The following is a 55,682-nucleotide window of genomic DNA, read 5'->3' as shown; positions in this document are numbered from 1 at the left end:
TCGCCGCAGACACACCGGGCGGCACTCGGGACAACACCGCCTATTCGCAGGCCTATTCGGCACCTGAGTCCGAGCAATTCTTGAGCGGGCCCTACGTGCCGATGGATCCGCGACTCTACGACTACGACAGCTACGACACACCCGACGAGCCCGATCCACACGCCAAGACCCCGCGCTGGCCCTGGGTGGTCGGGGTCACCGTGATCATCGCCGCGATCTCACTGGTCGTCTCGGTGGCGCTGCTATTCGCCCGCACCGAGACCCACGACCTGGCCACGCCGGCCACCACGAGCACCACCGTCTCGCAGCCGCCCGTGCAGGACGAGATCACCCGGACCAGCACCCCGACCACCACCACCACGCCGCCGCCGCCCCCGCCGCCGTCCAGCGAGGAGCCCCCACCGCCGCCGCCACCGTCCAGCGAGGAGCCACCGCCCCCACCGCCACCGGTTGAGACGTCTCCTGAACCATCCACTACGACACCGGAGGCCACCACGACCACCCAGGCCAAGCCGTTGCAGGTGACCTATTCGGTGACCGGCACCAAGGCACCGTTCGACCAGATCACGATCACCTACGTCGACGCCTCCGGGCAACGCCGGACGCAGCGCAACGCCTACATCCCGTGGTCGCTGACGCTGACACCGATCTCCCAGTCGGAGATCGGCTCGGTGGAGGCGTCCAGCATGCTGCGGCTGAGCAAGCTCAACTGCTCGATCACCAGCAGTGACGGCAGGGTGCTGTCGTCCAACAGCAACGACGCACCGGCGACGAGCTGCTGATGGCCGGCCGAAACATCGCAGACCGTTTCGTCCGCCCGGGGCAGTCCCCGGAGGTCACCGACCGGGTGCTGCTCGGCGCCTGTGCGGCGATCTGGCTGACGCTGTTGGGCATGAGCGTGGCGGCCATGGTCGCCCTGGTTGACCTCGGGCGGGGCTTTCATCAGCCGGCGAAGAATTCGCACACCGGCCTGCTCTACATCGTCATCGGCGTCTCCGCGCTGGTCATCCTGGCCGCCATTCCGGTGTTGCTGCGGGCCCGCTCATCCGGGCCCGCCCCCGGACCGGCCGGCTTCGCTCCCCGGGCCGGGGCGCCGGCGCGACCCGGGGCGCCGCTGCCGCAGCGCGGGTTCGACGCCCCGGGCCGGCGGTCGGCCACCGAACGCCCGGTGTTGCCCAACCAGGCCCAGGTGGACCGGGTGCTGCTGCGCGGCGTCACCGTGCTCGCCAGCGCCGTCGGCGGCGCCCTGACCATGGTCGCCGCCGCGACCTATCTGATGGCCGTCGGCAAGGACACCGGCTCGTGGGTCTGCTATGGGTTGGCTGGGGCGATCACCCTGGCCATGCCGGTGATCCCGTGGCTGTACCTGCGCCAGCTGGGTGAGGTGCTGGAACTGCCGTCCCGGTTCGGCTGACGGTTATACGCAGCGGCTGCGCGACCACTTCCAGGGACATCGCCGTCAGCCCGGCAGCGCGTGGGGCAGCCCGAACCAGGGGAGTACGTCGTTGTCGAAGCGGGTCAGCGCAGATATGCGATTCCCAGTGACCGACAGGACCAGCAGGCCCGCGCCGTGGCGGATGCCGTCGCCGCCGAAGCGGCCGTAGGCGCCGAACGCGAGTTGACCGTTGGCGCGGGTCGGCACCAGGTGGTATTCCCGGCCCGCCCCGAAGATGGTGGCGAAGAAACGCCCAACGACGTCGCGGCCGTGGTATTCGAGCGGAATCGGTGGCATGGAGAGGCGGACATCGTCGGTGAGCAGGGCGACCAGCGCCGCGACATCGCCGGACTGGTAGACACGGACGAACTTGGTCACGAGGGCCTGCTCGGCCGGCGAGTTGGGGGTGGACGGGACCGGGCCTTGGGCCCCGGCCGGCAGCCGGCTACGCAGGGCGGCCCGGGCGCGTTTGAGAGCGCTGGTGACCGCCTCCACGGTGCAGTCGAGCATCTCGGCCACCTCTGCGGCGGGGTATCCGAGTACCTCGCGCAGGATGAGCACGGCGCGTTGGCGGGCGGGCAGAACCTGCAATGCGGTCATGAAGGCCAGCGAGATGGCCTCAGTCTGCTCATAGCGGGCCTCCGGACCCGGGGGCGCGTTCATCGCGCCCTCAAGCAGGGCATCGGGATACGGCTCCAGCCACACGATTTCGCCGAGGGAGCTCGGTTCGGGCGGTTCAATGTGGGGCATGTCCCACTCCTTGGCCGAGCGCCTGCTCGCCGAGCGAAGCGTGCTCAGGCATTGGTTGGTCGCTATTCGGTACAGCCAGGTGCGGATGGAGGCCCGTCCTTCGAACCCGTCGAGACCTTGCCAGGCGGCCAGCAGCGTGTTCTGCAGGGCGTCCTCGGCGTCATGCAGCGATCCGAGCATCCGATAGCAGTGCACCTGCAGTTCTCGACGGTGCGGCTCCGTCAGCTCTCGGAACGCGTCGCCGTCTCCGGCCCGCGCCCTGGCCATCAGGTCGGCTGTTTCCATCACCACCTCCACCCTCGCGTCACGCTGCGGTTCCAGTATTGACGCTGGCGGGGCCCGAAACTGGGCGCATCGGGGGCGCCCAGTTTCGGGGCGTAGTTGCCTCTACCTCTTCGACAGCTGCACAACTTCGCCGAGGAGGACACATGACCATTACCGACAAGGCCGTGTTGGTGACCGGGGCCAACCGGGGAATCGGTCGGGCCCTGGTGCAGGAAGCGCTGCGCCGGGGCGCGACGCGAGTGTATGCGGCTGCACGCCGCCCCTCGCACCATCCCGACGCGCGCGTCACGGCGCTCACGTTCGACATCACCGACGGTGCGCAGATCGCAAGCGCCGCAGCGCACGTCGACTCGCTGGACGTTCTCGTCAACAACGCCGGCGTGGCCCTCTACGACGACTTGAGTGACCGTACGATGATCGAGAGGCATCTCGCCGTGAACCTGTTCGGCACCTACGCCGTGACCCGGGCGTTCCTGCCGGCGCTGACGCGCTCCCAGGGGGCCGTCGTCAACAACCTGTCGTTGAACGCGTTGGCCCCACTGCCGCTCATCCCGGCCTACTCGATCTCCAAGGCGGCGTCGTTCAACCTGACCCAATCGCTGCGGATCCTGTTGGCCGCTCAGCAGGTGCGCGTTCACGCGGTGCTGACCGGCCCCACCGACACCGACATGACCAACGGATTCGACGTCGTCAAGGCCGCACCCGAATCGGTGGCCCGCGCGATCTTCGACGGGGTGGAGCGGGGAGACGAGGACATCTTCCCGGACCCGCTGTCGCAGTCGCTCGCACCGACCTGGCACAGCGGGGCGGCCAAAACCCTCGAGCGCCAATACGCGGCGCTGCTCGACGCGGCGCCGGCTAGCTAGCCACCGGCGGAACGAACCGACCCGAAAAGGGAGTGACAGCAATGACTATCGTGAGCGGCCAGAGGGCCGTCGTCGTCGGGGCCAGCCGCGGATTGGGACGCGGGATCGCCTGCGCGTTCGCCGAAGCCGGTGCCCGGGTGGTCGCGGTGGCGCGAACCGCCCCGGCACTTGCCGAGCTGGCCGACAGCAACCCCAACATCGCCACCGAGGTCGCCGACGCGGCCGACGCCACCGTGGCCTGGAACCTGATCGACCGATACGAGCCGCCGGTGCTAGTGCTGGTCGCCGGCGCCAACCCGGTGATGCGTGCGCTGCAACACCAGACCTGGGAGACGTTCTCGGCCAACTGGCACACCGACGTCAAGATCGCGTTCAGCTGGCTGCGCGAAGCACTGCTCAAGCCGCTGCCACCCGGCAGCAGGGTGGTCGTGGTCAGCAGCGGAGCTGCCCTCAACGGATCCCCGGCCAGCGGAGGCTACGCCGGGGCCAAGGCCACCCAGCGGTTTATCGCCGACTATGCCCAGGACGAAGCCCGGCGCGCCGGCCTGGGCCTCACCATCACGACGGTGCTGCCCAGGATGACCCCGTTCGGCGACGTGGGCAGCCGCGGCGTGCGGGCCTACGCGGCGCGCACCGGCCAAACCGAAGAGCAATACCTGCAGCAACTCGGGAAGCTCTTGACGCCGCAGGTGGCCGGGTCCGCTCTCGTCGAACTGGTGCTTGCCGACCCTGCCAACACGGCGCCGGGGTATCTGCTCACCGGCGCCGGGCTGCAAGAACTGCCATGAAACGCGTTGCGCCACAACCACAAGAGCCGCTCGACGGCGAAGGGAGAACACCCATGTCGTGGCATCGGATCGGGCGGCCGCCATGACCGGCACGGTCGCGAACCTGACTGGCGGCGTGATCGTCGATTGAATGAGTTTGGTGGGCAATAGGATTCCCATGACATCGATCGGACGACCGCCCGACGTCACGGCCACAGCAATGTCGGCGACCAGCCCGCTTCGGCCCGCTCGTAACGCAGCCGCTGGTGCCGGCGATCACGATCGACCTGCCAGAATTCGACCGTGTCGGCGCGTACCGCATACGACACCCAGTCCGCAGGCACCAGAGCGGGGGACCGCTCGAGTTCCAAGCGGGCCTTTGCCAGCGCCTCACCGATCTCAGCTGGAGCGCAGTAGGGCTCACTCTGCCGCCCGGTCAGCGCCATCGTGCGGGCGCCTTCGGAGCGGGCCAGAAAATCGTCGGCGGTCACCTGTGGCGGGTCAGCCTGCGCGATGCCCTCGACCCGGATCTGCCGGCCCAGCGCGGGCCAGTAAAACGTCAGTGCCACAGCGGGATTGCGGGCTAGCTCGGCGCCTTTGCGGCTCACCGAGCTGACCGCGAAATGCCAACCGGCGGCGTCGACGTCCTTGAGGATCAGCACCCGCGCTGACGGCCGCGAACCCGCGACCGTGGACACGGTCATGGCGTGCGGTTCCGCAACACCGCTGTCGACGGCGTGCAACAGCCACCGGATGAACAGCTCTACCGGGTCATCGGGTGCCTGCGCCGGGTCGAACTGCGGGGCCGCACCAACCAAAACGGGCAGCCCGCGCAGGAGATTGCGCAGGCTGCCCGATTGTTCGGACCCGGTGGGCCTAGTGCTGCTGGCCGTTGCCGTTGCCGTCCTGACGCTCGGCCAGCGCGGTCAGCGCCCGCCGTTCGCTGGCATGCGCGGCCTCGTTGAGCGCGGCGTCCTCGGCCACCGGGTCGGCGGTCAGGAAGCTGCCCCGGCCGGGGGAGCCGGCCGAGCCGAGCTTGTTCATCTTCTTCGGCAGTGCCGCACCGGCGTATTCCAGCGGAATCGGGTGGCCGTGCTCGTCGACCGGTCCCAGCGGCTGGTGCAGCTCGATGTAGGCACCGTGCGGCAGCCGCTTGATGATGCCGGTCTCGATGCCGTGCTCGAGCACCTCACGGTCACTGCGCTGCAATCCGATGCACCACCGGTAGGTGGCGAAGAAGATGATCGGCGGCAGTACCACCATCCCGATGCGGCCGATCCAGGTCGTCGCATTCAGGGAGATGTGGAACTTCCAGGCGATGATGTCGTTCATCGCGGCCAGGGTCAGCACCATGTAGAAGCTGATCGCCATGGCGCCGATCGCGGTGCGGACCGGAGCGTCGCGGGGGCGCTGCAGCAGGTTGTGGTGGGCGTAGTCACCGGTGAACCGCTTCTCCAGGAACGGGTAGATCGTCAGCAGGACGAACACCAAACCCATGATCAGCGCGACCCCGACCGGGCCGGGCACGGTGTGGCCCAAGAAGTAGAACTCCCAGGCCGGCCACAGCCGGGCCAGCCCCTCGGTCCACATCATGTAGAAGTCCGGCTGGCTGCCCGCCGAGACCTGAGAAGGCCGGTAGGGGCCCAGGTTCCAGATCGCGTTGATCTGCAGCAGCCCGCCCATCAGGCCGAGGATGCCGGTGATCATCGCGAAGAACGCGCCGGACTTGATCGCGAAGACCGGCAGCACGCGCACCCCGACGACGTTGCTCTCGGTGCGTCCGGGCCCGGGGAACTGGGTGTGCTTCTGGAACCACACCAGCGCCAGGTGCACGCCGATCAGGGCCAGGATGATGCCCGGGATCAACAGGATGTGCAGCGCATAGAGCCGGGGGATCAAGATGGTGCCGGGGAAGTCGCCGCCGAACAGCGCCCAGTGCAGCCAGGTGCCGATGACCGGCATGCCCAGCGTGATCGACGACAGCGCCGCGCGCAGACCGATGCCCGACAGCAGGTCGTCGGGGAGCGAGTAGCCGAAGTAGCCCTCGAACATGGCCAGGATCAGCAGCAGCGAACCGATCACCCAGTTCGCCTCGCGCGGCCGGCGGAACGCGCCGGTGAAGAAGATACGGGCCAGGTGCACCATGATCGACGCGGCGAACATCAACGCCGCCCAGTGGTGCAGCTGCCGGACGAACAGGCCGCCGCGGACCTCGAAGGAGATGTCGAGCGCCGACTCGTAAGCCCGCGACATCTGCACGCCGTTGAGCGGCTGATAGACGCCGTGGTAGATGACCTCGGCCATCGACGGGTCGAAGAACAGCGTCAGGTAGACGCCGGACAGCAGCAAGATGATGAAGCTGTACAACGCGATCTCACCGAGCAGGAACGACCAGTGCGTCGGGAAGACCTTGTTGAACTGGCGGCGCAACGCGGCCGCCGGGTGGTAGCGGGTATCGATGTCGTCTGCTTGACGGGCGAGCAGGTCGCCGATTGCAGGGCTCATGAGGTGCGCTCCCAGAAGGCCGGTCCGACAGGTTCGACGAAGTCGCCGTTGGCGACCAGATGCCCGTTGCCGTCAACGGTGATCGGCAGCTGTGCCAGTGCGCGTGCCGCCGGGCCGAAGACCGGCTTGGCGAAGTGCAGTGCGTCGAACTGCGACTGGTGGCACGGGCACAGAATGCGGTAGGTCTGCTGCTCGAAAAGTGAAGAGGGACAACCCAGGTGCGAGCAGATCTTGGTGTAGGCGAAGAAGTCGCCGTAGTTGAAGCTCTCCTGTCCCGCTCGCTTGACCACCTTGGGCATGTCGTCGGGCCGGATGCGGATCAGCATCACCGGGTTGCGCACGCCCATCATGATCTCGTTGAGCTTCTCGCGGGACTCCTCGGTGGTGCCGTCGCCGTCGGACTCCCGCCACGGGAAGACGGTCTCCATGCCGCCGGCGTCGAGGTCCTCCGGGCGCATCTTGACGAACGGGGAGTTGGTGCTGTGGCCGGTCGCCCGGGCCAGGTAGATGGTCTCGCCGGGGTAGCGCGGGGTCCATCCCGAGGTCCACAGCACGGCCTTCTTGCCCTCGGCGGTCTCAACGACGGGCTTCCACGGGTTCTTGATGAGGCCACCGGCCCCGGCCACCAGGGTGCCCAGTCCGAATGCGCCGAAGCCGATGCCCAGCGAGGCGCCGAGCAGCTTGCGCCGCCCGATCGTCGAGCCCTCGAACGCGTCGGTCAGCTGGGCGGCCACCGTTTTACGGTCCAGCTCGGCAGAGCTGCCATCGTGGCGCTCCTGGATGGTGATCTCTTCGGGGATGAACTTCTTGACGAACATCACCGCACCGATGCCGATCAACAGCACCGAGAGCCCGAAGGTCAGCCCGTACAGCGGGGTGGCCAGCGAGTAGGCGAACCCGTCGGGGGACCCCACCGGCGCGTACTCCCACGGCCAGAACAGGAAGATCAGCAGCAGGGCGAGCCCGAAGCCGCCAGCGGCCAGAAACCAACCGGCGACGCTGCGCTCGGCCCGCTTCTCGGCCCGGGTGCCTTCGACCTGCCAGCGCGGCTCTTTGAAGATCGTCTCCACGCCGTCGAGGCGCCCGCCGAGCGCGAGCAGCTCGTCGGTGTTCATCGCGGCCAGCTGAGCCGCGTCGGGAACGCCTGTGTCCTTGCTGACCTCGGTCATGAACGCACCCCGATCCACAACGCCGCGCCGATGGCAGCGACCATTCCGATAATCCACATCACCATGCCCTCCGGCGCCGGGCCGAAACCGCCCAGCCCGTAGCCGCCCGGATCACGTTCCTCGGTAACGGATTTCACGTAGGCGATGATGTCCTTCTTCTCCTCCATGGAGATCTGCCGGTCGGAGAAGCGCGGCATGTTCTGCGGGCCGGACAGCATCGCGGTCAGGATCTGCTGCTCATTGGCCGGCTCCAGGTCGGGGGCGTACTTGCCCGAGGACAGCGCGCCGCCCCGGCCGGTGAAGTTGTGGCAGGACGCGCAGTTGAGCCGGAACAGGTCGCCGCCGCGGCCCAGGTCGTCGCCGCGCAGCGAAGCCTGCGCGATGCTGCCGTCGGCGTTGCGCACCACGGTGGGGCCGCCACCGTTGGCCTGCACGTAGGCGCCGAGGGCGTCGATCTGCTTGTCGTCGAACATCGGGTACTTGCGGGGCGCCTGCGCTTCGCCGCGAACCGCGGGCATGCGTCCGCTGGAGACCTGGAAGTACACGGCGGCCTCGCCGACACCGATCAGGCTCGGTCCGCGGCCCGGCTCACCCTGCAGGTTGGCGCCGTGGCAGCTGACACATGAGGTGTCGAACAGCTGCTTGCCGGTGCGCAGCAGCGCCGAAGCCGACTCGTCGGCGACCGCCACCTGCGGCGTCGGCGTCAGCAGTGCGGCCAGCCCGCCCGCCATGGCCAGCGCGACCAGCAGCAGCAGCCCTCCGGACAACCGACGCCGGAGCCGCCGCCGGGCGACGGCTTCGTTGTGGCGAGGTCGGGCCCACTTCTTCGGTGTCTTCAACCGGACACTCCTGTTCATCGGGCGGTTGCTCATCGGATGAAGTAGATCGTGGCGAACAGTGCGATCCAGACGATGTCGACGAAGTGCCAGTAGTAGGACACGACGATCGATGCGGTGGCCTGGGCCGGGGTGAACTTGCTCATCGTGGTGCGCACCATCAGGAAGATGAACGCGACCAACCCGCCGATGACGTGCAGACCGTGGAAGCCGGTGCACAGGTAGAACACGCTGCCGTAAGCGCTCGACGGGATGGTGGTGCCGTGCGTCACCAGGTGGTAGTACTCGTAGCCCTGCCCGATCACGAAGAACAGGCCCATCAGGAAGGTCACCAGGTACCACCGGCGCAGCCCGAACACGTCGCCGCGCTCGGCGGCGAACACGCCCATCTGGCAGGTGAACGACGAGGCGATCAGCACCAGGGTCACCGGGACGGCCTGCCACAGGTTCAGCTCAGTTGGCGGTGGCGGCCAGGCGCCTCCGGACTGGGCACGGGCCGTGAAATACATCGCGAACAGCCCGGCAAAGAACATCAACTCACTGGAAAGCCACACGATGGTGCCGACGCTGACCATGTTCGGACGGTTCAGCGAATGCACACGCGACGTAATGGCAGTACCCGAGGACCCCACAGCGCTCGTCACATCCGCAAGTATGACGCTACGTAGTTGTAGATCTCCACCCGGGGCTGACAATTCCTGCGAACTGCTGTTGGTTCTGCTGTTACCTGCTCGTTTCCGGGCGGCTTTGGTGGCGTGCGGGCCGCATGCGACGATCGGCGCGTGGTCGAGCCGGGTGGTGAAGCACAGCCGATAGCGCAGATAGCACAGTGGCGGCAGGTACTGGGCGCGCTGACGTCCGGCGCGGATCTGGCCCGGGGCCGGGCGGCCTGGGCGATGGAGCAGATCATGGGCGGCAGCGCCACCGCGGCGCAGATCGCGGCCTTCGGGGTGGCCATGCAGATGAAGGGCCCGACCGCCGCCGAGGTCGCCGAGCTCGCCGACGTCATGCTGGCCTACGGCCGCAAGGTTCCCACCGACGCGATCGGCACCGACACCGTGGACGTGGTTGGCACCGGCGGTGACGGCGCCAACACCGTGAACCTGTCCACGATGGCCGCGATCGTGGTGGCCGCCGCCGGTGTGCCGGTGGTCAAGCACGGCAACCGGTCGGCCGGTTCGCTGTCCGGCGGCGCCGACACCCTCGAGGCGCTGGGCGTGCGCATCGACCTGGGGCCTGACGCGGTGGCGCGCAGCGTCGCCGAGGTCGGCATCGGGTTCTGCTTTGCTCCCCAGTTCCAGCCGTCCTACCGCAATGCGTCGGTGGCGCGTCGCGAGATCGGCGTGCCCACCGTGTTCAACCTGCTGGGTCCGCTGACCAACCCGGCCCGGCCGCGGGCCGGCCTGATCGGCTGCGCCTTCGGCGAGCTGGCCGAGGTGATGGCCGGGGTGTTCGCGGCGCGGCGGTCCAGCGTGCTGGTGGTGCACGGCGACGACGGCCTGGACGAACTGACCACGACCACGACCAGCACCATCTGGCGGGTGCAGGCCGGCACTATCGACCGGCTGACGTTCGACCCCGCCGGGTTCGGGTTCGCCCGCGCCGAGGTGGACCAGCTGCTCGGCGGTGACGCCCAGGCCAACGCCGAAGAGGCCCGGTCGGTGCTGGCCGGAACCCCGGGCCCGGTGCGCGATGCGGTGGTGCTCAACGCCGCCGGGGCGCTGGTCGCCCATGCCGGGCTATCCAGCAGCGCTGAATGGCTGCCGGCCTGGGAGGACGGGCTGCAGCGCGCTGTCGCGGCGATAGACAGCGGCGCGGCCGAACAGCTGCTCGCTCGCTGGGTCCGCTTCGGCGCCCAGCTCTGAAGCCAGCCGCGCCGAGCGGGCCAGCGCCGCCCACGCGGTCCACGGCCCGGCCGAGCCCACTGGCGATGCCCACCCGGCGTTCTCGCCTTCGAGGGCCCCGACGCGCACGATGCGCACGCCCGGCGCCGCCAGCCAGCGCGCGATGAGCCTGGTCTCCTCGACCAGGGCACCGGCCAACGGCGCCGGCTCGGGCACCACCGCCTGGGCGCCCAGCGTGATCGCGTCGATGACCGGCATCGGTGGCACGCCCCGGGCGGCGCAGCCGGCCGCGGCCAGCCGGCCATGGCGGATTACCGCGACGTGCCAGCCGCCGGCGCCGTCCGGCGCGGCGGCCACCAGCTCCGGTAGCGCGGCCAGCGCGCGGGCGCGCTGGCTTCGCCACAGCGCATCGATCGCCGCGGCGGTGTGGTCGCGCAGCCGCGCGGCACTTTCGTAATGCCCGCGGTCGGCCAGCGCGGTTACCTGGCGCACCGCCGCGCGTAGCGCATGGTTGTCGGTGCCGGCGATCAACGCCGCCGCCCGCTGCACGTTCTCGGCGTACTGCGCGGCGGTCAACTCCGGCGCGGCCGGGCAGGGGCTGACCTCGGCCGGCGGGCAGGTGTGCCGGCTGGTTCGGCTCAAACGGGTTGCGCAGGTGCGGATTCCGGTGAACCGTGCCAGCAGGGCGGCGGTCTGGGCGGCATCGGCGCGGGAGCTAAACGGCCCGATCACCCGGTCGTGGCGGGGTGCCCGCATCACCGCGAGGCGGGGGAAGGCTTCCTGCGACAAGGCGATCCACCACCACCGCCGGGGAAACTTCGACCGCCGGTTGTACGGCGGGGCGTGCGCGGCCAGCAGCCGCAGTTCGCGCACCCCCGCCTCCAGCGGGTGGGCGCACTCGACATGATCGAGCCGGGTGGCCAGAGCCACCATCTCGGCGATGCGTCGCCGGCGATCGGAGCCGTTGAAGTACGCGCCGGCCCGGCGGCGCAGGTCGGTGGCGGTGCCGATGTAGAGCACCTCCTCGGACGGGCCGCGGAACAGGTAAACCCCCGGGCGGTGCGGAAGCCCGTCGGCGAGGGCCCGCTTGCGGCGCTGGGCCGGTGTGGCGTGTGACAGGTAGGCCCGCAGGTCGGCGAAGGTGTGGACCCGCTGGTTACCGACCCGCTCGATCAGAGCGTGCAGGACGTCGACGGTGGCGCGGGCATCGTCGAGGGCCCGGTGGGTGGGGGTGCTGCTGACCGCGAACAGCCGGGACAACTCGGCCAGTCGCACACTGGGTGCCTCTTCCCGGCTGAGCACCCGTCGTGCCAGCCGGACCGTGCACAGCACCGGCGGCCGCGGCCAGCCCAGCCCGCACCGCTGCGCGGCCGCCGTCAAGAAGCCGACGTCGAATCCGGCGTTGTGGGCGACCAGCACCGAACCGCGGTCGAACCCGGCGAATTCGAGGAAGGTCGGCAACACGGCCTCGATGGTGGGCGCGTCGTGCACCATCGCCGTGGTGATCCCGGTCAGCCGGACGATCTGGGGTGGGATGCCGCGCTGCGGGTTGATCAAGGTGGCGAACTCACCTTCGACCACGCCGCCTCGGACCTTGACCGCGCCGATCTCGGTGATGGCGTCTGCCGCGCCGTCGGCACCGGGGGAGGCGCGCGCACCGGTGGTCTCGAGGTCCACCACCACGAAGGTGGTGTCCCGCAACGCCGTGGCGGCCGGGGCGGCTTCGAGCTGGCCCGGCAACGAAAGAAGGCTCAGCTGCCCTGCATCAGCGCGGCGGGTCATGCGCAGCACCGTAGGCGGCGGCACCGACATCGCAGTGGCCGGCTTGTCGGTGCCCGGCGCTAACGTGCCGGCAACCGATCGAGAGGAATCACCATGGGAGAGATCTCCGACCAGCCGGGTCACCGCGACGCGCAGCGGGCCGATCCGGAGCCGGTGGTGATCGACTGTGATGACTGTGCGGTCCGCGGCCCCGCCTGCCGGGACTGTGTGGTCAGTGTGCTGTTGGGGGTGCCCGACGAGCTACTCGAAGACGAGCGGGCCGCCCTGGAGGTGCTCGCCGACGCCGGCATGGCGCCGCGGTTGCGGTTGGTGCCGATCCGTGGAGAACGCCGACCGGCGCGCCGGTCCGGGGTAGCCTGACCTCCGGCGCGCCGCTTTGGGGCTCGGACGGGCCCGGCTGTTAAAGTGGCAGCTCGCGATGGACAACGCCGTTGCCATTTCGTAACCTGTTCGAGACCTTACGTACTTTCGGCGGCGGCACGGCCACGTACCTCCCTTGGCAGTGTTAAGGATGCAATCTTGAAGCTCGAACGTATGCGGTGGAATCTGCGTGCTTTTAGGCGTCCTGTTCTCGGTGTTGCGGCTGGCCTCACGGTCGGCGTCACGGCCCTGACCGGCACATTCGTCGGCTGCGTGCATGCTGACCCGGCTGATGACGCGCTGGCGAAGCTCAGCGAGCTGTCCCGGCAGGCCGAGCAGACCACCGAGGCGATGCACACCGCGCAGCTCAACCTCGACCAGAAACTGGCCGAACAGCAGGCCGCCGACGCCGCACACGCCGCTGACCAGGCCGCGCTCGTCGCCGCCAAGGAGCAGCTGTCCACCTACCGCTCGGCGGTGAACCGGTTCGCCGCCACCACCTATATGGGTGGCCGGGTTGGCGGCATGGACGCGATCCTGACCGCCGAGTCGCCGCAGCAGCTGATCGACAAGCTCGCCGTCCAGCGGGTGGTCGCCAGGGATCTATCGGTGCAACTGGAGCGCTACCGCGCCGCCAGTGACCAGGCCGACCAGGCGGAACAGGCCTCGGCCAAGTCGGCCGAGGAGGCCCGGACAGCGGCCGAGCAGGCCGCTGCGGTGCGCGCCGAACTGCAGGCCAAGCAGAGCCGCCTGCAGCTGCAGATCTCGGTGGTCAAGTCGCAGTACTACGCGCTCACCCCCGAGCAGCGCACGGCGATGGCCGCACCCGGGCCGGTCCCGGAGGCCGCGCCGGGGGCACCCGGCCCCGAGGCGGCGCCGCCGGGTCTGCCGGCTCCCGGGTTCGACGCCCCGCCCCCGGGGGACCTGCCGCTGGGCGCACCCGGCGGCGGCGGAGGTGCCGCGGCAACCGCCGTGCAGGCAGCACTGACCCAGGTCGGCACGCCCTACGTCTGGGGTGGGGCCGGACCAGGCGGCTTCGACTGCTCGGGGCTGGTGATGTGGGCGTTCCACCAGGCCGGCATCAACCTGCCGCACTCCAGCCAGGCGCAGGCCAACGGCGGTCAGCCAGTGGCCCTGTCGGACCTGCAGCCCGGTGACGTGCTGACCTTCTACTCGGACGCCTCTCACTCCGGGATCTACGTCGGCGACGGCATGATGATCCACTCGTCCACCTACGGTCAGCCGGTCCGGGTGGTTCCGATGAACTCCTCCGGCCCGATCCACAACGCCCGCCGTTACTGAGCGCCGCCGCATCCGCCGGCTGCTGGCCGCAGTGCTGGCAGCCGAGTTGATCGCCGCCGCGGCGGTGTTGACCGTGGCGACGCCTCCGCCGGCCGATGCGCCGTTGATCGTGGGCGATCACCGTAGGGTCGTTGTGCAGAATCACGGTGGCCCGCGGGGCGCGGCACTGCTGGCCCGCATCGAGGCGAACATCGGCGAGGCCGTCGCGGCGGTCGAGGCGTTCTGGGGGACCGACTGGGCGCACCGCATCGAGGTGACCGCGACCGGCTCGGATCGGCAATTCGCCGCCCTGGCCGGCGGAGACGCCGGCGGGGTCGACGTCGAACAGTGGTCCGACGTGGCCGCGGTCGCGGTGGCCGACCGGGTCGATCCCGAACGCCGGCAGGTCAGCGGCCAGCGGATCGTGTTCGCCCCCGGGGCAGCGGCGATGAGCACGCCGGCGCTGCGAATCGTGTTGTCCCACGAGCTTTTCCACTTCGCGGCTCGCGCCGATACCGCCATCGACGCGCCGCGCTGGCTCACCGAGGGCGTCGCCGATTTCGTCGCCCGCCCCGCCCCGGATTCGGCCGCTGCCCCGGTGGCCCCGGTGGCTTTGCCCGCGGACGCCGACCTGGACGTGCCGGGCCCGCGACGGGCGCAGGCCTACGACCGGGCGTGGGAGTTCGCGCGGTTCGTCGCCGACCGTTTCGGCACCGCCAAGCTGCGCGAGCTGTATCTGTCGGCTTGCGGCCCCGGTCATGTCGAGCCGGCCGTGGCCGTGCCGCTGGTGCTCGGGGTGGATCTGTCCGACCTGCTCGCCGGGTGGCGGCAGTGGCGGGGTTGACGCTGATTGCCCGGTTCCTCGTCGTGCCGCGGGCGGCCCGACCCGTCACCGCGCTAGCATCCCTGCAGTGAGCCGGGTCCTGCTGGTAACCAACGATTTTCCGCCGCGTCCCGGCGGCATCCAGTGCTATCTGGACGAGCTGGTGCGCCGCATCGCCGGCTCCGGACGCCACGACGTGACGGTGTATGCGCCGCAATGGAAGGGCGCCGACGCCTTCGACGAGGCGGCGACATCCGCGGACTACCGGGTGGTGCGCCATCCCGGCACGCTGATGTTGCCGGGCCGCGCCGTCGACACCCGGATGCGCCGTCTGATCGCCGAACAGGCCATCGACACCGTCTGGTTCGGCGCGGCCGCCCCGCTGGCGTTGCTGGCGCAGCGGGCCCGCGCCGCGGGCGCCAGCCGGGTACTGGCCAGCACCCACGGCCACGAGGTCGGCTGGTCGATGCTGCCGGTGGCCCGTTCGGTGCTGCGCCGGATCGGCGAGACCTGCGACACCGTCACCTTCGTCAGCCACTACACCCGTGGCCGGTTCGCCTCGGCGTTCGGGCCGGAGGCCGCGTTGGAACACCTGCCGCCCGGGGTGGACACCGACCGGTTCCGTCCCGATCCCGGCGCCCGCGCCGAACTGCGGGTCCGGCACGGGCTGGGCGGGCGGCCCACGGTGGTCTGTGTGTCGCGGCTGGTGCCACGGAAGGGCCAGGACATGCTGATCAGGGCGCTACCGGTGATTCGGCAGCGGGTAGACGGGGCCGCGCTGGTGATCGTCGGCGGCGGCCCCTACGCCGAGAAGCTGCGCAAGCTGGCTGCAGACTGCGGGGTGGCCGATGCCGTGACGTTCACCGGCGGCGTGCCGGCCGCCGAGTTGCCGGCCTACTACCTGCTCGGCGACGTCTTCGCGATGCCGTGCCGCACCCGCGGCGCCGGGCTCGACGTCGAGGGGCTGGGCATCGTGTTCCTGGAGGCCTCAGCGGCCGGTGTCCCGGTCGTCGCCGGTCGCTCCGGTGGCGCCCCGGAGACCGTGCTGGACAACCGGACGGGGCGGGTGGTCGACGGCCGGTCGGTCGCCGCAATCGCTGACGCCGTCAGCGGACTGCTCGCCGACCCGGACCGTGCTGCCGCGATGGGCGCCGCCGGACGCGACTGGGTGACCAGTCACTGGCGCTGGGACACGCTGGCCGGGCGGATGGCCGACCTGCTGCGGGCCTAAGCCGTGACACCCGGGCCGGCTCAGTCCTTGGCGTAGATCGCCTCGATCGCATCGGCGAACTTCTCGGCGACCACCTTGCGCTTGACCTTCAGCGTCGGCGTCAGCTCACCGGTGGCCTCGGTGAAGTCGACCGGCAGGATCGAGAACTTGCGGATCGACTCGGCGTGCGACACCGCCAGATTGGCCTGCTTGACCGCCGCGTCCACCTCGGCGATCAGGTCGGGGTCGGAGGCCAGTTCCGCGGCGGTGGCGGCGCTGGCCTTGCTGTTGCGCTGCTTCCAGCCCTCGATGGCTTCCGGGTCGATGGTGATCAGCGCCCCGATGAACGGCCGCGCGTCACCGACGACCATCGCCTGGCTGATCAGCGGATGGGCCCGCAGCTGGTCCTCGAGCACCGCGGGAGCGACGTTCTTTCCGCCGGCGGTGACGATGATCTCCTTTTTGCGGCCGGTGATCTTCAGGTAGCCCTCGGCGTCGATGTCGGCCAGATCGCCGGTCCGGAACCAGCCGTCGGAGAACGCCTCGGCGGTGGCCTGCTCATTGCGCCAGTAGCCGCTGAACACCACCCCACCGCGCACCAGCAACTCACCGTCGTCGGCGATGCGCATGCTGTTGCCCGGCACCAGCGTTCCGACCGTCCCGACCTTCATCCCGCCGACCGGGTTGACGGTGACGGCGGCGGTGGTCTCGGTCAGGCCGTAGCCCTCGTAGATGGACAGTCCGACACCGCGGTAGAAATGGCCCAGTCGTTCACCCAGCGGCGCACCGCCGGACACCGAGGCACGGCAGTCGCCGCCCAGCGCCGCACGCAGCTTGTGATAGACCAGCCGGTCGAACAGCGCGTGCTTGGCGCGCAACAGCAGCCCGGGCCCGCCGCGGTCGGTGGCCTCGCTCCAGTCCACCGCGGTCTGGGCGGCCATCTCGAAGATCCGGCCCTTGCCGTCGTTGGCGGCGTTCTGCGCCGCGGTGTTGTAGACCTTCTCGAACACCCGGGGCACCGACACCACCACGGTCGGCTTGAACACCGAGAACATCGGCACCAGATTCTTGATGTCACTGGTGAACCCGACCGTGACCCGGTTGGTGAAGGCCGCCAGGGTCAGGGCGCGGGCCAGCACATGGGCCAGGGGCAGGAAGATCAGCAGCCGCTGGCCGGGCCCCAGCAGGGTCGGCAGCGCGGCCTTGGTGCCGCGCACCTCGTAGATCAGGTTGGAGTGGGTGAGCTCGCAACCCTTGGGGCGCCCGGTCGTGCCCGAGGTGTAGATCAGGGTGGCCGGGTCGGTGGCCTTCAGCGCGTTGAGGCGCGCGGTGACCTGCGCCGGGTCGCCGCCGGCGCCGGCCTCGGCGAGTTCGTCGAGCGCCTTGGCACCCGACCCGTCGATGGTCAGCACCCGTCGCAGCGCCGGCAGCTCACCGGCGAGTTCGTTGACCATCTGGGCGTGGGCGTCGGTTTCGGCGAACGCCAGCACCGCGCTGGAGTCCTCCATCACCCAGCGCACCTGCTCCGCCGACGACGTCTCATAGATCGGCACGGTCACCGCGCCGATCGACAGGATCGCGAAGTCCAGGATGGCCCACTCATACCGGGTCGCCGAGAAGATCACCACCCGGTCGCCGGCCGCCACGCCGTGGGCGATCAGACCCAGTGCGGCCGAACGGATGTGTGCGGCCGCGGCGGCGCAGGTCACATCGGTCCACGCCCCGTCGACGAGGCGCTGGTAGATGACGTAGTCGGGATGGTCGCGTTCGTGTTCGAAGACGACCGCGGCGACGTTGTCGTGCTCCTCGACGGTGAACGGCGCGGGAACACTGAACTCACGCATGCGATGACCTCTCTTGGCAGCCAGCTGTCGGTGTGCCCAGCCTAGTCGGCGCCCGACGGCGGGTGTGACGGCGTTCACTGCCACGGCCGCGCAGAACGCGGCTGCGCACCCGGGGCGTTCCGCGCGCACGGCGGCATATGTGAAGCTGGGGCGATGAACAGTATCCAGGTTGCCGACGAGACGTTCATCGCCGCACCCGGCGCGCAGGTCGGCGCTGTGGTCGCCGACCGGTCGAGTTGGCGACGGTGGTGGCCGGACCTGCAGCTTCACGTGGTCGAGGACCGCGCCGAAAAGGGCGTCCGATGGACGGTGAGCGGACCGCTGACCGGCACCATGGAGATCTGGCTGGATCCGGTGCTCGACGGGGTGATGCTGCACTACTTCCTGCACGCTGAGCCCACCGGCGTGACCGGCCGCCAGCTGGCCCGGATGAACCTGCCGAAGTTGGTTCACCGGCGCCGGGTGGCCGGCAAGCGGATGGCCTTCGAGGTGAAAGCCCGCCTCGAGCGGTCCCGGCCGGTGGGCGTCGCGCCGACCGCCGTGAGCTGACCGGGCGGAACGGGCGGGCACGCGGTGCGGCGAGGTAGCGTCTCTGCCGAGGGCCGGTGGCAGGCGGGAACGAGTTAGGGAAGTAACCAGGTGGCGGACAAGACAGCTCAGACCATCTTCATCGCGGCAGATCCGGGCACGGTGATGAAGGTGATCGCCGACATCGGTGCCTACCCCGACTGGGTGTCGGAATACACCGAGGCCGAGGTGCTCGAAACCGACTCCGACGGGTACCCCAAGGTGGCCCGGCTGGTGCTGGACGCGGCGGTGCTCAAAGACACCATGGTGCTCGAGTACGACTGGGCGCCCGACCGTCGCTCGGTGCGCTGGTCCTTGGTCTCCAGTTCGCTGCTGAAAGCTCTGGAAGGCGAATACCGCTTGGCGCCCAAGGGATCTGGGACCGAGGTCGTTTACGAGCTGTCGGTGGATCTGATGATTCCGATGATCGGTCTGCTCAAGCGCAAGGCGGAGCGGCGATTGACCGACACGGCGCTGAAGGACCTGAAGAAACGAGCCGAGGCTGAGTGAGGCCGGCTGAGGCAGGAACGCCCACAGTGCTCCCGGTGGCGCCGATCAGTCTGTTCGTCGGCAAAGGCGGCGTGGGCAAATCCACACTGGCCGCGGCGACCGCCGTCGCGGAAGCCCGCGCCGGCAACCGGGTGCTGTTGATCTCCACCGACCAGGCGCATTCGGTCGGTGACGTGCTCGGTGTGACGGTGGCGCCCAGTGGTGGCCGTGATCTGGTTTCGGTGGGGCTCGACGACGCCGGTCCCGGCCGGCTTGACGTGCTGGCCTTGGACACCCTGGCGTTGCTCGAGGCGCACTGGGCTGAAGTCGTCGTGGTGCTGTCCGAGCGATTCCCCGAGTCGGATCTGGGAGATCTTGCCCCCGAAGAGCTTTCGGCGCTTCCCGGCGTCCAGGAGGTGCTCGGCCTGCACGAGGTCGGCGAACTGGCCGGCAGCGGCCGGTGGGATCGGGTCGTCGTCGACTGCGCGTCCACCGCCGACGCCATGCGGATGCTGACGCTGCCCGCCGCGGTGGCGCTGTACGCGGAGCGGTCCTGGCCGAGGCACCGCAGACTCAGTGCGGCCGAGGACAGGTCGGCCGCACTGGTCGAGCTGATCGAGCGGGTCAGCGGTGCCGCCGAGCGGCTTGCCGCGCTGCTGACCGACGAGGCGCTGGTCGGGGCGCACCTGGTGCTGACCGCTGAGCGCGTGGTGGCCGCCGAAGCCGTACGGACCCTGGGGACGCTGGCCCTGACAGGCGTGCGCGTCGATGAGCTGATCGTGAATCAGATTTTGTTGCAAGATGATTCGTACGTCTACACCAATCTGCCCGCCCACCCGGCGTTCGACTGGTACGCCGAGCGGATCCGCGAACAGCACGGCGTCCTCGACGAGTTGGATCGCGCCATCGGCGACGTGGCGATGGTGCTGGTACCCCACCTGGCGGGGGAACCGATCGGACCCAAAGCGCTGGCCGAACTCCTCGAGAGCAGCCGACGCCGCGACGGGTCGGCGCCGCCGGGACCCCTACGCCCGGTTGTCGACCGGGAGTCGGGTTCCGGACTGGGGGCGGTGTACCGATTGCGGCTAGAGTTGCCCCAGGTCGACTCCGGTTCGCTCAGCCTGGGGCGGTCCGGTGACGACTTGATCATCGGTGCCGGCGGCACCAGACGCCGAGTTCGGCTGGCGTCGGTGCTGCGGCGATGCACGGTTTTGGACGCAACGTTGCGGGGCAGCGAGTTGACGGTGCGTTTCCGGCCGGACCCCCAGGTGTGGCCGGTGAGCAGGGACGAGGAGGCGCGACGTTGAGCGCTGGCGCGCACCCCGATCTGGGTGAATTGGGACCCGAGTTGCGCAAGCTTGCCCAGGCGATTCTGGACCGTCTCGACCCGGCGGTGCGGGCGGCACTCTTGGCGGCGTCCGGTGACGGTCCGGGCAAGTGTCAGCAGGTGTGGTGCCCGGTGTGTGCGCTGGCGGCGTTGGTGACCGGCGAAGAACACCCGTTGCTCACCGTCATCGCCGATCACAGTGTCGCGTTGTTCGAGGTGATCCGGGCGGTGGTCGGTGAGACCGGTGAGCCGCCGAGCCCGCCCGGCGGCCCGCCCCCCGGCGGCGACGGGGGTGCACCGACGCGGTCCGGCTACCAGCACATCCCGGTCACCGTCGAGCACTGAGCCCTGAAAACCAAGCAACCTAAGGAATTCCGGGGAATCGTCCGTGTGACGAATCACCGTGTGGCCGTAGCCACGCATGGTCGGTAAAGTTGGCGCGAACACGGCCGATGTTCGTGGTTGGAAGGGAGGGGCCATGTGGTATTGGCTGTTCAAGTACGTACTACTGGGCCCCTTGCTGGCCTTGATCGGCCGTCCCAAAGTCGAGGGATTGGAGAACATCCCCGATGAGGGTGCGGTGATCCTGGCCAGTAATCACCTGGCCGTCATGGACAGCTTCTACCTGCCGCTGGTTGTGCGCCGCCGGATCACCTTCCTGGCCAAGTCCGAATATTTCACCGGCACCGGGATCAAGGGCTGGTTCACCCGCTGGTTCTACACCGCGGTCGGGCAGGTGCCCATCGACCGCACCAACGCCGACGCCGCGCAGGCGGCGCTGACCACCGCCGAACGGATCCTCAACGAGGGCAAGCTGCTGGGCATCTACCCCGAGGGCACCCGTTCCCCCGACGGCAGGTTGTACAAAGGCAAGACCGGCCTGGCCCGGCTCGCGCTGCACACCGGCGTCCCGGTGATTCCGGTCGCCATGATCGGAACCAACGTGGTCAACCCGCCGGGCACCAAGATGCTCCGGTTCGGCCGGGTCACGGTCCGTTTCGGCAAGCCGATGGACTTCTCCCGCTTCGACGGGATGGCCGACAACCGCTTCATCGAGCGGGCCGTGACCGACGAGGTGATCTACGAACTGATGGGCCTGTCCGGTCAGGAGTACGTCGACATCTACGCGGCCAGTCTGAAAAACGGTGCCCCGCAACAAGATGGGGCAACGGCTCAGCCGGTCGCCCGGTTTCCGGAAACCGCCGCCGGCTGATCCGGGGCCGCCGGGCGGCCACGACCCAGCGACGCACCGGCGGTGACGATCACCGCCAGCGCCCACCACACATATGATGTCCCGGCCAATTGACGCCACCACGCCGCGCCGGCCTCATGATGCTCGGGCAACAACTCGATCGGACTGCGCAGCATCAGCGCCACCCCCAGTGCGCTGAGCACGCCCAGCGCGATCGCCCGGTGCCGGTAGGCCAGCACCCCGGTGACCACCACCGTCGGCAGCATCCACACCCAGTGGTGTGACCACGACACCGGGGACACCACCAGCCCGAACAGCGCCACGCAGACCAGCGCGCACGTCGGCGCCCCGGCAGCGCCCCAGTTCAGCACCCGGCGGGCCGCCCACACGGTCAGCGCCAGGACCAGCAGGCAACCCACCAGCCACAGCACAGAGCGCTGATGTTCGCCCAGCGGCAGCCGGGCCAGCGCGCCGGCCAGGTTCTGGTTGGTGTTCAGCGTCGCCCCGCCGATCCGGTCGGTGTTGCGGACCGTGTGCGTCCAGTACTGCCAGGAGTCGCTCCAGGCCAGCGCGAAACCCACCAGGGTCGCCGCCAGAAACGACGCCACCGTGGTCACCGCGGCACGGCCGTCGCGGCGCAGCAGGAAATACAGCAGGAACACTGCCGGGGTCAGCTTCAGCGCCACCGCCACCCCGAGCAGCGCGCCGCGCGGCCAGGCGGTGCGCCGCGGCACACAGTCGGCCAGCACCAGCGTCATCAGCACCGCGTTGACCTGGCCGAAGTCGAAGTTGGCCCAGATCGGTTCGGCGTCGAGCCAGATGGCCGCCGCGACGATCGCCGCGGCCACCACGCCCCGGCGCCACCACAGGGGACCGCTCCCGCGACCGACGCCGACGCCCAGGCCGCTGAGCACGATGGTGATGGACACCACCAGCAGCAGGGTCGACAGCAGCGTCAGCGCGGCGGTGCCCGCACCCAGCGACACCCAGGTGAGCGGGGCGAACAACACGGCGGCGATCGGGGGATAGGTGAACGGCAGCACCGTGCCGTCGATCTGGGTGGCAAACCAGTCGTCGCCGTAGAGCGGCTGCCCGTCGCGCCAGGCCTGTGCGGCCATCCGGTAGACGTCGACGTCGATGTGATAGGGCGTGCTGCCCAGCGCCCGCCACGTCGTGTAGCCCAGGGCTCCGATCGCCAGCAGGGCGAAGATCCACCAAACGGCGGCGCCCCCGTGCCGACGGCCCGGGTCGGGCGGCCGCGATGTACTCATGTCGCAGCACAGCCTATCGGGTACCCACGCCATACCGACGGTGGTCCGGGCGCGGTGTGCCACGACGGCGTACGTTTCATTAGGTGCTCGAATGGTTCCGCCACGACATCGTCGATCGGGGCAGGCTGCCGCTGCTGTGCTGCCTGCTCGCGTTCCTGGTGACGTTTCTGGTGACCCGCTCGGTGGTCCGCTACATCCGCAGCACCGCTGGGCGCGTCGACGCGCCGCGGTGGTGGCAGCCGCGCAACGTGCACATCGGTTCCAAGCACATCCACCACGTGGTGTTCGGGGTGGTGCTGGTGATGGTCGCCGGGGTGACATTGGTGGCGGCGGGACCGCACGGGCACGAACCGGCGTTCAGCCTGTCGGCGATCGCCTTCGGGATCGGCGCGGCGCTGGTGCTCGACGAGTACGCGCTGATCCTGCACCTATCCGACGTGTACTGGGAAGAGGACGGGCGCGCCTCGGTGGACGCGGTATTCGCCGCTGCCGCGGTGACCGGCCTGCTGGTGCTGGGCTTTCACCCCTTGACGTTTCTGCTGTCGGCGTGGCATGACACGTCCTCGCTGCTGATCCGCACCGGGGTGTTCGCCGGGTTGGTGATGGCGCTGCCGCTGGGTGTGGTGGTGCTGTTGAAGGGCAAGGTCTGGACCGGGCTGATCGGGATGTTCTTCTTCCCGCTGCTGGTGATCGGTGCAATCCGGCTGTCCCGGCCGCATGCGCCGTGGGCCCGCTGGCGCTACCTGGCCAGCCGGGAGCGGATGCGGCGCGCGCTGGAGCGGGAACGGCGGCTGCGACGCCCGGTGGTGCAGGCCAAGCTCTGGCTCCAAGACGCCATCGCGGGCCGGCCCCAGCTGCCCGACGAGCGGGTCGTCGACGCCGAACTGGACCGCGAGGTGCGGGCCGCCTCGGCGCCGACCGAGCCGATCTGGATCGGACGGCCCAGAGTGCCTACCGGGCCAGCCCCCCAACGTCCGGTGCCCAACCGTGCGGTCGCGGACGCCTCGGCGCCCACCAGGCCATTCTCGGTTCCCCCGCTGCCGAGACCCGGCGGTCCGTGGCGGTGAGGTACTTCTACGACACCGAGTTCATCGAGGACGGCCGCACCATCGAGCTGATCTCAATCGGCGTAGTCGCCGAGGACGGTCGCGAGTACTACGCGGTGTCCACCGAGTTCGATCCCGCCCGGGCCGGGCAATGGGTCCGCACCCACGTGCTGCCCAAGCTGCCCTCCCCGGCGTCCCAGGCCTGGCGTTCGCGCAGCCGGATCCGCGCCGACCTCGAGGAATTCCTGGGGGTCGAACGCGGCGAGCCGATCGAATTGTGGGCCTGGGTGGCCGCCTATGACCACGTGGTGCTCTGCCAACTGTGGGGCACCATGCCCGACCTTCCGGCGCCGATCCCGCGGTTCACCCATGAGCTGCGTCAACTGTGGGAGGACCGGGGCCGGCCGCGCCTGCCGCCGCGGTCGGCGGGCAGCCACGACGCGCTGGTGGACGCCCGTGACCAGTTGCGTCGCTTCCAGGTGATCACCGCAGACGAACTGGCCTGATCAGGGCAGGTCGGCGCCCGGCTACCATGGTCGGGTGAACTGGACCGTTGACGTACCGATCGACCAGCTGCCGGCGCTGCCGCCGCTGCCCACGGACCTGCGTGAGCGTCTCGACGCCGCGCTGGCCCGGCCGGCCGTTCAGCAGCCGAGCTGGCCCGCTGACCAGGCCAAGGCGATGCGAACGGTGCTGGAGAGCGTCCCGCCGATCACGGTGGCCTCCGAGATCGTGCGGCTGAAGGAGCTGCTGGCCCAGGTCGCCCGCGGGGAGGCCTTCCTGCTGCAAGGCGGCGACTGCGCCGAGACCTTCACCGACAACACCGAGCCGCACATCAAGGGCAACATCCGCACCCTGCTGCAGATGGCGGTGGTGCTGACCTACGGCGCGTCCATGCCGGTGGTCAAGGTCGCCCGCATCGCCGGCCAGTACGCCAAGCCCCGCTCGGCCGACATCGATGCCCTCGGCTTGAAGTCCTACCGCGGTGACATGGTCAACGGGCTGGCTCCGGATGCCGCGGTGCGCGAGCACGACCCGTCCCGGCTGGTGCGGGCCTACGCCAACGCCAGCGCGGCGATGAACCTGGTGCGCGCGCTGACGTCGTCGGGTCTGGCGTCGCTGGAACTGGTGCACGACTGGAACCGGGAGTTCGTGCGCACCTCGCCGGCGGGCGCCCGCTACGAGGCGCTGGCCGGGGAGATCGACCGCGGCCTGAAGTTCATGAACGCCTGCGGCGTGGCCGACCGGGAACTGCAGACCGCCGAGATCTACGCCAGCCACGAGGCGCTGGTGCTCGACTACGAGCGCGCCATGCTGCGGATGGCCGACATCGAGGGCGAACCACGGCTCTACGACCTGTCGGCGCACTTCGTCTGGATCGGGGAGCGGACCCGGCAGCTCGACGGCGCTCACGTCGGCTTGGCCGAGCTGATCGCCAACCCGATCGGCATCAAGCTCGGGCCGACGACCTCGCCGGAGCTGGCGGTCGAATACGTCGAGCGGCTCGACCCGAACAATGTGCCCGGCCGGCTAACGCTGGTCAGCCGGATGGGTAATAACAAGGTGCGCGACCTGCTGCCCGGCATCATCGAGAAGGTGCAGGCCACCGGCCACCAGGTGATCTGGCAGTGCGACCCGATGCACGGCAACACCCACGAGGCCTCCACCGGCCACAAGACCCGGCACTTCGACCGGATCGTCGACGAGGTGCAGGGGTTCTTCGAGGTGCATCATGCGCTGGGCACGCATCCCGGCGGGATCCACCTGGAGTTCACCGGGGAGGACGTCACCGAGTGTCTCGGTGGGGCCCAGGACATTTCGGACGCGGACCTGGGCGGTCGCTACGAGACGGCGTGCGACCCGCGACTCAACACCCAGCAGAGCCTGGAGTTGTCGTTCCTGGTCGCCGAGATGCTGCGCGGCTGACGTTTCTGCGCGCGCGGCGAGGGGCTACAGCAGCGCGCCAACGTTGTTGCCCAGCGTCCACCCGACCGCGGCCACCAATCCGGTGAGCGCGAACACCACCGCCAGCCAGATCAGCACCATCCGGCGCGCATGCTGGCGCTCCAGCACGAACCGGCTCAACTCGATTCCGGCGAATTGCCCTGTCACCAACTGATATTGCGTATCGGTGTCGGCCGCCGGGTGCTGCGGTTCGCGGGCCATGTGCAGCGTCGCGCGCTGGGGCGACGCCGCGACGTGCTGAGCGGAGTTGCGTGGGGCCGGCACCCGAAACGCCGGCAGCTCCAACCGTTCGGCGATCGCCGCCACGTCGCGGGCCATCTCGAAGCCGTCGGCGTAGCGGTCGGCCGGGTCCAGCGCGGTGGCCCGGGCCACCAGGTCATCGAATTCCCTTGGCACACCGTCGATGGCGGAGCTGGGCGGTGGGACGTCGCGGTCCAGCCGCTGGTAGGCCACCGTCAACGCCGAGTCGCCGGAGAACGGGGTGCGGCCGGTCAGCAGCTCGTAGGTGAGCACGCCGACCCCGTACACGTCGCTGGCCGGCCCGGCGTTTCCGTCACGGACCTGTTCGGGTGACAGGTAGGCCGCGGTGCCCAGGATCACGTTGGTCGAGGTGATTCCGGCCGCGGCGATGGCCCGCACCAGCCCGAAGTCGACCACCTTCACCTCGCTGTCGTCGGAGATCAAGATGTTCTCCGGTTTGACGTCGCGGTGCACCAGGCCGGCGCGGTGCGCGATGCCCAGCGCCCCCAGTACCGGGCGGAGCACCGCGACCACGGCGTGGGGGGGCATCGGGCCGCGCTCGTTGAGCAGTTCCCGCAGGGTCCCGCCCTCGACGAGCTCCATCACCAGAAACGGCTGTCCGGGATCGAGCGGTGTGCCGAACCCCTGGTCGTAGACCGCCACCAGCCCCGGGTCCTTCAGGCGGGCGACCGCCCGCGCCTCGAGCTGGAACCGGGTCAAAAACTGCTGATCGCCGGCGTAGCGCAGGTCCATCACCTTGCACGCGACCGGGCGGTCCAGGCGCTCATCGAGACCCCGGTACACCGTGGAGGTGCCACCGGTGGCGATGCGGGTCCCGACCCGGTACCGCCCGTCCAACAGGGCGCCTTCGAGTGCGTCCGGCCCCCACGTGGAAGTCACCTGGTCATGGTATGTGGGTGGGCGCCCGCTGCGGCGGTTCCAAGGCGTGTCGAACGAGCGGTTGTGCATCCGCATTCGCCCGGGCGCGCCGCGATGACCGTCAGCGGTCCCCGGACCGGGAGGCCGGGCCGCCAAAGCCCGCCGACGAGACGGCGCTGACCAACAGCTGCGAGGTGGTGAAAACCACCCCGGATGATGCGTGGAGCCGACATTCACAGCGCAGCCGCGGCCTGAACCGACGGACGCCCGCGAAGGGCGGTCTCCAACACTCAACCGAGTTGTTCGGCACGCTTTAGACTTCGTGGCGTGAGCAGTATCCCGGCCGCCGACGACGTCCTAGAGCCCGACGAACCGACCTTCGACCTGCCCCGGGTCGCCGAAATGCTCGGGGTGCCGGTCACCAAGGTGCATCAGTATCTGCGCGACAACCATCTGGTCGCGGTGCGGCGCGACGGTGTGCTGCTGGTCCCGCAGGTGTTCTTCACCTCCGAGGGGGACGTCGTCAAGAGCCTGCCGGGGCTGCTGGCGGTGCTGCACGACGGGGGCTACCAGCAGACCGACATCGTGCGCTGGTTGTTCACCCCGGACTCGTCGCTGTCGTTGACCCGCGACGGCGTCAAGGAGTCGGTGCCAAACGCCCGCCCGATCGACGCGCTGCACGCCCACCAGGCGCGTGAGGTGATGCGCCGGGCGCAGGCGATGGCGTATTGACCTCAGCCGGCTCGCTGTCCCGCCTGGCCGCGCGGTGCCTCGTCGGCCTTCGACAGCCGGTACCAGGCGAACAGCGCGCAGCCCGAGGCGCCGATCACGTGCAGCCACGAGTACATGCCGTGTGAGCCGTCCGGTTTGAAGATGACCATGATCCAGGTCGAGGCCGCGGCGATCGCGGCGATCGCCGTGGGGGAGCGCACCAGGGTGGCCGCCACCGCCAACGGCCAGGTGTAGTACCAGGGCAATGCCGCCGGCACGAACAGCACCACGATGAGCATGGCCCAGGCAATCCCGGCCACCGCCGTGCGATCGTCGCGACGGGACCGCCACCACAGCGCCGGCAGCACCACCGCGATCACCACGATGCCGGTGATCCGGGTGATGTGCAGCACCGCGTAGAAGTTCACCGGGGCGAACAGTCCGCCGACGGCGTGGATCAGGTTGGCGGCCGCGGTCGGGACGGTGAGCCAGTTGATGATCTTGACGTTGCCGGCCAGCAGAGCGGTCAGCCAGCCCAGACCCACACCGGCCAAGCTGGACAGCACCGCGAAGACCCCCACCACGATCAGGGCGGCGATGCCTGCCGCGATGAGGAACGCCGTCGCCGCGGGGTAGCGGCGGTGTTCGTGTCGCGGTTCCAGCTTCGGCTCTCCTTCGTCGAGCCTTGCTGAACCGCGGTGTTCGTGTCGCGGTTCCAGCTTCGGCTCTCCTTCGTCGAGCCTCGCTGAACCGCGGTGTTCGTGTCGCGGTTCCAGCTTCGGCTCTCCTTCGTCGAGCCTCGCTGAACCGCGGTGTTCGTGTCGCAGCCGGCGCATCCAGACCCAGACCAGAAACGGCAAGGCGATGACGGCGGTGGCCTTGACCGCTGCGGCCAGCGCCACCAGGGTGATCCCGGCCAGGTGGCGGCCGTCGAGGGTCAAGGCGATCCCGGCGATCATCAGACCCACCATCAGCATCTCGTTGTGCACGCCACCCATCAGGTGGATGATCACCAGCGGGTTGAGCACCGCTAGGTACAGCGCCGCCGGGGCGGTACCCCCGACCCGGCGGGCCACCCGCGGCGCGGCCCAGATCAACAGCGCCAGCCCGGGCAGCATGCACAACCGCAACACCATGGTGCCGACCACCACGTTGTCGCCCACCAAGATGGTCACCAGCTTCGCGATCAGGATGAACGCCGGACCGTAGGGCGCCGTCGTTGCCGACCAGATCGGGCTGACGTCATCGAGCAGCGGGTTGGGGTTCTCCACCGGGCCGACCACATAGGGGTCGAAACCGTCGCGCAGCAGCGCGCCCTGGGCGAGGTAGGAGTAGGTGTCGCGGCTGAACACCGGAACCGACAACAGCAACGGCGCCAGCCAGAAACCGGTGGTGGCGATCAAGGTGTATGTGGTTACGGTGCCGTTGATCACCCGTCGGCCCAGACCGAACCACGCCAGCAGCATCACCGCCACCCCGGTCCACAGCAGCACCGACGACAGCACCAGGCCGTGGCCGAAGCGCAGCCAGGACAGGTGCACCGATTCCAGCACCGGGTCCTGGATCCGGGTGCTACCGGCCCCCAGGCCGCCCAAGGTGATCAGCAGGGCTCCCAGACAGCCGCGCCACGCCGCGCCGGCCTGCTCGCTGGTGGCGAAGCGGCGCAGCCGCGAGCCGGCTCCGGCGGGAGCGGTGGACACGGTTGGGGCCGGTGGGGTGGTGGGCGTGGGCATCGGCGCTCCGGGTCCTCAGGCGGACCGGTCGGCGACCAGGCGGGCCAGGTCGGTCAGTCCGGCTTTGGCAACCTCGTCGATCGGCGCGGCCGCCAGGGCAGCCATGGCGCGACGGGTCAGCACATCGATGCGGTCCTCGACGGCGGCCAGCGCGCCCACCGCCTCGATCACCTCGCACAGCTCGCGGACCTGCTCATCGGTCAACGCGGTGCCCAGCGACGTGCGTAACCGCTTGGCGGCCACCGGATCTGACTTGTCGGCCAGCTCCACCGCCTCGGCCACCAGCACGGTGCGTTTGCCCGAGCGCAGGTCGTCGCCCGACGGTTTGCCGGTCACCGCCGGATCCCCGAACACGCCCAGCACGTCGTCGCGCAGCTGGAACGCCACCCCGAGGTCGGTGCCCAGTTCGTGGAACAGGGCGTGGATGTCGGGCCGGTCGGCCGCGGCCGCGACCCCCAGTTGCAGCGGGCGCACCACCGTGTAGGAGGCGGTCTTGTAGGTGTTGACCGCCATCGCCGATGCGATCGACTCGACACCGCTGGCCTCGGACACGATGTCGAGGTACTGCCCGCCGAGCACCTCGGTGCGGATGTCTGACCAGACCCGCCGCACCCGGCGCTGCGCACCGGCGGGCAGGTCGGTACCGGCGACGATGTCGTCGGCCCAGACCAGCGCCAGGTCACCGAGCAGGATGGCGGCCGAAATCCCGAATTGTTCGGGGACGCCCCGCCATCCGCGACGGCGGTGCAGCTCCGCGAACTTGTGGTGGGTGGTCGGGCTGCCGCGGCGGGTCGCCGACGCGTCGATCACGTCGTCGTGCACCAGCGCGCACGCGTGCAGCAGTTCCAGCGCCGAGAACAGCAGCAGCTCGTCGGCGACGGCGTCGCGGCCGGTGATGGCGCGCCAGCCCCAGTAGGCGAACGCCGGACGCAGCCGCTTGCCGCCGCTGAGCACGAACTCTTCCAGGCCGGTGATCAGGGCCTGGTAGTCATCGCCCATGTAGGCGGTGTCGGTACGGCGGGTGCGCAGGTAGGAGCGCAACTGCTCGGTTACCGCGCCGGCCAATTCGACGGCCGACGGTGCGGTTGCTGCTGTGGCCTTGAAGCTCAGCGCGGCGCCCCTTTCTCACTCGGCCCGGACCGGGACTCCCGGCGTGCGTCCAGCGTAGAGTGTGCCATCACGCCCGGGGGGACTCAGCCAGGCGGCGCTGACGTGAGGCCGATAGGCTCAAGCATCTTGCGGCCGTGTCGGCCGCCGTGCCGCTCGTGCCTTCTCCGCGGAGGGCCGGCGATGCCGCCGCGGCCCGTTGACCGCCTTCGATGAGGAGCAACCTCGTGACCTTGAACACCGTCGCACTCGAGCTTGTCCCACCGAACCTGGACTCCGGCGACCAGCAGCCCCGGGACAAGGCCTGCGAGGAGGCCGGCAAGGTGCTGCGGTTCGCGGCCGAATCCGGTCTTGAAGGCCGGATCCGGCACATCCTGATGCCCGGCATGATCGCCGAGGAGGACGACCGCCCGGTCGAGATGAAGCCCAAGCTCGACGTGCTGGACTTCTGGACCGCGATCAAGCCGGAGCTGCCGGGCATGGCCGGGCTGTGCACTCAGGTCACCGCGTTCTCCGACGAACCGGCGCTGCGCCGTCGGCTCGACGATCTGACCTCGGCCGGCATCGAAGGTGTCGTCTTCGTCGGCGTGCCCCGCACCATGGCCGACGGGGAGGGCTCCGGGGTGGCGCCCACCGACGCGCTGGCGACATTCCGCGATGAGGTGCCCAACCGCGGCGTCATCCTGATCCCGACCCGCGCCGACGAGATCAGCCGGTTCAGCTTCAAGTGCGACCGCGGCGCGACGTTCGGGCTGACCCAACTGCTGTACTCCGATGCGATCGTGCCGTTTTTGACCGAGTTCGCCCGGCACAGCGACGCCCGCCCGGAGATCTTGCTGTCCTTCGGTTTCGTGCCGACGGTCGAGAACCGGGTCGGGTTGATCAACTGGCTGATCCAGGACCCCGGCAACGCGGCGGTGGCGGCCGAGCAGGCGTTCGTCAAGACCCTGTCGGGCAGCGAACCCGAGCAGCGGCGCAAGCTGATGCTCGACCTGTACAAGCGGGTGGTCGACGGGGTCGCCGACCTCGGCTTCCCGCTGAGCATTCACCTGGAGGCGACGTACGGGGTCTCCGCGGCCGCGTTCACGACGTTCGCGCAGATGCTCGACTACTGGTCGCCGGCGGCGTCCTGAGTCGACGCGAATCGCGGTGAGCGGTCCCGGCCCTGCCAGGCGATCAGCGCCACCGCGGCGGCCACACCGAACGTCGACAACACCAGCCACATGGCGGCGCGCGCGAACGATCGGGTGCTGGGATCGGTGTAGCGCGCCTGCGCGGTCATGGTGCTCACCACGCCCGGCTTGAGCCGCCACTGCACCGTGTCCAGGCCGACGCGTTCGCCGTTGGTGGAGGTCACCTCGCCGGGGAACGCCACGCTCAATTCGACGTCGGCCTCCGGGTCGCTGAGCGAGGTGAGATCCACCCGGCCCTCCAGGATCACCAGATTGCCGGCGCGGCGCAGCGCCAGATTCACCCCGGCCGCGTCGCGATTCATCTCGGCCAGCTGGGGCAGTTCGGCGAAGGTCAGGTCGGAGAACACCGCCTGCGAGCCGAGGTAGCCGTCCCGGTTATAGCCGGAGATCGCGATCTTCTGGGCGAACGGCAGGTCGGCGTTGAGCTTGGGGCCGGTGTCGTTGTCGTTGCGGGGCTTGGCCGCCGCGATGATCTGCCCGGAGACCAGGTCGTCGGGGGAGACGGTGATGGTCGCCTTGATGCGCACGCACCCCACCGTGAGCGGCGCGGTGATCAGCAACAGCCCGACCAGGGCCAGCAGTCGGCGGTATGCGGTGGACCGGGGCGAACGCCGAACATGCACGGAGGTCATCGTGCCAGACCGGCCGGGTGCTGCGCTGACGACTGCTCCAACGGCAGGGGCCGACCCAGGATGGCGAACGGCCGGGGGTCGCCGGCGAAGTGGTGACCACGGATGACGTCGGTGAACCCCAGCCGCCGGTACAACCGCCAGGCGCGGTTGCCTTCGCCGCTGATTTCCGGGGTGGACAGCAGCACATTGGCCTCGGCGCGCCTGGCGAGCAGCCGCCGCGCCAGCGCCTCGCCCAGGCCGCTGCCCTGCGAGTGCGGCATCACGTGCAACTCGGTCAGCTCGAAGTAGCTGGTCATCAGGCGCGAGATGGCGTGGCGCGGCAGCCCGCGGCGCTGCAGGCCCAGCACCACCTGCTGCTGCCACCACTGGTCGGGTGCTCCGCAGTAGCCGTAGGCGATGCCCAGTAGCTCAGCGCTGGAACCACCGTCTTCGCCGTTCAGGGCGGCCACGCCCTGCCAGCCGCGGCGGCGGGTGTGATCCAGCCACATCGCGGCACGTTGGTTCTCGGTGCCCGGCGGGTAGCCCATCGCGGTGACGTACACCCGCAGCGCCTCGCCGAGGCGATCCGCCATATCGTGCGGCGACAGGTCGATGAGCAATGTCGCCAACGTGCAGGTTCCTCTCCCGGTCGGTAGTGCGGCGCGCCGGATCCATTATCCGGAGGACGTCGGCGGTTGTGGTTCGGCCTCGCCGGACCGCGGCTACAATCAGCTGAGGAAGCCTGTGGTACACCGCAGGTCGACCTCGTATTATCAGTATTAGTTGCCCGCACAGTCCGTAGCCAGCCGTGGGCAGTGATGTGAGCGGCCGTCGGCAAGGAGGGACGAATGCCACTCTCCGATCATGAACAGCGCATGCTCGATGAGATCGAGAGCGCCCTCTACGCCGAGGACCCGAAGTTCGCTTCCAGCGTTCGCGGTGGTGCTCTGCGTACCCCGACCACCCGGCGGCGGCTACAGGGCATGGCACTGTTCTTGGTCGGGCTGGTGATGCTGGTCTCGGGGATCCCGTTCTACGCGACCGTCAACCCCGGTTTCCTGATCCTGAGCGTGCTGGGCTTCGTGGTCATGTTCGGTGGGGTGGTCTTCGCGATCACCGGCAACCACGCCACGGCCGGCCGCGATGGCGCGGCCAAGGCGGGCGGAAGCCAGCAGCGTCGGGTCAAGGGCAGCAGCGGCACCTTCGCCAGCCGCATGGAGGACCGCTTCCGCCGCCGCTTCGAGCCGTAACACGCAACGTCTGACGGAACAGGGCAGCCGATTGGCTGCCCTTTTTTCGTGGCCGCGTCGTCCCGGCCTCTGATACCGGCGCCACCCGGTCGGCGATCGGCCCCACTTCGCCCCACTTCGATTTTTCACGGCTGACCAGCACGTTTATCGGCACGGCCGAGCGCTGCTGCTGTCACCGTGCCGGAAAATCGCTAGCCGGATGGGGAAAGGGGGTGAAGATGGGGCTTTAGATGGTGCGGAGTGGGGGATTGTGGGGTATTGTGGGCATACGTTGACGACGTGAGCGGGAGGTAGCCGATGTTTCTCGGCACCTATACGCCCAAGCTCGACGACAAGGGGCGGCTCACACTGCCCGCGAAGTTTCGCGACGCGCTGGCAGGAGGGTTGATGGTCACCAAGAGCCAAGACCACAGCCTGGCCGTGTATCCGCGGGCAGAGTTCGAGCAGCTGGCCCGCCGTGCGGCCAAGGCCTCGCGCAGAAACCCGGAGGCGCGGGCGTTTCTGCGCAACCTGGCCGCCGCCACCGATGAGCAGCATCCCGATGGTCAGGGCCGAATCACCTTGTCACCGGACCACCGGCGCTACGCCAACCTGTCCAAGGACTGCGTGGTCATCGGGTCGGTCGACTACCTCGAGATCTGGGACGCGCAGGCCTGGAGCGACTACCAGCAGACCCATGAAGAGAACTTCTCCGCGGCCAGCGATGAAGCACTCAGCGACATCATCTGAGGCGCACGCCCGTGCCTCGTGGCCTCTGTCCGAACCGACCCTGACGTACTTCCCCAACGTCAGGTTCGCGCTGTCGGGCAGGGACCTCGAGGCAGGGGCTTGCGAGCAGACGCGACGGGGAGGTGTTGCAGTGGCCGACCAGGGCGCCTTCGGGCATGTGCCGGTACTGCTGGAACGCTGCGTGGAACTGCTGGCCCCGGCCCTGACCCGGCAGTCCCCCGACGGTGGGGGCGCCACCCTCGTCGATGCGACGCTGGGGGCCGGCGGGCACACCGAACGCTTTCTGAGTGAGTTCCCCGGTCTACGGGTCATCGGGCTGGACCGGGACACCACCGCGCTCGACATCGCCGGCGCCCGGTTGGCCCGCTTCTCCGATCGCCTGAGCATGGTGCGCATCCGCTACGACGGGATCAGCGCCGCACTGACCGAAACAGGCTTGGCCGCAACGGCGTCCGTCGACGCGGTGCTGTTCGATCTCGGCGTTTCGTCGATGCAGCTGGACCGGGCCGAGCGCGGCTTCTCCTACGCCCAGGACGCCCCCTTGGACATGCGGATGGACCCGGACGCCGAGCTGACGGCTGCGGACATCGTCAACACCTACGACGCGGCAGCACTGACCGACATCCTGCGCCGCTTCGGGGAAGAACGCTTCGCATCCCGGATCGCCGCGCACATCGTCCGCCGCCGGTCGCAGACCCCGTTCACATCGACGGGGGAGCTGACCGCCCTGCTCTACGCGGCGATCCCGGCGCCGGCCCGGCGTACCGGGGGGCATCCGGCCAAGCGAACGTTTCAGGCGCTGCGCATCGCGGTCAACGGTGAGCTGGACTCGCTGCGCGATGCCCTTCCGGCGGCGCTGGACGCCCTGGCGGTGGGCGGGCGCATCGCGGTGATGTCCTACCAGTCGCTGGAGGACCGCATCGTCAAGCAGCTGTTCGCCGCGGTGACCACGTCGCGGACCCCGGTCGACCTGCCGGTCGAGTTGCCCGGCGACAAACCGCGTTTCACCGCCTTGACGCGCGGCGCCGAACGCGCCCAACCGGACGAGGTCGAGCGCAACCCGCGCGCCGGATCGGTCCGGTTGCGCGCCGTGCAGCGGGTTGCGGACGGGCCGATCGCGGCATCGAGGGGGAACTGATGGCGACCAAGCGCAAACCTGCGGTACGGCACGGCGACCGCCGCCGCAACCCCGACGGCGCAACCCGAACCGGGCCGCGCCGCTCAAACGAGGCACCGCCGTCGCGGCGTACGCGTCGGCAGCACGCGACCGCGTCTGCACCGGGGCGTGAATCGCGGCCGCGCTCGGGGCCGCAGAACGCGGCATCGACTCGGCCGGAGCCGCGCCCCGACGCAAGGCCGGTACCACCGAAGAACACCAAGCAGGCCAAGGCGCGGGCCAAGGCACGAAAGGCCAAGGCGCCCAAGGTCGTGCGCGTCCCCCTGCGGGAACGCCTGATTACCCGGCTGGCCTCGATCGACCTGCGCCCGCGCACGCTGGCAGCCAAGGTTCCGTTCGTGGTGTTGATCATCGGCTCGCTCGGCATCGGGTTGGGCATCACGCTGTGGCTGTCGACGGATGCCGCCGAGCGCTCCTATCAGCTGGGCAACATCCGGGAACGCAACCGGGTGCTGATGCAGCAGAAGGAGGCGCTCGAGCGTGACGTGCTGACCGCCGAGTCCGCACCGGCACTGGCCGAGGCGGCTCGCGAGCTGGGCATGATCCCGACCCGCGACACCGCGCACCTGGTTCAGGACCCCGCCGGCAACTGGGTGGTGGTCGGGGTCCCCAAGCCGGCCGAAGGTGTGCCGCCGCCCCCGCTGAACACCAAACTGCCCGACGATGCGCCCGTGACGCCGCCGGCCGAGGTTCCGGTCCGGGTGCCGCCCGCGGCGCCGAAGCTGGACAACCGGCATCTGCCCGCCCCGGCGGTGCCCGCCCCTGCTGCACCCGGTATGCCCCTGATCATTCCGGGCCTGCCGGGGATGCCCGGCCTGCCCGGCGCGCCGCTGTCTGGGCCGCCTCCGGGGCCGGTGTTCGACATCCCGCCCGTCGCGCTGCCGCCGCAGCCCGCGCTGCCACCGGGCGCCGTGCTGCCACCGGCGACCGTGCCACCCGCCGAGGCCGCGCCGCCGCAGCCCGCAGTGCCGCCGCAGCCCGTGCTGCCGCCGGAGGTGCTGCTGCCCCCGGCGGTCCCCGGAGCCGCGCGATGAGACGGCCGGCGCGGGGGACCGGACCGGCGCGCCGCGCCGACGGCTCCGTCAAGATCAAGGCCCGCAAATCCGGCCGGACGACCGCCTCCGCCAAGCAGGCCGCGCCGGCCAAGGGCGGTAAGCCACCCAAAGTGGCTCAGCCGGAAGGACATTCGGCCCGCGAGCGTCGCACCCGCCCCGCCACCGACCTGGGTCTGCGCAGCGCGTCGTTCGTCTTTCGGCACCGCACCGGCAACGCCGTCATCTTCCTGGTGCTGGCACTTGCTGCGGCGCAGCTGTTCTATCTGCAGGTTCCACGGGCGTCGGGGCTGCGCGCCGAAGCCGCCGGGCAGCTCAAGGTCACCGACGTCGAACAAGCCATGCGCGGCGACATCATCGACCGCACTGGCGACAAGCTGGCATTCACCATCGAAGCGCGGGCCTTGACCTTCCAGCCGATCAAGGTCGGCAAGCAACTCGAAGAAGCCAAGAAGAAGAATCCTGCCGCTCCCGATCCGCAGCGTCGGCTGCAGGAGATCGCCAAGGAGATCGCCGGGCGGCTCGGCAACAAGCCGGATGCGGCGACGCTGCTGAAGAAGATGCGCAGCAACGAGACCTTCGTCTATCTCGCCCGCGCCGTCGAGCCGGCGCTGGCCGAGGCGATCACCGACAAGTGCCCGGAAGTGGGCAGCGAACGCCAGGACCTACGGCAGTATCCCGGCGGATCGTTGGCGGCCAACATCATTGGCGGCATCGACTGGGACGGCCACGGCCTGTTGGGCCTCGAGGACTCGATGGACGCCGTGTTGGCCGGCACGGATGGTTCGATCACCTACGACCGCGGCTCCGACGGCGTGGTGATCCCGGGCAGCTACCGCAACCGCCACCGGGCCGTCAACGGCTCGACGATCCAGCTCACCATCGACGACGACATCCAGTTCTACGTCCAGCAGCAGGTGCAGCAGGCCAAGAACCTCTCCGGGGCGCGCACCGTGACCGCGGTGGTGCTCGATGCCAAGAGCGGCGAGGTATTGGCGATGGCCGGCGACAACACCTTCGACCCGTCCCAGGACATCGGGCGTCAGGAGGACCGGCAGCTCGGCAATCCGGCGGTGTCGTCGCCGTTCGAGCCCGGCTCGGTCAACAAGATCATCACCGCCGCATCGGTCATCGAGTACGGGCTGAGCACCCCCGATGAGGTGTTGCAGGTCCCCGGATCGATCAACATCGCCGACGTCACGGTCGGCGACGCGTGGGAGCACGGCGTCACGCCCTACACCACCACCGGGATCTTCGGTAAATCCTCCAACGTCGGCACCCTGATGCTGGCCCAGCGGGTGGGTCCGGAGCGCTGGTTCGAGATGCTGGAGAAGTTCGGGCTGGGGCAGCGCACCGGCGTGGCACTGCCCGGCGAGAGCGCGGGACTGGTCCCGCCGGTCGATCAGTGGTCAGGCAGCTCGTTCGCGAACCTGCCGATCGGCCAAGGCCTTTCGATGACGCTGCTGCAAATGGCCGGCATGTACCAGGCCATCGCCAATGACGGGCTGCGGATCCCGCCACGGATCATCAAGGCGACCATCGCCCCCGACGGCAGCCGCACCGAGGAACCCCGGCCTGACGGCGTGCGGGTCGTTTCCGAGCAGACCGCGGCAACCGTGCGCAACATGCTGCGTTCGGTGACCCAGCGCGACCCGACCGGCATCCAACAGGGCACCGGATGGCAGGCCGCGGTGGACGGCTACCAGATCTCCGGGAAGACCGGAACCGCCCAGCAGATCAACCCCGCGTGCGGCTGCTACTACGACGACGTCTACTGGATCACGTTCGCCGGGATAGCGCCCGCCGACAACCCGCGCTACGTGATCGGCTTGATGTTGGACAACCCGCACCGCGCCGCGGACGGATCACCGGGCACCTCAGGCGCGCCGCTGTTCCACAACATCGCCGCCTGGCTGTTGCAGCGCCACAACGTCCCGCTGTCGCCCGACCCCGGAGCGCCACTGGTTCTGCAGGCGATGTAGCAGCTGCCACCGCCCGCCTGGGTAGTCTCAGGTCCGGTTCTGACGACCTGGCCGGAGCGGATGGAGGTGATCGCGGTGTCTGCCGCATTGCGCCCGGACGTCGGCGCAGGAACGCCGCTGCCGGCGCTGGCCGCCCGGATCGCGGCGGTGACGGCCACCGGCGGGGTGGTGCCGGAGCTGGCGATCACCGGGCTGACCCTGCGCGCCCAGGACGTCCAGCCGGGCGACCTGTTCGCGGCGCTGCCCGGGGCGACGACCCACGGTGCGCGATTCGTGGCCGAGGCGGTTGCCCGCGGCGCGGCAGCGGTGCTCTCCGACGGGGCCGGGGCCGCCGAGATCGCGGACAATGCAACCGCACCCGACACGCCGGTGCTGGTTCACCCGTCGCCGCGGGCCGTGCTCGGCGAGCTGGCGGCAGAGGTCTACCGGCACCCCTGCGAGCGGCTCACGGTCATCGGGGTCACCGGGACCTCGGGCAAAACCACCACCACCTATCTGGTCGAGGCCGGACTGCGGGCCGCCGGCCGTACCGCCGGACTGATCGGCACCGTGGGCGTCCGCATCGACGGCGTCGACCTGCCCAGCGCGCTGACCACCCCAGAGGCCCCGGCACTGCAGGCGCTGCTGGCGGTGATGGCCCAGCGCGGGGTGGACACCGTGGTGATGGAGGTGTCCAGCCACGCGCTGGCGCTGGGGCGGGTCGACGGCACCCGCTTCGCGGTGGGCGCGTTCACCAACTTGTCCCGGGACCACCTGGACTTCCACCCGAGCATGGCCGACTACTTCGAGGCCAAGGCGCGGCTGTTCGATCCGGCCTCAGCCCTGCGGGCCGCCCGCGCGGTGGTCTGTGTGGACGACGAGGCCGGCGCGGCGATGGCGGCGCGGGCCACGGCACCGATCACCGTCAGCGCGACCGGCCAGCCGGCTGACTGGGCAGTCGACCAGGTCAGTGCCGGCCCGCGCGGCCGGGAGTTCACGGCGGTCGATCCCGCCGGGGTCCGCCATCCGGTCGGCATCGGGCTGCCCGGCGACTACAACGTCGCCAACTGCCTGGTGGCGCTGGCCATCCTCGACACGGTCGGGGTGTCGCCGGAGCAGGCGGCACCCGGCCTGCGTGACGCCCGGGTGCCGGGCCGGATGGAGCCGGTCGACCGCGGGCAGGGCTTCCTGGCGCTGGTCGACTACGCCCACAAGCCGGGCGCACTACAAGCGGTGTTGCAGACCCTGCGCGAGGATCTGCGCGACACGGCCGGGCGGCTGGCCGTGGTTTTCGGCGCCGGCGGCGACCGTGACCCCGGCAAGCGCGGCCCGATGGGCCGGATCGCCGCTCAGGCGGCCGACCTCGTCGTCGTCACCGACGACAACCCGCGCGGCGAGGACCCGGCCGACATCCGGCGGGCCATCCTGGCCGGTACCGCCGACGGCGCCGCCGAGGTGGTCGAGATCGGTGACCGGCGGGCCGCGATCGAGTACGCGGTGGGTTGGGCGCGGCCCGGCGACGTGGTGCTCGTCGCGGGCAAAGGCCACGAAACCGGGCAGACCGCCGGCGGGCGCACCCAGCCCTTCGATGACCGCGTCGAACTCGCCCAGGCGCTGGAAGCGCGAGAGCAGCACCGATGATCGCGCTGACCCTTACGCAGATCGCCGAGATCGTCGGCGGCCGCCTGGCCGACATCTCGGCGGAGCAGGCCGCCCGCACCACCGTCACCGGCACGGTCGAGTTCGATTCGCGCCGCATCACGGCGGGCTCGTTGTTTCTGGCGCTGCCCGGGGCGCGGTCGGACGGCCACGACCATGCGGCGTCGGCGGTGGCCGCCGGAGCGGTGGCGGTGCTGGCGGCCCGCCCGGTCGGGGTGCCGGCCATCGTTGTAGAACCGGTCGCATCCGATAGTCGTTCCGGTGCACTCGAACACGACGACGCCGCCGGATCCGGCGCCGCGGTGCTGGCGGCGCTGGCCAAACTGGCCGCCGCGGTGGCCGCAACCCTGGTGGCCCAGGGACTGACGATCGTCGGCATCACCGGCTCGTCGGGCAAGACCTCCACCAAGGACCTGATCGCCGCGGTGCTGGCGCCGCTGGGGGAGGTGGTGGCGCCGCCGGGATCGTTCAACAACGAGCTGGGCCACCCCTGGACGGTGCTGCGCGCCGACGAGAACACCGATTTTTTGGTGCTGGAACTGTCGGCACGGCATCGCGGCAACATCGCGGCGCTGGCCGCGATCGCCCCGCCGCAGGTGGCGGTGGTGCTCAACGTCGGGACGGCGCACCTGGGCGAGTTCGGCTCCCGTGAGGCGATCGCCGAGACCAAAGCCGAGCTGGCCCAAGCGGTCCCGGCATCCGGCGTGGTGATCCTCAACGTCGACGACGCGGCGGTGGCCGCGATGGCCGACAAGACCGTCGCCCGGGTGGTGCGGGTCAGCCGCGCGGCGCCCACCGACGTGTGGGCCGGGCCGGTGGCGCTCGACGAACTGGCCCGCCCGCGTTTCACCCTGCACGCCGGCCGGGTCGAGACCGAGCTGCAGCTCGGGGTGTCCGGGGACCATCAGGTCGGCAACGCGCTGTGCGCGGCCGCGGTCGCCCTGGAATGCGGCGCGACGCCGCAGCAGGTGGCCGCCGCCCTGGCCGGCGCCGGACCGGTCTCGCAGCACCGGATGCACGTCACCACCCGCGCCGACGGGGTGACGGTGATCGACGACGCCTACAACGCCAACCCGGATTCGATGCGAGCGGCGTTGCAGGCGCTGGCCTGGATCGCCCACGGCGAGGAACCGGGGACGAAGCGCCGCAGCTGGGCGGTGCTCGGGGAGATGGCAGAGCTGGGCGAGGACGCGATATCCGAGCATGACCGCATCGGGCGGCTCGCGGTGCGCTTAGATGTCTCTCGTCTTGTTGTCGTCGGAGTAGGGAGATCGATGGGCGCGATGCACCACGGCGCGGTCATGGAGGGATCCTGGGGCGCCCAAGGTGACAGGGGGGCCAGTACGGTTCCCGACGCCGATGCCGCCCTCGCCCTGTTACGCGCCGAACTGCGCCCCGGTGACGTGGTGTTGGTCAAGGCCTCCAACTCCGCCGGGCTGACCGCGCTGGCCGATGCCCTGACCAGCGACGATGCGGGAGATCGCTGATGATCATGATCCTCGTCGCCGCCGGCGTCGCGCTGCTGGTCGCGATCCTGCTGACCCCCGTGCTGATCCGGGTCTTCACCAAGCAGGGGTTCGGACAGGAGATCCGTGAGGACGGGCCGGCCAGCCACCACAGCAAGCGCGGCACCCCGTCGATGGGCGGCGTGGCCATCGTGACCGGCATCTGGGCGGGCTATCTGACCGCACAGCTGGCCGGCCTGGTGTTCTACGGCACCGGGCCGACGGCCTCCGGGCTGCTGGTGCTGGGGTTGGCCACCGCGCTGGGCGTGGTCGGCTTCGTCGACGACCTGATCAAGATCCGCCGGGCACGCAACCTCGGCCTGAACAAGACCGCCAAGACCGTCGGGCAGGTCACCGCGGCCACCTTGTTCGGTCTGCTGGTGCTCGGGTTCCGCAACAGCTCCGGCCTGACCCCGGGCAGCCCCCAGCTGTCCTACGTGCGGGAGATCGCCACCGTCACGCTGCCGGCGGCGGTGTTCGTGCTGTTCGTCATCCTGGTGGTCAGCGCCTGGTCGAACGCGGTCAACTTCACCGACGGCCTCGATGGGTTGGCTGCCGGGTCCATGGCGATGGTCAGCGCCGCCTATGTGCTGATCACCGTGATGCAGCACCGCAACGCCTGCGCCAGCGCGCCCGGACTGGGCTGCTATAACGTCCGCGACCCGCTGGACCTGGCGCTGATCGCCGCCGCGACCGCCGGCGCCTGCATCGGATTCCTGTGGTGGAACGCCGCGCCGGCCAAGATCTTCATGGGCGACACCGGGTCGCTGGCGCTCGGCGGGGTGATCGCCGGACTGTCGATCACCACCCGCACCGAGATCCTCGCGGTGGTGCTCGGCGGCCTCTTCGTCGCCGAGATCACCTCGGTCGTGGTGCAGATCCTGGCGTTTCGCAGCACCGGCCGCCGGGTGTTCCGGATGGCGCCGTTCCACCATCACTTCGAGTTGGCCGGCTGGGCCGAGACCACGGTGATCATCCGGTTCTGGCTGCTGACGGCCATCGCCTGCGGCTTGGGCGTCTCCATGTTCTACGGCGAGTGGTTCACCGCGGTCGGCGGTTGAGATGCTGAGTGTGCTGGAGCCCGGTGCCCGGGTGCTCGTCGCCGGCGCCGGGGTGACCGGCCGGGCGGTGCTGGGGGCGTTGGCGCCCCTGGGACTGCAGCTGACGCTCTGCGACGACGACCCGGCCGCGCTGGCCCGGTACACCGGGGTCGCCACGCTGAGCCCGGCTGCGGTGGCGCCACAGATCGCCGACTACGCCCTGGTGGTCACCAGCCCCGGATTTCCGCCGGGCACCCCGGTGCTGGCCGCCGCCGCCGCGGCCGGTGTACCGATCTGGGGCGACGTCGAGTTGGCCTGGCGGCTGGATGCGGCCGGCCGGTACGGACCACCGCGGCGCTGGCTGGTGGTGACCGGCACCAACGGCAAGACCACCACGACGTCGATGCTGCACGCAATGCTGACCTCAGCGGGCCGACGCGCTCAGTTGTGCGGCAACATCGGCAGTCCCGTGCTGGACGTGCTGGGAGAGCCGGCCGGCGGTTCAGCGAGGCTCGACGGAGGAGAGCGGAAGCTGGGACCGCCGCATGAATCCGAACTGTTGGCCGTCGAGCTGTCCAGTTTCCAGTTGCACTGGGCCCCGTCGCTGCGCCCGGAGGCCGGCGCGGTGCTCAACATCGCCGAAGACCACCTGGACTGGCACGGCAGCATGGCCGCCTACACCGCCGCCAAGGCCCGTGCGCTGGCCGGCCGGGTGGCGGTGGTCGGCTTGGACGACGCCCGCGCCGCCGCGCTGTTGGATACGGCCCCCGCCGCGGTGAAGGTGGGCTTTCGGCTCGGTGAGCCCGCGGCCGGCGAGCTCGGGGTCGTCGACGGCATGCTGGTCGATCGCGCCTTCGGCCCATCCGGTGAAGGCCTGGCGTTGGCGCCGGTGTCGTCCATACCGGTGCCCGGACCGGTTGGGACGCTGGACGCGCTGGCCGCGGCCGCACTGGCCCGCAGCGTGGACGTGTCCCCGGAGGCGATCGCCGACGCGCTGGCGTCGTTCCAGGTTGGCCGGCACCGCGCCGAACTGGTCGTCGTAGCCAACGGCATCCGGTACGTCGACGACTCCAAGGCGACCAATCCGCACGCGGCCGAAGCCTCGGTGCTGGCCTATCCGCGGGTCGTCTGGGTGGCCGGCGGGCTGCTCAAGGGCGCCTCAGTCGACGCGACCGTCGCCAGGATCGCCGGCCACCTGGCCGGGGCGGTGTTGATCGGCCGGGATCGCGGCGAGGTTGCCAAGGCGTTATCGCGACACGCACCGGATGTCCCCGTCGTCCACGTTGTGACAGGCGAGGATATTGATATGGGTGATGCTGCCGTGTCTCCAGTTACTCGTGTTGCACATGTAGCTGAAGGGTCTGATGAGTCGCTGAGTTCCCGGGTGATGACGGCGGTGGTGGCCGCCGCCCGTGAGCTCGCGCGGCCCGGCGACACGGTGCTGTTGGCGCCGGCGGGGGCGTCCTTCGACCAGTTCTCCGGCTACGCCGCCCGGGGCGATGCGTTTGCCGCCGCCGCGCGATCCGCGGCAGGCTCGGTGTGATCGGCGTGCTCGGGGTGCTGGGCCGGCTGCGGCGGCGCGAGGCTGCCGCCGAAGCCGCCGATCCCGCCCAAGACACGGCTGCTGACAAGCCGGTCAAGAGCGAACCGCGCACCCGGTTCGGCGCCTGGCTGGGCCGCCCCATGACCTCGTTTCATCTGATCATCGCCATCGCCGCGCTGCTGACGACCCTCGGGCTGATCATGGTGCTGTCCGCCTCCGGGGTGGAGTCCTACGGTGTGGACGGCTCGGCGTGGCGGATCTTCGCCAAGCAGGTGCTGTGGACGGTGATCGGACTGTTCGGCTGCTACGTGGCGCTGCGGATGCCGGTACGGTTCATGCGCCGCACGGCTTTTGCCGGCTACGCGTTCACCATTGTGTTGCTGGTGCTGGTGCTGATCCCGGGCATCGGCACCTTGTCCAACGGGTCGCGGGGCTGGTTCGTCATCTACGGCTTCTCCATGCAGCCCTCCGAGCTGGCCAAGATCGCGTTCGCCATCTGGGGCGCCCATCTGCTGGCGGCCCGGCGCATGGAGCGCGCGACGCTGGGCGAGATGCTGGTGCCCCTGGTGCCCGCCGCCGGTGTCGCCCTGGTGCTGATCGTCATCCAGCCCGACCTGGGCCAGACGGTTTCGCTGGGCATCATCCTGCTGGCGCTGCTGTGGTACGCCGGCCTGCCGCTGCGGGTGTTCACCACCTCCCTGGCGGCCATCGTCGCCGCCGCCGCGATCATGGCGGTGACCGAGGGCTACCGCTCGGACCGGGTGCGGTCCTGGCTGGATCCCGACGCCGACATCCAAGGCGCCGGGTACCAGGCCCGGCAGGCCAAGTTCGCGCTGGCCAACGGTGGGATCTTCGGCGACGGCCTGGGTCAGGGCACCGCCAAATGGAACTATCTGCCCAACGCACACAACGACTTCATCTTCGCCATCATCGGTGAGGAGCTCGGCTTCATCGGCGGGTTCGGGTTGCTGGCCCTGTTCGGCTTATTCGCCTACACCGGCATGCGCATCGCGAAGCGCTCCGCCGACCCGTTCCTGCGGCTGCTGACCGCCACCACCACGATGTGGGTGATCGGCCAGTCGTTCATCAACGTCGGCTACGTGATCGGGCTGCTGCCGGTCACCGGAATCCAGCTACCGCTGATATCTGCGGGTGGGACTTCCACGGCCACAACGTTGTTCATGATCGGCATCATGGCCAACGCGGCCCGGCACGAACCGGAGGCGGTGGCGGCGCTGCGTGCCGGCGCCGACGACCGGATGAACCGGATCCTGCGGCTGCCGCTGCCGGAGCCCTACACACCGACCCGCATCGAGGCGCTGCGCGACCGGCTGCGGTCCCGGCCGCAACCGGCCGCCCGGCCGCGCGGCAGCGGCCGGGCCAGGCAGGCCCCCAAGCGGGCGGCGAGCCGGGGCGCGGGCCGCGCAGGGCAAAATGGAGGCGGCCGACGCCGCCCGGCGGCGTCGGACGAGCGGCGTCCGACCCGCGGGCGCGCACGCGCATTGGAAGGTCAGCGTTAGGGCAGTGAACGACTCGGTCAGCAAGCCCGACCGCGGTGCGCCGATCTCGGTGGTCCTGGCCGGTGGCGGCACCGCCGGCCACGTCGAACCCGCGATGGCCGTCGCCGACGCGCTGAGCGCCTTGGACGCGCGCGTCCGGATCACCGCCCTGGGTACCGCCCGCGGCCTGGAGACCCGACTGGTGCCGGCGCGCGGTTATGACCTGGAGCTGATCACCCCGGTGCCGTTGCCCCGCAAGGTCAACGCCGATTTGGCCCGGTTGCCGCTGCGGGTGGCACGGGCCGTCCGGGAGACCCGGGCGGTGCTGCGCACCACCGCCGCCGACGTGGTGATCGGCTTCGGCGGCTATGTGGCGCTGCCGGCGTACCTGGCCGCGCGCGGTATCGGCAACGGCCGGGTCCCGGTGGTGATCCACGAGGCCAACGCCCGTGCCGGGTTGGCCAACCGGGTCGGGGCGCGCGGCGCAGCGCGGGTGCTTTCGGCCGTGGCCGATTGCGGGCTGGCGCACCCGGAGGTGGTCGGGGTGCCGGTCCGCGCCGCGATCACCACGTTGGACCGGGCGGCGCTGCGGGCGGCGGCCCGCGCCCACTTCGGCTTCGCCGACGACGCCCGGGTGCTGCTGGTCTTCGGCGGCTCGCAGGGCGCCCGCTCGATCAACCAGGCCGTGGCCGGGGCCGCCAAACACCTTGCCGCGGCAGGGATCTCGGTGCTGCATGCGCACGGGCCGAAGAACACCCTGGAGCTGCCGGAGCCCGGCCCGGGTGATCCGCCCTATGTCGCGGTGCCCTACCTGGACCGGATGGACCTGGCGTATGCGGCCGCCGACCTGGCGATCTGCCGGTCCGGGGCGATGACGGTCGCCGAAGTGTCGGCGGTCGGTCTGCCCGCGGTGTATGTGCCGTTGCCGATCGGCAACGGCGAACAGCGGCTCAACGCGCTACCGGTGGTCAACGCCGGCGGTGGGGTGCTCGTCGACGACGCGGCGCTCACACCGGATTTCGTGGCCGGCACGGTCGTCGGACTGCTCACCGACACCGGGCGGCTGGCCGCGATGACCAGCGCCGCCGCCCTGGCCGGACATCCCGAGGCGGCGCGGCGAGTGGCCGAGGTGGCTCTCGACGTCGCTACCGCCCGGCGCTCTCGGAGCCGGCATGGACGCTGAGCAACTGCCGCCGGAGCTGCGTCGGGTGCACATGGTCGGCATCGGGGGAGCGGGCATGTCCGGCATCGCCCGCATCCTGCTGGATCGTGGCGGCCTGGTGTCGGGATCGGACGCCAAGGAGTCCCGCGGAACCCACGCGCTGCGGGCCCGCGGCGCGCAGGTCCGGATCGGGCACGACGCCTCGGCCCTGGACCTGCTGCCGGGCGGCGTCACCACGGTGGTCACCACGCACGCGGCGATCCCCAAGACCAACCCCGAACTCGTCGAGGCCCGCCGCCGCGGCATCCCGGTGGTGCTGCGGCCCGCGGTGCTGGCCAAGCTGATGGCCGGGCGCACCACCTTGATGGTCACCGGCACCCACGGCAAGACCACCACCACCTCGATGCTGGTGGTGGCGCTGCAGCACTGCGGACTCGATCCGTCGTTCGCGGTCGGGGGCGAATTAGGTTCTGCCGGCGCCGAAGCCGGCACCAACGCCCACCATGGCAGCGGTCCGCTGTTCGTCGCCGAAGCCGACGAGAGCGACGGCTCACTGCTGGAGTACACCCCGAACGTGGCGGTGGTCACCAACATCGAAGCCGATCACCTCGACTTCTTCGGCAGCGCCGAGGCTTACACCCAGGTGTTCGACTCGTTTGTGGAGCGCATCACCCCGGGCGGGGCGGTAGTGGTCTGTGTCGACGATCCCGGCGCCGCCGAGCTAGCCGACCGTACTGCCGCACAAGGCATCCGGGTGCTGCGCTACGGCACGGAAGCACCCGGGCAGCAGGAGCTGGCCGGGTCATTGCTGAGTTGGGAGCAGCAGGGCACCGGCGCCGTCGCGGAGATCGCGCTGGCCGGATCGACCCACCGGGCGGCGATGCGCCTGGCGGTGCCGGGCCGGCACATGGCGCTCAATGCGCTGGGTGCACTGCTGGCGGCGATCGAGGTCGGGGCACCGCTGGACGCGGTGCTCGACGGCCTGGCGGGGTTCGACGGAGTGCGGCGCAGGTTCGAGTTGGTGGGTTCGGCCGGTACCGGCGATTCGGTGCGGGTCTTCGACGACTACGCGCACCATCCCACCGAGATCGCCGCGACGCTGACCGCGGTGCGCACCTTGCTGGCCGAACGCGGCACGGGGCGCAGCCTGGTGGTGTTTCAGCCTCATCTGTACTCGCGCACAAAGGCGTTCGCCGCCGAGTTCGGTCGCGCACTGGACGGCGCCGACGAGGTCTTCGTACTCGACGTCTACGGTGCGCGCGAGCAGCCGTTGCCCGGTGTGAGCGGGGCAAGCGTCGCAGAGCACGTGAGTGTTCCGGTGCATTACCTGCCGGACTTCGCCGCGGTTCCCGAAGCGGTGGCAGCGGCCGCCGGTCCCGGCGACGTGATCGTCACCATGGGCGCCGGCGACGTGACTGTGCTGGGCCCAGAGATCGTCACCGCGCTGCGGGCGCGGGCCGCCCGGACCTTTCCCGGCCGCCCGGGCGTGCTGTGAGCGTGCCACCCGAAATCCCGGATGTCCCACCGCAGGACCCGGCGGAGGAGACGCCCCAGGACACCCAGGCAGCTGACGTCGAGGACACCGAGGCCACCGAAACGGCCGAGGTCGAGGGCCCGCGCCGGCGCGCCCGGCGGGAACGGGCCGAGCGGCGCGCCGCGCAGGCCCGCGCCGAGGCGATCGAGCAAGCCCGCAGGGAGGCCAAGCGGCGGCTGCGAACAGGCTCGTCCGAGCCGGCCAAAGGTGTTCCGCGGGGCACCGTTCGGGGCCTGAAAATGGCGTTGGCCACCTTTCTCGCGCTGGTTGTGATCATCGGGCTCGGGCTCGTCTTGTACTTCACGCCGGTGATGTCGGTGCGCGAGATCGAGGTGACCGGGATCGCGGCGGTCTCCCGCGACGAGGTGCTCGATGTCGCGAAAGTCCAGCTCGGCACCCCGCTGCTGCAGGTCGACACCGGCGGTGTCGCCGAGCGGGTCGCCGCGATCCGGAGGGTGGCCAGCGCCCGGGTGCAGCGGCAGTATCCGTCGGCGCTGGGCATCTCGGTGGTGGAGCGGGTCCCCGTGGTATTCAAGGACTTTCCGGACGGCCCACACCTGTTCGACAAGGACGGCGTCGACTTCGCGACGGCCCCGCCCCCGGCGATGCTGCCGATCTTCGACGTCGACAACCCCGGCCCGACGGATCCGGCCAGCCGGGCCGCGCTGCAGGTGATGACCGCGCTGGCCCCGGAGGTCGCCGCCCAGGTCAGCCGGGTGGCTGCCCCGTCGGTCGCCTCGATCACCCTGACGCTAGCCGACGGCCGGGTGGTGATCTGGGGCAATACCGACCGCACCACGGAGAAGGCCCAGAAGCTGGCGGCGTTGCTCACCCAGCCCGGACACACCTACGACGTGTCGAGTCCGGACCTGCCCACGGTGCGTTAACCCGCGGCCGCACGTCGCCGAGCGGGACTCGGTCGTCACGGCACGCGCGGATCCCGACGGGAATACCGCGCCAGTCAAGAAAATTCGCCCGGCGTGTCTCGGCGCGTCGGCGCCGGTGACAGCCGCGGCGGCCCTACTGTGGCGGTTGCGTGGAACAACTTGACATAACTCTAAGCCTTTGGTTGAGGTTGAGGGTTTGCCCCAGGTCAGTCAACAAGGCAGTTCCGGGAGTTCCGCAGACAGGCCCCAGAGAGGAATCCAATCCCACCAGGGAGGAAGACGAACGATGACCCCACCGCACAACTATCTGGCCGTCATCAAAGTCGTGGGTATCGGTGGTGGTGGCGTCAACGCCGTCAACCGGATGATCGAGCAGGGCCTCAAAGGCGTCGAGTTCATCGCGATCAACACCGACGCCCAGGCACTGTTGATGAGCGACGCCGACGTCAAGCTCGACGTCGGCCGGGACTCCACCCGCGGCCTCGGCGCCGGCGCCGACCCCGAAGTGGGCCGCCGGGCCGCCGAAGACGCCAAGGACGAGATCGAGGAGCTGCTGCGCGGTGCCGACATGGTGTTTGTCACCGCCGGGGAGGGCGGCGGCACCGGCACCGGCGGTGCGCCGGTGGTCGCCAGCATCGCGCGCAAGCTCGGGGCGCTGACCGTCGGCGTGGTCACCCGGCCGTTCTCCTTCGAGGGCAAGCGGCGCGGGATGCAGGCCGAGAACGGCATCACCACGCTGCGTGAGAGCTGCGACACCCTGATCGTGATCCCCAACGACCGGTTGCTGCAGATGGGCGACGCCCAGGTCTCGCTGATGGACGCCTTCCGCAGCGCCGACGAGGTGCTGCTCAACGGCGTGCAGGGCATCACCGACCTGATCACCACCCCCGGCCTGATCAACGTCGACTTCGCCGACGTCAAGGGCATCATGAGCGGTGCGGGCACCGCCCTGATGGGCATCGGGTCGGCCCGCGGCGACGGCCGGGCGCTCAAGGCCGCCGAGGTCGCGATCAACTCGCCACTGCTGGAAGCGTCGATGGAGGGCGCCCAGGGCGTGCTGATGTCGGTCGCCGGCGGCAGCGACCTGGGCCTGTTCGAGATCAACGAGGCGGCCTCGCTGGTGCAGGACGCCGCGCACCCCGAGGCCAACATCATCTTCGGCACCGTGATCGACGACTCGCTCGGCGATGAGGTCCGGGTGACGGTGATCGCGGCGGGCTTCGACTCGGCCGGTTCGGGTCGCAAGCCGGTGACCGGGACCACCGGTCAGGCCCGGCACGCGGTGGCCCCCGGGCAGGCCGGCAAGGTGACCTCGTCGCTGTTCGACCCGGTCGATGCGGTCAGCGTGCCCGCCCCCACCAACGGGGCGACGGTCAGCGTCGGCGGCCGCAACGGTGATGACGGCTGCGACGACGACGACGTCGACGTGCCGCCGTTCATGCGGCATTAGTTCGGCCGCATGGCTTTTCGGGTCCGGCGGGTGACGACCACCCGGGCCGGTGGCGTCTCGGCAGCTCCGTTCGACAGTTTCAACCTGGGCGACCACGTGGGCGACGATCCCGCGGCCGTGGCGACCAACCGCGCACGGTTGGCGAAGGCGACCGGCCTGGGCGCTGATCGCCTGGTGTGGATGAACCAAGTGCATGGCGATCACGTGGAGCTCATCGACGGACCACGCGACACCCCGGTCGAGGCGACCGACGCGCTGATCACCGCCGTCCCCAGGCTGGCGATGGTGGTGGTGACCGCCGACTGCGTCCCGGTGCTGATGGCCGATGCCCGCGCGGGGGTGGTCGCCGCGGTGCACGCCGGCCGAGTCGGCGCGCAACACGGGGTGGTGGTTCGTGCGTTGGAGGGCATGCTGGCTGCGGGCGCGCAGGTCGGCGACATTTCGGTGCTGCTGGGCCCAGCGGTCAGCGGGCCGCACTATGAGGTGCCCGCCGCGATGGCCGACGAAGTCGAGGCGGCGTTGCCCGGTAGTCGCACACTCACCTCGGCCGGGACGCCCGGGCTGGATCTGCGAGCCGGAATCGCCCGGCAATTAAAGGAAAGGGGTGTCGCAGCGATCGACATCGACCCGCGCTGCACGGCGGCGGATCCGCAGCTGTTCAGCCACCGCCGTGACGGGCGCACCGGCCGGCTGGCCTCGCTGGTGTGGCTGGAATGAAACCGGTTGCGCCTGTCCGCGTGTCGTTGCGGGGCGTGCGCGGTCTGGGCCGTTACCGTCACCGTTATTAGTCACTTCAGTCACACCTTCATCACAGTCATCAGAGAAGGGTCTAGGGATGAGCACACTCCACAAGGTCAAGGCCTACTTCGGGATGGCTCCTATGGACGACTACGACGACGACTACTACGACGACGGCGATGACCGGGCCGCGTCGCGCGACTACTCACCCCGGGCGGAGCGGTTCTCCGAGGACGTCTTCGACCGCGTCGCGGGCCGCTCCGACGGCCGCTACGACGACCGCTTCGCCGACCGCGACTACGACGAGGCGCCCGGGGGTTACCGGGGCGGCTACGACGACGACCCGCGGTACCGGAGCCGCGAGTTCGACCGGCCCCGCGACTTCGAACGCTCGCGCTTCGCCTCGCTGCGCGGTTCCACCCGCGGCGCCCTGGCGATGGAACCGCGCCGGATGGCGATGATGTTCGACGAGAGCAGCCCGCTGTCGAAGATCACCACGTTGCGCCCCAAGGACTACAGCGAGGCCCGCACCATCGGCGAGCGGTTCCGCGACGGCACCCCGGTCATCATGGATCTGGTGTCGATGGACAACGCCGACGCCAAGCGGCTGGTCGACTTCGCGGCGGGTCTTGCCTTCGCCCTGCGCGGCTCGTTCGACAAGGTCGCGACCAAGGTGTTTCTGCTGTCGCCGGCCGACGTCGACGTGTCGCCGGAGGAGCGCCGCCGCATCGCCGAGACCGGCTTCTACGCCTATCGGTAGGCTGGCACGACAGTCGGGCCGGTCAGCGCGATGCTGATGCGGGCACACCCTCGTCAGTAAGGTCGCATTCCGTTGGCGCTGTTCTTCACGATTCTCGGTATCGCGCTGTTCGTGTTCTGGCTGCTGCTCATCGCTCGGATCGTCATCGAGTTCATCCGCTCGTTCAGCCGGGACTGGCACCCACGCGGGGCCACGGTGGTGATCCTGGAGCTGATCATGAGTATCACCGATCCACCGGTGAAGCTGCTGCGCCGCCTGATCCCGCAGTTGACCATCGGCGCGGTGCGCATCGACCTGTCGATCATGGTGCTGCTGCTGATCGCGTTCGTCGGGATGGAACTGGCGCTGCAGCACGCCGCGTGAGGGCCCGGGCTCAGACCCGGGTCAACCGCAGCCGCCACGCCTCCGGGCCGCGCTCTTCGTAGCCGACCGCCAGCCGGCCGCCGCTGCGCTCGGCGAGCTGGTGCAGCAGCGGAATCGGATCGTGCGGCGCCACCAGCAGCATCGAGCCGCCGATCGGGACCGCGTCGAAGGCCCCGAACACCGTCGCGTGCCGGATCGCGTGCGGAATCTCGCGCACGTCGAGCTCGGGCATCTCCTCGTCCTGTTCGCCGCAGCCGCAGCCGCCATGGCCGCCGTGGCCACCATGACCGTCGCCGGCCGCGCCGGACTGGGCGGCCTGGGCCGGCTCGGCGGGGATCGCCGGCAGCTGGGCGGCCAGATCGGCCAGCGAGACACCGCTGGCCTCGGCGAGCGCGGGCAGCAGCAGGTCGGCGATCTTGCCCAGCAGCGCCTCCAACAGCACCCGCAGCGCCTCGACGTGCGCGGCGATCTGCACCCGGTCGATGTCGCGGGAGATGCGCACCGCCGCCTGCTCGATCAGCTGGGTCTCGCCGAGCAGGCCCTCGATCAGCAACCGCGACCGCTCGACGCCCGCCGACGCCGGGTAGATGACCTCCACCGCGGCCCGCAGCTGCGGGCGCACCCCCTGCTCGATGAAGGCCTGGACCGCGCGGTGGGCGTCGTCGAAGCCCGGGCCGGCCGTACCCACCGCGGCGAACACCGCCGCCCCCAGCGCGGCTTGGCGGCCGAGCAGCTCGGCATAGCGGGATCGCACCTCATCGACCGCCGCCGAATCCGCTGCGCTGGTCGCCACGACCACGTCGTTGGTTGTCATCCTGGGGTTCCTTCCGTTTGGTCCCGATCGGCCCTGCGTCGGGGCGGGCCACCCGCCGTCAATATTTACGGGCCGACATTGTGAATAATACGGTCCCGGGTGGCCGGCCGGTACCCCGTGGGGCGGTGCCGGCAGCGCGGACCCGGGGGTCACCGACGGCGTTTGGGGCACAGCGAAATACGCGGCGCTCACCCGGCCGGGGTCTGACACTTTGCTGCCCGCGGCCGGACCGGCGCCACCGCCGGGGCCGGCCCCGGTCACGGCAGCCCTTGCTAGCCGCGCGACGCCCCGACGAGCATGGGTGGCCGGCCTCACCGGTGGTGTTTGCCGAAGCGTGATTTCTGTGGCAGCAATTTGAAATTCACTCTTAATATCATTCTCATTGCCGAGCCCAGCGTCTGATGTGACAGGATGGACGGCAGTTACAACACGGCTAGCGTATTCCCGGTCGACCTACACTTGCCCGATCGGTGCTACCTACCTGACCAAGGGGGCAGACGATGCCACTAACACCGGCAGACGTGCACAACGTCGCGTTCAGCAAACCGCCGATCGGGAAGCGCGGCTACAACGAGGACGAGGTCGACGCCTTTCTCGACCTGGTGGAGACCGAGTTGACCCGGCTCATCGAGGAGAACGCCGACCTGCGTCAGCGGGTCAGCGAGCTCGACCAGGACCTGGCCGCGGCCCGCGCCGGTGGGGGCCAGCAGGTCACCACCTCGATCCCGGTCTACGAGCCTTCCCCCGAGCCGGCCGCGCCGGCGCCACAGCCGGCCGCGCCCGAGCCGGCCACCGAAGACCAGGCACTCAAGGCGGCACGGGTGCTGAGCCTGGCCCAGGACACCGCCGACCGGCTGACCGGCACCGCCCGCGCCGAATCCGAGAAGCTGATGGCGGATGCCCGCGCCAACGCCGAGCAGATCCTCAGCGAGGCCCGGCAGACCGCGGAGACGACGGTCGCCGAGGCCCGGCAGCGGGCCGACGCCATGCTCGCCGATGCGCAGACCCGCTCCGAGACGCAGCTGCGTCAGGCCCAGGAGAAGGCCGACGCCCTGCAGGCCGACGCCGAGCGCAAGCACTCCGAGATCATGGGCACCATCAACCAGCAGCGCACCGTGCTGGAAGGCCGCTTGGAGCAGCTGCGTACCTTCGAGCGCGAATACCGCACCCGGCTCAAGACCTACCTGGAATCCCAGCTCGAGGAGTTGGGTCAGCGCGGCTCAGCGGCACCGGTGGACACCAGCGCCGCCAGTGACGGCGGCGGGTTCAACCATTTCAACCGCGGCACCAACTGACGGTGGCAGTCGGGCCGTCACGCGGTGGGTGCAAGTAGTCTGCTCGTGGGGCGGGAGGTGAATCGATGCTGATCATCGCGCTGGTATTGGCGGCAATCGGACTTGCTGCACTGGTATTCGCTGTGGTCACCAGCAACGCGCTGGTGGCCTGGGTGTGTATCGGGGCGAGCCTGCTGGGCGTGGTGTTGCTGATCGTGGACGCGTTGCGTGAGCGTCGCCGCAACAGCCCGGCGGCCGCGCCCGAGGCGGTCTCGGACGCGGCTGAGGCCCCGGCGGACGCGGAGGCCTTCACCGACGCCGACGCCGACGCCGACGCCGACGACGACGCCGAAGACGGTACGCCCGAGGTGGCGGAAACGGTTGACCCCGACGCCCTCGAGGACTACGACGGCGTGGCGGTCGAGGACAACACCGACGACCCCGTGACGCATCCGGCCGATTAACCGGCAATGGTGGTCGGCGTGGCCAGCAGGTCGCGGACCTCGTCATCGCTGACCTGACGAAAGTCGACGTAGGTCTGACCGACGGCGTCGAATGCGGCGGGGATCGTCGCGCACACGACGTCGTCGGCCTCCTGGGCGATCTTGCGGCAGGCCGAGAGTGGGCTGACCGGTACCGCGACCACGGTCCTCGCCGGTTCGGCTGACTGCACCGCCCGCACCGCCGCCAGCACGCTCGCGCCGGTCGCGATGCCGTCGTCGACCAGGATGACGACCCGGCCGCGCGGATCGGCGGCCGGCCGGTCACCGCGGTAGGCGATTTCCCGCCGCCGCAGTTCGGCCGACTCGCGGTCGACCACCGACTGCAGCACTTCGCTGCTGATACCGAGGTCGGCGACCACCTGATCGTTGACCACCACCAGCCCGCCGCTGGCCAACGCGCCCATCGCCAGTTCCGGCCACTGCGGAACGCCCAGCTTGCGCACCAGGAACACATCCAGCGGCGCCTGCAGGGCGGCGGCCACCTCCCAGGCGACCGGCACCCCGCCGCGGGCCAGACCCAGCACCAACAGAGACTCGGTGCCGCGATAATCGGCCAGCCGCTCGGCCAGGAACCGGCCGGCGTCGTGGCGGTCGCGGAAGGTGCGAGGCGCCGACGTCTGGTTCGAGCCGCCTGGTCGAGTCATCTCCCCATCGAGCCTACGACTCGACGGCTGTAGTCACACGGTGTCCGAGG

53 protein-coding genes and 1 pseudogene (1 of these 54 running past the window's edge) are annotated in these 55,682 nt (G+C 70.1%); 38 read left to right on the top strand and 16 right to left on the bottom strand.

The annotated features are described in order from the left end of the window. Both AC5Y4Q_RS13830 and AC5Y4Q_RS13825 read left to right on the top strand, forming a co-directional pair. Window positions 1–782, top strand: the 3' portion of a protein-coding gene (locus AC5Y4Q_RS13830) for an MmpS family transport accessory protein (RefSeq protein ID WP_499959339.1). 124 nt of this gene lie to the left of the window's left edge; the window shows 782 of its 906 coding nt (coding positions 125–906); its start codon lies beyond the left edge, outside the window; its stop codon occupies window positions 780–782. Then, window positions 782–1,414 carry a DUF2561 family protein gene (locus tag AC5Y4Q_RS13825; protein WP_064924179.1) on the top strand — a complete coding sequence of 211 codons (633 nt, stop codon included), beginning with the start codon at window positions 782–784 and terminating at the stop codon, window positions 1,412–1,414. The genes AC5Y4Q_RS13830 and AC5Y4Q_RS13825 overlap by 1 nt, the downstream gene beginning before the upstream one ends. Before the next feature lie 45 nt (window positions 1,415–1,459). On the opposite strand, the gene AC5Y4Q_RS13820 is transcribed toward AC5Y4Q_RS13825, so the two are convergent. Then, complete coding sequence (locus AC5Y4Q_RS13820) at window positions 1,460–2,470, bottom strand: sigma-70 family RNA polymerase sigma factor (protein WP_064924189.1); 1,011 nt, start codon at window positions 2,468–2,470, stop codon at window positions 1,460–1,462. 143 nt (window positions 2,471–2,613) lie between these two features. On the opposite strand from AC5Y4Q_RS13820, the gene AC5Y4Q_RS13815 reads away from it, so the two are divergent. Beyond that, window positions 2,614–3,336 (top strand): SDR family NAD(P)-dependent oxidoreductase, encoded by a 723-nt coding sequence (locus AC5Y4Q_RS13815; protein WP_064924178.1) that lies wholly within the window; start codon window positions 2,614–2,616, stop codon window positions 3,334–3,336. 41 nt (window positions 3,337–3,377) lie between these two features. Then, entirely contained in the window at window positions 3,378–4,124 is a 747-nt protein-coding gene (locus AC5Y4Q_RS13810; RefSeq protein WP_064924177.1) for an SDR family oxidoreductase, read from the top strand. Between the two features lie 185 nt (window positions 4,125–4,309). On the opposite strand, the gene AC5Y4Q_RS13805 is transcribed toward AC5Y4Q_RS13810, so the two are convergent. From AC5Y4Q_RS13805 to ctaE, 5 genes are read right to left on the bottom strand one after another with little or no spacing between them, the layout of a single operon-like run. Then, window positions 4,310–4,921 carry a pyridoxine/pyridoxamine 5'-phosphate oxidase gene (locus AC5Y4Q_RS13805; protein ID WP_082952782.1) on the bottom strand — a complete coding sequence of 204 codons (612 nt, stop codon included), beginning with the start codon at window positions 4,919–4,921 and terminating at the stop codon, window positions 4,310–4,312. A 58-nt stretch (window positions 4,922–4,979) separates the two neighbouring features. Next, window positions 4,980–6,608: a cytochrome bc1 complex cytochrome b subunit gene (gene qcrB / locus AC5Y4Q_RS13800; protein ID WP_064924175.1), complete on the bottom strand. Its 1,629-nt coding sequence runs from the start codon at window positions 6,606–6,608 to the stop codon at window positions 4,980–4,982. Further along, a complete protein-coding gene (gene qcrA, locus AC5Y4Q_RS13795; protein ID WP_064924174.1) occupies window positions 6,605–7,777 on the bottom strand; it encodes a cytochrome bc1 complex Rieske iron-sulfur subunit in 1,173 nt (390 codons plus the stop codon). Before qcrA ends, qcrB begins: the two co-directional genes overlap by 4 nt. Beyond that, window positions 7,774–8,649, bottom strand: a complete 876-nt coding sequence (gene qcrC, locus AC5Y4Q_RS13790; protein WP_234786375.1) for a cytochrome bc1 complex diheme cytochrome c subunit — start codon at window positions 8,647–8,649, stop codon at window positions 7,774–7,776. Before qcrC ends, qcrA begins: the two co-directional genes overlap by 4 nt. Beyond that, window positions 8,646–9,257, bottom strand: coding sequence for an aa3-type cytochrome oxidase subunit III (gene ctaE / locus AC5Y4Q_RS13785; RefSeq protein WP_064924172.1), 612 nt, complete (start codon window positions 9,255–9,257; stop codon window positions 8,646–8,648). Before ctaE ends, qcrC begins: the two co-directional genes overlap by 4 nt. A gap of 138 nt (window positions 9,258–9,395) precedes the next feature. Between ctaE and trpD the strand changes: the two genes are divergently transcribed. After that, entirely contained in the window at window positions 9,396–10,478 is a 1,083-nt protein-coding gene (gene trpD / locus AC5Y4Q_RS13780; protein WP_064924171.1) for an anthranilate phosphoribosyltransferase, read from the top strand. On the opposite strand, the pseudogene AC5Y4Q_RS13775 reads toward trpD, so the two are convergent. Next, window positions 10,416–12,239, bottom strand: a pseudogene (locus tag AC5Y4Q_RS13775) (DEDD exonuclease domain-containing protein); the annotation flags it as partial. The gene trpD and the pseudogene AC5Y4Q_RS13775 sit on opposite strands and share 63 nt — an antisense overlap. A 93-nt stretch (window positions 12,240–12,332) precedes the next feature. On the opposite strand from AC5Y4Q_RS13775, the gene AC5Y4Q_RS13770 reads away from it, so the two are divergent. The 4 genes from AC5Y4Q_RS13770 to AC5Y4Q_RS13755 all read left to right on the top strand — a co-directional run bounded on the left by AC5Y4Q_RS13770 (window position 12,333) and on the right by AC5Y4Q_RS13755 (window position 15,934). Next, window positions 12,333–12,599 (top strand): hypothetical protein, encoded by a 267-nt coding sequence (locus AC5Y4Q_RS13770; protein ID WP_064924170.1) that lies wholly within the window; start codon window positions 12,333–12,335, stop codon window positions 12,597–12,599. Between the two features lie 174 nt (window positions 12,600–12,773). Then, a complete protein-coding gene (gene ripC, locus AC5Y4Q_RS13765; protein WP_207516064.1) occupies window positions 12,774–13,901 on the top strand; it encodes a peptidoglycan hydrolase RipC in 1,128 nt (375 codons plus the stop codon). Between the two features lie 31 nt (window positions 13,902–13,932). Next, window positions 13,933–14,724, top strand: a complete 792-nt coding sequence (locus AC5Y4Q_RS13760; protein ID WP_428844438.1) for a hypothetical protein — start codon at window positions 13,933–13,935, stop codon at window positions 14,722–14,724. 67 nt (window positions 14,725–14,791) lie between these two features. Continuing rightward, complete coding sequence (locus tag AC5Y4Q_RS13755; protein WP_499959334.1) at window positions 14,792–15,934, top strand: glycosyltransferase family 4 protein; 1,143 nt, start codon at window positions 14,792–14,794, stop codon at window positions 15,932–15,934. Between the two features lie 20 nt (window positions 15,935–15,954). On the opposite strand, the gene AC5Y4Q_RS13750 is transcribed toward AC5Y4Q_RS13755, so the two are convergent. Further along, a complete protein-coding gene (locus AC5Y4Q_RS13750) occupies window positions 15,955–17,757 on the bottom strand; it encodes an AMP-dependent synthetase/ligase (protein WP_499959332.1) in 1,803 nt (600 codons plus the stop codon). Window positions 17,758–17,910: 153 nt separating this feature from the next. Between AC5Y4Q_RS13750 and AC5Y4Q_RS13745 the strand changes: the two genes are divergently transcribed. The 5 genes from AC5Y4Q_RS13745 (at window position 17,911) to AC5Y4Q_RS13725 (ending at window position 21,353) form a co-directional block, all read left to right on the top strand. Next, window positions 17,911–18,306, top strand: coding sequence for a hypothetical protein (locus AC5Y4Q_RS13745; protein WP_064924167.1), 396 nt, complete (start codon window positions 17,911–17,913; stop codon window positions 18,304–18,306). Between the two features lie 90 nt (window positions 18,307–18,396). Further along, window positions 18,397–18,834, top strand: a complete 438-nt coding sequence (locus AC5Y4Q_RS13740; protein WP_064924166.1) for an SRPBCC family protein — start codon at window positions 18,397–18,399, stop codon at window positions 18,832–18,834. 35 nt (window positions 18,835–18,869) lie between these two features. Continuing rightward, window positions 18,870–20,120, top strand: a complete 1,251-nt coding sequence (locus AC5Y4Q_RS13735) for an ArsA family ATPase (RefSeq protein WP_499959329.1) — start codon at window positions 18,870–18,872, stop codon at window positions 20,118–20,120. Continuing rightward, window positions 20,117–20,485 (top strand): hypothetical protein, encoded by a 369-nt coding sequence (locus AC5Y4Q_RS13730; RefSeq protein ID WP_499959327.1) that lies wholly within the window; start codon window positions 20,117–20,119, stop codon window positions 20,483–20,485. Before AC5Y4Q_RS13735 ends, AC5Y4Q_RS13730 begins: the two co-directional genes overlap by 4 nt. 133 nt (window positions 20,486–20,618) lie before the next feature. Beyond that, on the top strand, window positions 20,619–21,353 hold the full coding sequence (locus tag AC5Y4Q_RS13725) for a lysophospholipid acyltransferase family protein (protein ID WP_064924164.1): 735 nt from the start codon (window positions 20,619–20,621) through the stop codon (window positions 21,351–21,353). Here the strand turns inward: AC5Y4Q_RS13725 and AC5Y4Q_RS13720 are convergent. Beyond that, window positions 21,314–22,603: a glycosyltransferase 87 family protein gene (locus AC5Y4Q_RS13720; RefSeq protein ID WP_125225768.1), complete on the bottom strand. Its 1,290-nt coding sequence runs from the start codon at window positions 22,601–22,603 to the stop codon at window positions 21,314–21,316. The two genes, AC5Y4Q_RS13725 and AC5Y4Q_RS13720, sit on opposite strands and share 40 nt — an antisense overlap. Window positions 22,604–22,686: 83 nt before the next feature. On the opposite strand from AC5Y4Q_RS13720, the gene AC5Y4Q_RS13715 reads away from it, so the two are divergent. Genes AC5Y4Q_RS13715 through AC5Y4Q_RS13705 form a run of 3 tightly spaced genes read left to right on the top strand, consistent with a single transcriptional unit; the run spans window position 22,687 to window position 25,575 of the window. Beyond that, window positions 22,687–23,670 carry a hypothetical protein gene (locus AC5Y4Q_RS13715; protein ID WP_499959324.1) on the top strand — a complete coding sequence of 328 codons (984 nt, stop codon included), beginning with the start codon at window positions 22,687–22,689 and terminating at the stop codon, window positions 23,668–23,670. After that, window positions 23,667–24,155, top strand: a complete 489-nt coding sequence (locus tag AC5Y4Q_RS13710) for a polyadenylate-specific 3'-exoribonuclease AS (RefSeq protein ID WP_064924185.1) — start codon at window positions 23,667–23,669, stop codon at window positions 24,153–24,155. The genes AC5Y4Q_RS13715 and AC5Y4Q_RS13710 overlap by 4 nt, the downstream gene beginning before the upstream one ends. Before the next feature lie 34 nt (window positions 24,156–24,189). Then, the gene (locus tag AC5Y4Q_RS13705) at window positions 24,190–25,575 is read left to right on the top strand and encodes a class II 3-deoxy-7-phosphoheptulonate synthase (RefSeq protein WP_064924161.1); all 1,386 of its coding nucleotides are present in this window, start codon (window positions 24,190–24,192) and stop codon (window positions 25,573–25,575) included. Window positions 25,576–25,599: 24 nt separating this feature from the next. Here the strand turns inward: AC5Y4Q_RS13705 and AC5Y4Q_RS13700 are convergent, their stop codons facing one another. Continuing rightward, complete coding sequence (locus AC5Y4Q_RS13700; protein WP_064924184.1) at window positions 25,600–26,754, bottom strand: protein kinase domain-containing protein; 1,155 nt, start codon at window positions 26,752–26,754, stop codon at window positions 25,600–25,602. A gap of 306 nt (window positions 26,755–27,060) precedes the next feature. Here AC5Y4Q_RS13700 and AC5Y4Q_RS13695 point away from each other — a divergent pair, with 306 nt between their 5' ends. After that, window positions 27,061–27,465 (top strand): Rv2175c family DNA-binding protein, encoded by a 405-nt coding sequence (locus AC5Y4Q_RS13695; protein ID WP_064924160.1) that lies wholly within the window; start codon window positions 27,061–27,063, stop codon window positions 27,463–27,465. Window positions 27,466–27,467: 2 nt separating this feature from the next. Here AC5Y4Q_RS13695 and AC5Y4Q_RS13690 read toward each other — a convergent pair whose 3' ends face one another. Both AC5Y4Q_RS13690 and idsA2 read right to left on the bottom strand, forming a co-directional pair. After that, entirely contained in the window at window positions 27,468–29,177 is a 1,710-nt protein-coding gene (locus tag AC5Y4Q_RS13690) for an alpha-(1->6)-mannopyranosyltransferase A (protein WP_499959321.1), read from the bottom strand. A 15-nt stretch (window positions 29,178–29,192) separates the two neighbouring features. Next, complete coding sequence (idsA2, locus tag AC5Y4Q_RS13685; RefSeq protein ID WP_499959319.1) at window positions 29,193–30,242, bottom strand: bifunctional (2E,6E)-farnesyl/geranyl diphosphate synthase; 1,050 nt, start codon at window positions 30,240–30,242, stop codon at window positions 29,193–29,195. Between the two features lie 269 nt (window positions 30,243–30,511). Between idsA2 and AC5Y4Q_RS13680 the strand changes: the two genes are divergently transcribed. After that, a complete protein-coding gene (locus AC5Y4Q_RS13680; protein WP_064924157.1) occupies window positions 30,512–31,417 on the top strand; it encodes a mycobacterial-type methylenetetrahydrofolate reductase in 906 nt (301 codons plus the stop codon). Here the strand turns inward: AC5Y4Q_RS13680 and AC5Y4Q_RS13675 are convergent. Then, window positions 31,393–32,109 (bottom strand): LppM family (lipo)protein, encoded by a 717-nt coding sequence (locus tag AC5Y4Q_RS13675; RefSeq protein ID WP_064924156.1) that lies wholly within the window; start codon window positions 32,107–32,109, stop codon window positions 31,393–31,395. The two genes, AC5Y4Q_RS13680 and AC5Y4Q_RS13675, sit on opposite strands and share 25 nt — an antisense overlap. Further along, window positions 32,106–32,717 carry a GNAT family N-acetyltransferase gene (locus AC5Y4Q_RS13670; protein ID WP_064924155.1) on the bottom strand — a complete coding sequence of 204 codons (612 nt, stop codon included), beginning with the start codon at window positions 32,715–32,717 and terminating at the stop codon, window positions 32,106–32,108. The genes AC5Y4Q_RS13675 and AC5Y4Q_RS13670 overlap by 4 nt, the downstream gene beginning before the upstream one ends. A gap of 219 nt (window positions 32,718–32,936) precedes the next feature. Between AC5Y4Q_RS13670 and AC5Y4Q_RS13665 the strand changes: the two genes are divergently transcribed. The 17 genes from AC5Y4Q_RS13665 to AC5Y4Q_RS13585 all read left to right on the top strand — a co-directional run bounded on the left by AC5Y4Q_RS13665 (window position 32,937) and on the right by AC5Y4Q_RS13585 (window position 52,397). After that, on the top strand, window positions 32,937–33,338 hold the full coding sequence (locus tag AC5Y4Q_RS13665) for an SCO2097 family morphological protein (protein ID WP_064924154.1): 402 nt from the start codon (window positions 32,937–32,939) through the stop codon (window positions 33,336–33,338). A gap of 297 nt (window positions 33,339–33,635) precedes the next feature. After that, on the top strand, window positions 33,636–34,067 hold the full coding sequence (gene mraZ, locus AC5Y4Q_RS13660) for a division/cell wall cluster transcriptional repressor MraZ (RefSeq protein ID WP_064924153.1): 432 nt from the start codon (window positions 33,636–33,638) through the stop codon (window positions 34,065–34,067). Then, the gene (rsmH, locus tag AC5Y4Q_RS13655) at window positions 34,042–35,205 is read left to right on the top strand and encodes a 16S rRNA (cytosine(1402)-N(4))-methyltransferase RsmH (RefSeq protein ID WP_499959315.1); all 1,164 of its coding nucleotides are present in this window, start codon (window positions 34,042–34,044) and stop codon (window positions 35,203–35,205) included. Before mraZ ends, rsmH begins: the two co-directional genes overlap by 26 nt. Then, a complete protein-coding gene (ftsL, locus tag AC5Y4Q_RS13650) occupies window positions 35,202–36,278 on the top strand; it encodes a cell division protein FtsL (protein ID WP_428844290.1) in 1,077 nt (358 codons plus the stop codon). The genes rsmH and ftsL overlap by 4 nt, the downstream gene beginning before the upstream one ends. After that, window positions 36,275–38,278 (top strand): peptidoglycan D,D-transpeptidase FtsI family protein, encoded by a 2,004-nt coding sequence (locus AC5Y4Q_RS13645; RefSeq protein ID WP_499959312.1) that lies wholly within the window; start codon window positions 36,275–36,277, stop codon window positions 38,276–38,278. Before ftsL ends, AC5Y4Q_RS13645 begins: the two co-directional genes overlap by 4 nt. A 60-nt stretch (window positions 38,279–38,338) precedes the next feature. Next, complete coding sequence (locus AC5Y4Q_RS13640; RefSeq protein ID WP_499959310.1) at window positions 38,339–39,898, top strand: UDP-N-acetylmuramoyl-L-alanyl-D-glutamate--2,6-diaminopimelate ligase; 1,560 nt, start codon at window positions 38,339–38,341, stop codon at window positions 39,896–39,898. After that, the gene (locus AC5Y4Q_RS13635; RefSeq protein WP_499959307.1) at window positions 39,895–41,403 is read left to right on the top strand and encodes a UDP-N-acetylmuramoyl-tripeptide--D-alanyl-D-alanine ligase; all 1,509 of its coding nucleotides are present in this window, start codon (window positions 39,895–39,897) and stop codon (window positions 41,401–41,403) included. The genes AC5Y4Q_RS13640 and AC5Y4Q_RS13635 overlap by 4 nt, the downstream gene beginning before the upstream one ends. Further along, window positions 41,403–42,482 carry a phospho-N-acetylmuramoyl-pentapeptide-transferase gene (gene mraY, locus AC5Y4Q_RS13630; RefSeq protein ID WP_499959305.1) on the top strand — a complete coding sequence of 360 codons (1,080 nt, stop codon included), beginning with the start codon at window positions 41,403–41,405 and terminating at the stop codon, window positions 42,480–42,482. The genes AC5Y4Q_RS13635 and mraY overlap by 1 nt, the downstream gene beginning before the upstream one ends. 1 nt (window position 42,483) lies before the next feature. Beyond that, entirely contained in the window at window positions 42,484–44,004 is a 1,521-nt protein-coding gene (gene murD, locus AC5Y4Q_RS13625; RefSeq protein ID WP_499959303.1) for a UDP-N-acetylmuramoyl-L-alanine--D-glutamate ligase, read from the top strand. A gap of 5 nt (window positions 44,005–44,009) precedes the next feature. Continuing rightward, a complete protein-coding gene (ftsW, locus tag AC5Y4Q_RS13620) occupies window positions 44,010–45,524 on the top strand; it encodes a putative lipid II flippase FtsW (protein WP_082952783.1) in 1,515 nt (504 codons plus the stop codon). A gap of 4 nt (window positions 45,525–45,528) precedes the next feature. Further along, complete coding sequence (gene murG / locus AC5Y4Q_RS13615) at window positions 45,529–46,686, top strand: undecaprenyldiphospho-muramoylpentapeptide beta-N-acetylglucosaminyltransferase (RefSeq protein ID WP_268967043.1); 1,158 nt, start codon at window positions 45,529–45,531, stop codon at window positions 46,684–46,686. Continuing rightward, entirely contained in the window at window positions 46,676–48,160 is a 1,485-nt protein-coding gene (murC, locus tag AC5Y4Q_RS13610) for a UDP-N-acetylmuramate--L-alanine ligase (RefSeq protein ID WP_499959301.1), read from the top strand. Before murG ends, murC begins: the two co-directional genes overlap by 11 nt. Then, window positions 48,157–49,086 (top strand): cell division protein FtsQ/DivIB, encoded by a 930-nt coding sequence (locus tag AC5Y4Q_RS13605; RefSeq protein ID WP_499959299.1) that lies wholly within the window; start codon window positions 48,157–48,159, stop codon window positions 49,084–49,086. Before murC ends, AC5Y4Q_RS13605 begins: the two co-directional genes overlap by 4 nt. 286 nt (window positions 49,087–49,372) lie before the next feature. Beyond that, window positions 49,373–50,536 (top strand): cell division protein FtsZ, encoded by a 1,164-nt coding sequence (ftsZ, locus tag AC5Y4Q_RS13600; RefSeq protein ID WP_064924144.1) that lies wholly within the window; start codon window positions 49,373–49,375, stop codon window positions 50,534–50,536. A gap of 9 nt (window positions 50,537–50,545) precedes the next feature. Continuing rightward, window positions 50,546–51,253 (top strand): peptidoglycan editing factor PgeF, encoded by a 708-nt coding sequence (pgeF, locus tag AC5Y4Q_RS13595; RefSeq protein ID WP_125225936.1) that lies wholly within the window; start codon window positions 50,546–50,548, stop codon window positions 51,251–51,253. Window positions 51,254–51,371: 118 nt separating this feature from the next. Further along, window positions 51,372–52,034, top strand: a complete 663-nt coding sequence (locus tag AC5Y4Q_RS13590) for a cell division protein SepF (RefSeq protein WP_125225937.1) — start codon at window positions 51,372–51,374, stop codon at window positions 52,032–52,034. A gap of 72 nt (window positions 52,035–52,106) precedes the next feature. After that, entirely contained in the window at window positions 52,107–52,397 is a 291-nt protein-coding gene (locus tag AC5Y4Q_RS13585; RefSeq protein WP_019735026.1) for a YggT family protein, read from the top strand. 10 nt (window positions 52,398–52,407) lie between these two features. Here the strand turns inward: AC5Y4Q_RS13585 and AC5Y4Q_RS13580 are convergent, their stop codons facing one another. Next, window positions 52,408–53,211, bottom strand: a complete 804-nt coding sequence (locus tag AC5Y4Q_RS13580) for a DUF2249 domain-containing protein (RefSeq protein ID WP_499959296.1) — start codon at window positions 53,209–53,211, stop codon at window positions 52,408–52,410. A gap of 500 nt (window positions 53,212–53,711) precedes the next feature. Here AC5Y4Q_RS13580 and wag31 point away from each other — a divergent pair, with 500 nt between their 5' ends. Together wag31 and AC5Y4Q_RS13570 are read left to right on the top strand one after the other, a co-directional pair. Beyond that, on the top strand, window positions 53,712–54,506 hold the full coding sequence (gene wag31, locus AC5Y4Q_RS13575; RefSeq protein WP_499959294.1) for a DivIVA-like cell division protein Wag31: 795 nt from the start codon (window positions 53,712–53,714) through the stop codon (window positions 54,504–54,506). 65 nt (window positions 54,507–54,571) lie between these two features. Further along, on the top strand, window positions 54,572–54,949 hold the full coding sequence (locus AC5Y4Q_RS13570; protein WP_499959292.1) for a hypothetical protein: 378 nt from the start codon (window positions 54,572–54,574) through the stop codon (window positions 54,947–54,949). Here the strand turns inward: AC5Y4Q_RS13570 and AC5Y4Q_RS13565 are convergent. Continuing rightward, complete coding sequence (locus AC5Y4Q_RS13565; protein ID WP_499959290.1) at window positions 54,946–55,632, bottom strand: phosphoribosyltransferase; 687 nt, start codon at window positions 55,630–55,632, stop codon at window positions 54,946–54,948. The two genes, AC5Y4Q_RS13570 and AC5Y4Q_RS13565, sit on opposite strands and share 4 nt — an antisense overlap. Between the last annotated feature and the right edge of the window lie 50 nt (window positions 55,633–55,682).

This window comes from Mycobacterium sp. NGS16, from assembly GCF_059813225.1.
This window is presented reverse-complemented; position numbering and strand designations above follow the sequence as displayed.

Excerpts from the sequence above, each read along its gene's own strand:
- AC5Y4Q_RS13825 (WP_064924179.1), top strand. The coding sequence starts at position 782 with ATGGCCGGCCGAAACATCGCAGACCGTTTCGTCCGCCCGGGGCAGTCC.
- AC5Y4Q_RS13820 (WP_064924189.1), bottom strand. The coding sequence starts at position 2,470 with ATGGAAACAGCCGACCTGATGGCCAGGGCGCGGGCCGGAGACGGCGAC.
- AC5Y4Q_RS13815 (WP_064924178.1), top strand. The coding sequence starts at position 2,614 with ATGACCATTACCGACAAGGCCGTGTTGGTGACCGGGGCCAACCGGGGA.
- AC5Y4Q_RS13810 (WP_064924177.1), top strand. The coding sequence starts at position 3,378 with ATGACTATCGTGAGCGGCCAGAGGGCCGTCGTCGTCGGGGCCAGCCGC.
- qcrB (WP_064924175.1), bottom strand. The coding sequence starts at position 6,608 with ATGAGCCCTGCAATCGGCGACCTGCTCGCCCGTCAAGCAGACGACATC.
- qcrA (WP_064924174.1), bottom strand. The coding sequence starts at position 7,777 with ATGACCGAGGTCAGCAAGGACACAGGCGTTCCCGACGCGGCTCAGCTG.
- qcrC (WP_234786375.1), bottom strand. The coding sequence starts at position 8,649 with ATGAGCAACCGCCCGATGAACAGGAGTGTCCGGTTGAAGACACCGAAG.
- AC5Y4Q_RS13770 (WP_064924170.1), top strand. The coding sequence starts at position 12,333 with ATGGGAGAGATCTCCGACCAGCCGGGTCACCGCGACGCGCAGCGGGCC.
- ripC (WP_207516064.1), top strand. The coding sequence starts at position 12,774 with ATGCGGTGGAATCTGCGTGCTTTTAGGCGTCCTGTTCTCGGTGTTGCG.
- AC5Y4Q_RS13750 (WP_499959332.1), bottom strand. The coding sequence starts at position 17,757 with ATGCGTGAGTTCAGTGTTCCCGCGCCGTTCACCGTCGAGGAGCACGAC.
- AC5Y4Q_RS13745 (WP_064924167.1), top strand. The coding sequence starts at position 17,911 with ATGAACAGTATCCAGGTTGCCGACGAGACGTTCATCGCCGCACCCGGC.
- AC5Y4Q_RS13725 (WP_064924164.1), top strand. The coding sequence starts at position 20,619 with ATGTGGTATTGGCTGTTCAAGTACGTACTACTGGGCCCCTTGCTGGCC.
- AC5Y4Q_RS13720 (WP_125225768.1), bottom strand. The coding sequence starts at position 22,603 with ATGAGTACATCGCGGCCGCCCGACCCGGGCCGTCGGCACGGGGGCGCC.
- AC5Y4Q_RS13690 (WP_499959321.1), bottom strand. The coding sequence starts at position 29,177 with ATGCCCACGCCCACCACCCCACCGGCCCCAACCGTGTCCACCGCTCCC.
- AC5Y4Q_RS13675 (WP_064924156.1), bottom strand. The coding sequence starts at position 32,109 with ATGACCTCCGTGCATGTTCGGCGTTCGCCCCGGTCCACCGCATACCGC.
- AC5Y4Q_RS13665 (WP_064924154.1), top strand. The coding sequence starts at position 32,937 with ATGCCACTCTCCGATCATGAACAGCGCATGCTCGATGAGATCGAGAGC.
- mraZ (WP_064924153.1), top strand. The coding sequence starts at position 33,636 with ATGTTTCTCGGCACCTATACGCCCAAGCTCGACGACAAGGGGCGGCTC.
- rsmH (WP_499959315.1), top strand. The coding sequence starts at position 34,042 with ATGAAGCACTCAGCGACATCATCTGAGGCGCACGCCCGTGCCTCGTGG.
- AC5Y4Q_RS13645 (WP_499959312.1), top strand. The coding sequence starts at position 36,275 with ATGAGACGGCCGGCGCGGGGGACCGGACCGGCGCGCCGCGCCGACGGC.
- AC5Y4Q_RS13640 (WP_499959310.1), top strand. The coding sequence starts at position 38,339 with ATGGAGGTGATCGCGGTGTCTGCCGCATTGCGCCCGGACGTCGGCGCA.
- AC5Y4Q_RS13635 (WP_499959307.1), top strand. The coding sequence starts at position 39,895 with ATGATCGCGCTGACCCTTACGCAGATCGCCGAGATCGTCGGCGGCCGC.
- mraY (WP_499959305.1), top strand. The coding sequence starts at position 41,403 with ATGATCATGATCCTCGTCGCCGCCGGCGTCGCGCTGCTGGTCGCGATC.
- murD (WP_499959303.1), top strand. The coding sequence starts at position 42,484 with ATGCTGAGTGTGCTGGAGCCCGGTGCCCGGGTGCTCGTCGCCGGCGCC.
- murC (WP_499959301.1), top strand. The coding sequence starts at position 46,676 with ATGGACGCTGAGCAACTGCCGCCGGAGCTGCGTCGGGTGCACATGGTC.
- ftsZ (WP_064924144.1), top strand. The coding sequence starts at position 49,373 with ATGACCCCACCGCACAACTATCTGGCCGTCATCAAAGTCGTGGGTATC.
- pgeF (WP_125225936.1), top strand. The coding sequence starts at position 50,546 with ATGGCTTTTCGGGTCCGGCGGGTGACGACCACCCGGGCCGGTGGCGTC.
- AC5Y4Q_RS13590 (WP_125225937.1), top strand. The coding sequence starts at position 51,372 with ATGAGCACACTCCACAAGGTCAAGGCCTACTTCGGGATGGCTCCTATG.
- AC5Y4Q_RS13580 (WP_499959296.1), bottom strand. The coding sequence starts at position 53,211 with ATGACAACCAACGACGTGGTCGTGGCGACCAGCGCAGCGGATTCGGCG.
- wag31 (WP_499959294.1), top strand. The coding sequence starts at position 53,712 with ATGCCACTAACACCGGCAGACGTGCACAACGTCGCGTTCAGCAAACCG.
- AC5Y4Q_RS13570 (WP_499959292.1), top strand. The coding sequence starts at position 54,572 with ATGCTGATCATCGCGCTGGTATTGGCGGCAATCGGACTTGCTGCACTG.
- AC5Y4Q_RS13565 (WP_499959290.1), bottom strand. The coding sequence starts at position 55,632 with ATGACTCGACCAGGCGGCTCGAACCAGACGTCGGCGCCTCGCACCTTC.